Genomic DNA, 50,997 nt, shown 5'->3' with positions numbered 1-50,997 from the left:
GCCTCACTCAGAGGCTAAAATAGCGAGGCACGAGCAATAGCCAGCTGTTTTTAGTCCTTTGCAGTGACTTGTTAGGTATATTTTACTCTGCTATAGCTATGATTATTAATAACATAAACATAGAAAAAAAGAATAACTCTGTAATATAAAAATACTTAAACCATCTAGAGTTTGAATTAAAATAATAAGGTTCACGATATAAGACGTTGTAACATAAATATCCAGCTCCCATAAATAAAAGAATCACTAATAATGAGGGCCTTAAGTTAGAGCTTGTAATTATTTCAGCCCAACCTAATACAAATAGAGTAAAAATCGATATTAAGATCGATGACTCAAAAATAGATTTATATCTTTTACCTGAAATCTTCAAGTGTGAACATCTTCCGTATATACCTAACGCCCCCACTTAGGGGCACAAATACGCAGGCTATAATACAGCGCGAAGCGATGGGAGCCTGCGTGTTTGTGTCCCAACGAGCGCCAGCGAGTAACTACAGTGGTTTGTTAGCTCTGTTCGTCTGTATCTGTTATGTAACCTACAAGCATTCTGCCGAGAGTAGTGAGACTCGCGCTTTTACCCTTCATTTCAGTAAGCCCAAAGCGAAGAAGAGTTTCTTTGTAGCTATCTTGTAATGCAGCAAGTTCTCGTTTTTCTATTGGAGCAGACATCTCTCTTGTTATTGGTCTTAATACGTCAGGGTGCTTTTCCACCCATTCAGAATGAGGGCCGTGACTTAGGGAAGGTCTCAAAGAATAATATATAAGCCAAATAATCTCCGGATCTGTAAGCTCACGATACAAATTTAAAATCTTTTTAGCTTCTTCATATTTTAACTTATCGCCAGTCAGTGCTTTTTCGGTCAAAGAAGCAAGCCTCTGTCTTCTTTCTTCAGATACAGCACGAGAAGACTGAATAAGTGCCTCCTCTAGTAAGTCGGTTCCTTGTTCTGTGTTCAAGTTCCGTTTAAAGCTATCTAGTTCCGCATCAACTTTTGACACTCTTTCATCTAAATTCTCAAGAAATGAAACTACTCTTTCGAACCTTAAATTAGGGACAACACTGTCGAGTAATTCTGAAACTGCTGAACCTATAAATGGTAGTGCACCCGATGCTGCTTTAGCTACACTAACAAGTCTATCTCTGTTGTTTGTTTTTAAAGAATCCATGGTCATCCTTGAAAGAGCTAACTTTTAAATAAGGGGCGCAAATACGTGGGGCATAATAGCGGAGCGCCCCGCGTGTTTGTGTCCCAGCCCGCGCAGCGGGCGAACTTGATTTTTTTGTTAGCTGCCATGCACTTAGTAACCTCGCATTACACGAGACAAAAATTCAAATGGGCCTCCTATATGGAAGTTCCAATTTCCATAAACCAGAAAATAAAGCAATGCGCCCAAAGTTCCCACTAAAATGATTTGCCCAATACGAATGATATACCAAGGTGTAATAGGTTTTCCTATCTTATCGCTAAAATAATGAATGAAATCCAACATTAAGCCAAAAGTTAATAAAAGAGAAAAAGCTAAGAAAAAACCAGAAAACCGTGACGTTTGATCCAATACTAAAAAATAGTCGGTGAGAGCGACCCACCAACATAAACAAATGCCAGCAAATGAGGCTGAAGGCGTATAATCAGTTGTTTCACGGAATTCAAACGCGCTTACCTTATTACTACCAGCCCCATAGGCAATCCACATGATAAATAGCAGTGAAAAAACAAATGAGCGCTCGTCATCTTTATTGAGGTCAAACGCCACAAAGCTCAAACAAATAACGACTAAGAAGATAAAAGCAAAATTGATGAAATTAGTTTTATTTAAAGTGCTCTTGTTTGTATATTTTTCCAAAGTAACCTCAAATGCTTCCTTGCTGGCAGCTAACAATTTACTAGACCCCAAATCGGTCTGTCTAAACACACCAAACTGGTTTTTTTAATTTTATCCATATCGTCAGATTACTCTCTAACTTCTCTAATTAAAACAATAAATCAGCATGGTGTTTTTTGCTCATGAATTAAAAATACCAAAATGGTGTGTTAGGGGCGAGTGGTGTACTTTGCTCAAATGCTGTAACGGCTAATTAATAAATTGAGGGGCTATCTATAAACAGAAAGCAAAAAAGGAGCCCTTAGGCTCCTTTTTAATAATACAAATCTTTAACCGAAGAATTATCCGGTTCAAACTATACTTAGCTATTTTTATCGCTATTATCTAAATCTGTATCCACGCTGTCATCTGCATTAACGCCAGATTCAAATTCGGTATCGTCTTCAGGTTCAAGCTCTACTTTTCTGGGCTTGCGTTTCACCGGTGCCATACCAATTTCAGTACCTGCCATGGTGTCTACGCGGCGTACTTTCTTCGCAACAGCAGCTTCTGCACCATCTTGCTTACTGGCTTTATTTTTCTGCGTATCTTGTTTAGGCGTAGGGGCTTTAACCCCTTTAAATTTAGCGGGTAGTGCCTCGTGAGCCTCGCACTCCAGTTCATACTGTAAATGTGCCTTAAGCACTATAAAGCTCTTCCAATCGCGAGGGCCAACAAATGAAGCGGCTTCGCCTTTTTGCCCAGCACGGCCAGTTCTACCAATACGGTGAATGTATTCATCGGCATTTTTCGGTAAATCAAAATTAATAACCAAACCAACTTTAGATAAATCTAAGCCTCTTGATGCCACATCGGTAGTCACTAATACAGAATGCTGTCCGCGGGCGAACTCACTCATAATTGCAGCGCGTTGATTTTGTGGTAAATCACCTCGTAAGGCGATGGCCTCAAGCTTGTCTTTGTTTAACATGGTGGTTAAACGGTCGGTATCTTCACGGGTTGCGGTAAATACAATTGCTTGATTATAAGTACGATTAGAAATTTCGTGATGAAGCAGGGCGTCTTTATGCTCGATATTATCGGCAAAGAAACATTGTTGTTGAATATCGCCATGATGTGCCGTTGAATCACCTACCGATACGCGAACAGCAGCTTTCGTTAAACGCGCAGTCATGTAATTCAGTTCAATGCTATCTAATGTGGCAGAAAACAGCATTGTTTGGCGTTTACGGTGGTTCGCAAACTCGTTAATCATGTTTAATTGTTCTGAAAAGCCCAAATCTAGCATGCGATCGGCTTCATCGAAAATCAGTAGTTCTAAGCCATTTAAAAATACACTTTTGTCTTTCAAATGATCAGCCACTCGGCCAGCAGTGCCCACAATAATATGTGGGTTTCGGCGTAACGCTTTCACCTGATCATTATAGTTTTCGCCGCCCACAACCAACGTGCAAGACAGGTTCAATCCCGTACACATGGTTTTGGCTTCTATGAAAACTTGCTTCGCTAATTCGCGAGTAGGTGCAAGGATAAGTGCGCGGGGGTCTTGTCGACTTAACGCCTTTTGCGACATCATTCTATTTATGGCCGGAATTAAAAATGCGAGTGTCTTACCCGATCCCGTTTTAGATGAGGCAATAATATCTTTACCCTGAATAGCAGGAAGCATACTTTTTTCCTGAATTTCAGTAAGCTCGGTAAAGTTTCTACTTTCGAGTTTGGTAATGATTTTGTGATGAACGGGTAAGTCAGTAACTAGCAAGATTCGGCCTCATGAATAATATCATCGCGTATTATCCCTTAAAGGCCGATATTATGAAAGCTTGCTATGCGTTTACCTTGTCGAAAATGCAGTTATACCTGCATTTCGGTCACATTTTCCGAAACAACCAATTTACCGCCGGTTTTTGCTTGTATATCTTCAACCGTTACACCCGGAGCACGTTCTTTAAGTAAAAAGGCGCCATCAACCACTTCTAATACAGCAAGATCGGTAATAATTCGGGTTATGCAATTTACACCCGTTAGCGGTAGGGTGCATTCATTGAGGAGTTTTGGGTTACCATGTTTATCGGTGTGGGTCATGGTCACAATAATGTTTTTAGCGCCTGCTACTAAGTCCATAGCGCCCCCCATACCTTTTACGAGCTTTCCGGGTATCATCCACGACGCAATATTACCGTTTACGTCTACTTCAAACGCACCTAGCACGGTAAAATCAACGTGACCGCCACGGATCATGGCGAAGCTTTCCGCAGAGTTAAAAATTGAAGCTCCGGTAATGGCGGTAACGGTTTCTTTACCCGCGTTAATCATATCTGCGTCTAGCTCATCTTCCTGAGGGTAGGGGCCCATGCCCAGCAAGCCATTTTCAGATTGCAGCATTACACTAATGCCTTCAGGCACAAAACTAGCGGCTAACGTAGGAATACCTATTCCCAAATTAACATAATCGCCATCTTTGAATTCTTGAGCCACACGCATTGCTATTTGATCTCGTGATAATGCCATTATTGTGACTCCTTTGCTGTGGTGTTACTTGCCGTTTTTGCGACAACCTTACGCTCTATGCGTTTTTCAAATTTCCCTTTTATGACTCTATTTACATAAATGCCGGGCGTATGAATTTCGCTAGGGTTTAGCTCACCAGGTTCAACAATCTCTTCTGCTTCTACCACTGTTATAGTGCCAGCGGTGGCGGCCATAGGGTTAAAGTTTTGTGCAGTATGACGATAAACACAGTTTCCGTATCGGTCGGCCTTCCACGCTTTCACTATGGCAAAGTCGCCCTTAATAGCTTCTTCTAAGATATAAGGGCGGTCATTAAACGTTTTCACTTCCTTACCTTCGCCTACAGGCGTGCCATAGCCAGTAGCAGTATAAAAAGCGGGAATACCTGCACCACCAGCACGCATCTTCTCGGCTAGCGTGCCTTGCGGTGTAAGTTCAACTTCAAGCTCGCCATTTAATAATTGCTTTTCAAACAGGGCGTTTTCACCTACGTAAGAAGACACCATTTTCTTAATTTGCTTGTCTTCCAGCAAGATGCCTAGTCCAAAACCATCTACACCACAATTATTAGAAACCACAGTAAGGCCTTTAGTGCCCATGGTTTTAACTTGAGCAATGAGTCCTTCTGGTATGCCGCATAGCCCAAAACCACCCGCAATAACTGTCATACCATCGGTCAGCCCGTCCATGGCTTCTTGATAGGTAGTGACGACTTTGTCAAATCCCGACATGGTACTTCCCCTTAAATTAGCATTGATAAAATGTGTTAAGTAAAAGTATCAACAATGTTATCAATTATGTAAAATTGAATTAATCACTCAATTAATAAGTTTTATTTATTAATTGAATGATTAGCGATGGTTATTAATTTTTCGAATTAAGGGCAAGTCAACGTGTTGGCTATTTTGTCGGTTAGCATTTCAAACATAGGGTGTGGGTCTTAGTTGAATGAATATTTCATATAGAAATTTGCAGGCTTTTATTCACGTAGCGCAATCAAGCACGTTTGCTGAGGCGGCTATTAAGCTTCACCTTACCCAGCCGGCACTTTCTTCTGCAATAAAGAAAATGGAAGAACAGCTTGGCGGGAAATTGTTTAGTCGTAGCACCAGGCATGTGGCGTTAACCAAAGAAGGTGAAGCCTTATTACCCAACGCCATTAGAATAATGCGTGACTGGGACGACACTTTTGGTGATATACAGAACCTTTTCGCCATGGCAAAAGGGCGCCTAACCATTGCGGCTATGCCTTCCTTTGCAGAATCACATTTACCGCATTTACTTAAACGGTATCACCAACTTGCGCCTAATATTAACCTTCGAATTTTAGATGTGGTGATGGAGAACGTAATTTATGAAGTTTCTGAGGGCAGAGCCGAGATGGGCTTCACCTTCGAACCGCAGCAAAATGAAGGGCTTATATTTACACCTCTTTTCGACGATTGTTTTGTAGTGGTGGTAAACCCCCAGCATGAATTAGCAAAAGCCAAAACGGTTAGCTGGGAAGCATGTATCGAACACCCTATGGTAATGATGAATAGGGGCTCTGCAGTAAGAATGTGGACTCAACAGAAAATAAGTACTGTGGGTGATGCGGTGATTGTTGCCGAAACGGGCCAGTTAGGTACCCTTGGTCAGCTAATTAAACAGGGATTAGGCATCGCTATTATGCCATCGTTGTGTATTGCATCAATGGAAAGCATTGGCCTAACCGTGCTTAATATGAAAGACGATCCCCTAGTGAAAAGGGTAGGTATGGTGAAAAACGCCAAGCGCGATATGTCAGTGGCTGGGCAAGCACTTTGGACTGAAGTGTTACACCACTACCAAAGGTAGCGTATCAAATACTTGTGAACTAGCGCATTACCATTTCTTCTTAGGCGCAAACAACTCGTCTAATTCATCACGCTCTTCTTCTTGTTTCTTCGCTCTATCTTGAGCGTTAACACTCTTAAGGTTGTTCTGAATTTCAGACAGCCATTCGTGCAGCGTGGCCAAGCGAGATTGTGTGTATTCATCCTGTTGATTTTGATTTTCTAGTGCGGTTTTTGCTTTTTCGTAATACTGACGGGCTGAACCTAACATATTCGATTGCTGTGCCGCTCTGCCGCGTTTAATTAGCGTTTCAACATTAACCTTAATTTGTAAGCGTTCTAATTGCTTGTCTTCATCATAAAACACTTTGCTTTCTACTTTGCCTTTACTGTGTTCTGAACGAAGTAGAATACGAAGTTTCTTAACAGCCTGAATGTATTGAATAATAAGTTTGTCGTTATCGGGTAAAACGAATTCGTTTGCGCTGACGGCATCAGGGTTTTTGGACGCGGATTTTTGCTCTGCATTGGCAAGTTTTTGCTTGGTTTCTGGCGTACCACCAAGCTCATTAACGGTTTTAAGCGCACCTAACACTCGGTTGTCCATGATTTGTAGCATGCGGCCCGAAATAGGCATGTTTGAGCAAGCTAGAATAACATTCTCTGTTTCATCAATAACAGCGCGTTGTTTAGCCAGATCTGCCCGACGTTCCGAGTCAGCCTTAGCGCGATGTTGCTGCATAGCATTTATAAAGATTGCTGCTATCAGTAATACAACAATCAGAATTATTATTATCATGTACATGCGCGTATTTCCGTTTATTACTTAATTCGAATTATATGTTGGCTTTCACTGCCAAACTATTATGCGTTAATGTTACGGTATTTTTACCCTAAATACACTTCCGCCAAGACTACCGCCATTACTTAAAGAAATCTCTCCTTGCAGTTGGCCTTGCGAGTGAGCCGATGCAATAAGTCTAGCAAAGAAAAGCCCTAACCCGGTTCTACCTTGACTAAGCTGAAAATCGGCTAAGTCTTCGTGGCTTTTTTCAAGCATAGACGTTGGATAGCCGATGCCATCATCTTCAACACAAATATGTAAGCAATCATCTTCAACCTGCGCTGAAATACAAATTTGAGAGGTTCCATACCGAAGGGCATTCACCAGCACGTCATTAATTAACAGGTAAATAAGTTCTCTATCTAAATACCAACTTAAATCTAGGTCAACATTCGCATTAACCACAATTTCTTTTTGTACAATGTAAATATTATTAGAGCCAACTACATCGTCTATTAAGTCACTAACGAAACACTCATCTACTGTTATCGGCAGACTTTCTAATTCTGCACGATAAAGTGATAAAATTTGTACTAGATTGGTATTGAGCCGCGATGCTTCATAATGCACATTAGCCACTTGCTCTCGTGCTTTACTGTTTTCAGGGGCTAAATCATTAGACAGATTTTCAATTGACTGGATAAGAAGAAACAGCGAATTTTTCATATCGTGCACAGCAGCTGCTAGCACCGACGAAAAGTCGATAGGAGAGGTAAGTTGCTTTTTTTCATTCATATGAATAAAACCCGTTATTTTCCTTAAAATTGAAAGCGTTGGACCAATTAAAACATCTGTAAGGATAAAGGAAAACAATTATTCAGTAGGTAACCCATTTTCAGTATTACTTATTTAGCGCAAAATTACCTACTATTTTCTGGGTTAATCTGTCACTTTTGTAATAGCTTATCGTAATTATTAGTAGTTTTGGTTATAACGATAAGGTTATAGTACACAACTGGTTACAAGGAGCGATGTTTTACATGAAATTACAACAGCTACGTTACATAGTAGAAGTACTTAACAATAATCTGAATGTTTCTGCCACGGCAGAAAGTTTATATACCTCTCAGCCGGGCATTAGTAAGCAGGTGAGAATGCTAGAGGATGAGTTGGGTGTACAGATTTTTGGGCGTAGTGGAAAACATCTAACCCATGTTACTGATGCCGGAAACGATGTCATTAATATATCTCGCGAAATCCTGGCGAAAGTAGAAAGTATTAAAGCGGTGGCTCGAGAGCATACGCTACCAGACCAAGGTAAGCTGAATATTGCTACTACGCATACACAAGCACGTTACGCGCTGCCTGATGTAATTCAAGGTTTTATGAGCAAGTACCCGAAGGTGTCTTTACACATGCATCAAGGTACGCCATCGCAAATTAGTGATTTGGCCGCTAAGGGCGAAGCCGACTTTGCTATCGCTACGGAAGCGTTGCATTTATACAACGACTTAGTGATGCTGCCTTGTTATCACTGGAATCGTAGTGTGATTGTGAATAAAGACCATCCTTTGTCGAAGAAAGGCTCTATCGATATCAGTGATATCGCTAAATACCCCCTTGTCACCTATGTATTTGGTTTCACTGGTCGCTCAGAACTCGACCAAGCGTTTGAACGTGCAGGCCTTACACCTAAAATTGTATTCACTGCCACAGACGCCGACGTGATTAAAACTTATGTGCGATTAGGTGTGGGTATTGGTGTTATTGCTTCCATGGCGGTTAGCGATGAACTCGATTCAGATTTAGTGAAAATTGATGCAAGTCATTTATTCGATTACAGCACGACCAAAATTGGCTTTAGAAAAGGCTCTTTCCTACGCAGCTACATGTACGACTTTATCGAGCGCTTCGCTCCGCATTTAACAAAAGATAAAGTTGAAAAAGCCATGATGCTGAAAAACAATGACGAAGTAGAGAAGATGTTCAAAGGGGTAACCTTGCCGGTTAAATAGGCGAGATTAGCATTGAAGAGACAATTGGCTTAATTGAATTGGCGGTTTGCGTATGAAAATACGTAACAGCATAAAAAAGGCGATTTGCGGTGTTTTTACCTATAAACCCCAATCGCCTTTTTGTATTTACTGGTTTATCACGTTCAGTGATGTCAGCTAACGTTTAGCATTCAATAATATTAACGGCTAGGCCGCCTCGGGCTGTTTCTTTGTACTTGGTTTTCATGTCGTTACCGGTATCGCGCATAGTTTTAATGACTTTATCTAACGACACCTTGTGCTCGCCGCTACCCCGCAATGCTAACCGTGAAGCGTTTATCGCTTTAATCGCACCCATTGCATTACGTTCAATACAAGGAACCTGTACTAAGCCGCCCACGGGGTCACACGTTAACCCTAGGTTATGCTCCATACCAATTTCAGCGGCATTTTCTACTGCCGGTACAGTACCGCCCATAATCTCTGCCAGCGCGCCCGCAGCCATAGAGCATGCCACACCTACTTCACCCTGACAGCCCACTTCAGCTCCAGAAATTGATGCATTCTCTTTGTACAAGATACCAATGGCTCCTGCGGTAAGTAAGAAGCGGCTTGCCACTTCTTCATCCACTGGGCGAATAAATTTATCTACATAATGTAAAACCGCTGGAATAATGCCGGCTGCGCCATTAGTAGGGGCCGTTACCACGCGGCCTCCAGCTGCATTTTCTTCATTTACCGCTAAGGCAAACAAGTTTACCCAGTCCATGGTTTGCATGGGGTCGGTGGTATGTTCGGTTTGCAGGCGTCTATAAAGTGCAGGTGCACGGCGCACTACTTTAAGGCCACCTGGCAATATGCCTTCACTGTCGATACCACGTTGCACACAGGCCTTCATTACTAACCATATTTCAAACAGCTTTTGTTTTACGGCGTGAGCAGGTTGAAAAGTGGTTTCGTTTTTAAGCATAAGGGCGCTAATACTCAACCCGTTATTTTTGCATTGTTCTAACAACGCAGCGCCAGATTTAAAAGGAAAAGGCACAGTCGCTTGAACGGCACCTGCGTGAGCCTTAGTGGCATCAAAATCTTCTTCTTTTACGATGAAACCGCCACCAATGCTGTAGTACGTTTGCTCGCACAGCAATGTGTCGTTTTCGTAGACGTAAAAGGTAAGTGCATTGGCATGTTTGGGAAGTGTTTTACGTCGGTGAAAAACAATCGCATTTTTGTTTGGAAACAAAATGGGCTTCTCGCCATTGAGGTACAAAGACTCTTGGTTTCGTACATCTTCTAGCAGTGGCTCTATTTTATTTACGTCAATGCTTTCAGGCATTTCACCAGATAGCCCAAGGATCACGGCTTTACCTGTTCCGTGACCAATACCGGTTTGACCTAAAGAACCAAACAATTCCACTTTAACTGAGGTGATTTTTGAAAACAGCGCGGTGTCTGTTGCAAGTGTTTTAGCAAATTCAGCACCCGCCCGCATGGGGCCAACGGTGTGTGAGCTTGAAGGGCCAATACCCACGCTAAACATATCAAAAACACTAATCATAAAATTACACCAGTCTAAATTACTAATAAGTAGATCATGCATGTAGACGGGCTTAACTACAATACAGAAAAGCTAATCAATTGATTAGAATTGCTAATGTGGTGTAAAGAAATATTTAACCACACCCAATTAAGAGCACGCCGAGGCAAGTGTATTTAAGCGTTGGTAAGCTTAAGGATGAATATGGTGAGACAGGTTACGTAATATGGCAGCCGTAGCGCCCCAAATCATATGTTCATTCCACGGAATAAAGTAGATAGGCGATGAACGCTTACCTTTGCGCGCGGTATGAATAAGGTGATTTTTGCGGTCCAGCACATGGGCTAATGGAACCTCGAAAGCACTTTCTACTTCGTTAGGGTCGATAACGGGCGTAAAACTGGGTTCAACAAAACCCACAACCGGCGCTATTTGATAACCGCTTACTGTCCTGTAATTCGGCAACACACCAATAATTTCTACGTTTTCAGAAGGCATGCCTATTTCTTCACGGGCTTCACGAAGTGCAGCGTCGAAAACGCTGTTGTCTACTTCATCTACTGCGCCACCGGGAAAACTAATTTGGCCTGGATGATGACGTAAGTGATGTGCACGCTCTGTGAGCAAAACTGTCAGCTCATTACCATAGTCCATTAGCGGAATTAATACCGCAGCTGGTCTGCCTCTAGATTTAAGCGGGTAATCGGGCTCTCTGTGCGTTTGACGCAAATGATGAAATTGGCGGAGGAAATCAGCTCTGTTCACGGCCTGCTCCAAAATGGGAGGTTAGCACTGGCAGAATTTTAGACACTTTATCCAAGGTTTCTTTGTACTCGTCATTAGCCACTGAATCTAAAACAATACCACCACCAGCCCAGCAATGCAGCTGGTTATTCTCTCCAAGCAGCGTTCGAATACAAATACTTGAATCCATATCTTCACGAAAGCCCATATAAAAAATACTGCCGCAATAGATATTTCGTCTATGCACTTCAAGTTCGTCGATAATCTCCATCGCCCTAATTTTAGGTGCACCTGTAATAGAACCGCCAGGGAACGAGGAGGCAAGTAAATCTAATGGGGTCGCGTCGTCGTTAAGTTCGCCAACAACAGTGCTCACTAAGTGGTGTACTGCTTCATAGCTCTCTAGCGCAAATAACTCAGGCACTTTCACTGAATGGGGCTTACAGTGCTTTGAAAGATCATTTCGCAGTAAATCGACAATCATAAGGTTTTCGGCACGATCTTTTGAAGCAGTCAGCAAAGACTGAGCGCTTCGCGCATCTTCTGCTTCATCACTGAACCGTGGGCGCGTGCCTTTAATCGGTTTAGTTTCCACCACGCCCTGCTTCACGCTAATAAAGCGTTCGGGGGATATACTTAAAATAGTGCTGTTTTTTAATTGAATGAATGCGGAAAAGGGCGCTTGGTTGCTTTCACGCAGAGCGCGATAGGCTTGCCAGCAGTCGCCAGTGTATGTAGCTGAGAATCGCTGCGCCATGTTAACTTGATAACAGTCGCCGGCTTTTAAATAGTCATGAATGCGTTCAATACAGCCAATGTAGGCTTCTTTAGTTAGGTTAGACTTCCATTCACTGGTTAATGAAAATGACGTTTTGGTATCATCTTCACCTTGTACTTTCTCATCATTGATAGAGGCTAAACAGGCCTGATTGGTATCATCAGCACCATCTGTAAAATCAGTATCAGAACTGGGCTGTGTGATAAAGTCAGGTGGGGTAGTTTCACCTTTTGCCGAACAAAAATATAGGGTGCCTGTTACCGTATCCTCAATTAACGAAGACAGGTATAGCCCTACGGAAAAATCGGGGGTGGTATAAGTTTGCGCCGCTTTCGCCGGAAGCTTTTCGTAATACCGCCCCGCATCGTAGCCTGCAAAACCGGCTACACCTACTATAAAAGGGAGTCGGTTGGCTAACGATTGACTAAGCTCATGTACCTTAAGATTGGCCACAGAAGCATGAAGGTAGTGTGTTACGGCTTCAAAAGGTAGAAGGTCGGTTGCAAATGCCTCATTACCAGCTAACTGCACTAAAGCCGCTTCGCCATGTTTGGCCGTTACGGTAGCGCTCGGTTCCCATACCATCACATTGTAGCGACCATTGCTTTTTGTCGAGCCACAAGTATCAAGCAAAATGGCTCCCGTGCAGTGGGCTACCCGCTCAAAAATATCTACAAGACAAAGGGAAGGCGATGTGCTGATTGGCGTAATGGTAATTAGCGATGTTGCGGGCATTAAAAACTAACTCTATACAACAGGTTAAGAAGAATGTTGTTGGCACTGAAGCAGCGTTAATTGGCAACTGAACGGTCAATTTAACAGTATTTGAACGGTATCAATCAGATAACGTTAGCTAAGCGCGTTAAATTTAACAGCACAAGTTTGTTTTATCGCAAAGCTTCACCCATATTTTACATGGTACGGTGCTAACAGATGCGCTAGTATACGCTTTTTTAGCAGGCTAAGACCACGAAAGCAAAATAAAAAAAGAGGATGTCATGACCGTTATCCGCCAACAGGACTTCATTGATAGCATTGAAGATTCCCTACAGTTTATCTCTTACTATCACCCGCTCGACTACGTTAAAGCCGTAGAAGCAGCGTACAACCGAGAAGAAAGCCAAGCAGCTAAAGATGCGATGGCACAAATCCTTATTAACTCTAGAATGTCAGCTGAAGGGAAACGTCCTTTGTGTCAAGACACCGGTATTGTGACCTGCTTTGTAAAAGTAGGCATGGGTGTGACTTGGGATAAAACCGACATGACCGTTCAACAGATGGTTGATGAAGGCACTCGCCGCGCTTATCTAAATCCAGATAACCCATTACGCGCATCTATCGTTGCCGACCCCGCAGGCGCACGAACCAACACCAAAGACAACACACCGTCAGTTGTGCACATTGATATGGTGCCCGGTGAAAAAGTTGAAGTAATGATTGCGGCGAAAGGCGGCGGCTCAGAAAACAAATCTAAAATGGTAATGTTAAACCCCAGCGATAATATTGCTGATTGGGTAGTTAAAACGTTACCAACGATGGGGGCGGGCTGGTGTCCACCTGGAATGCTAGGTATAGGTATTGGCGGTACAGCGGAAAAAGCAGCTGTACTTGCGAAAGAAAGCCTAATGGATCCGGTTGATATCCAAGAGCTTATTGCTCGCGGCCCAGAGACCACAGATGAAAAGCTACGTGTTGAAATTTTCGAACGCGTGAATCAGTTGGGTATTGGTGCACAAGGCCTAGGTGGATTAACTACCGTAGTAGACGTTAAAATTATGTCTTTGCCTACCCATGCGGCATCTAAGCCAGTGGCGATGATCCCTAACTGTGCAGCAACCCGACATGCACATTTTCATTTAGATGGCTCAGGTCCAGCTGAACTTACGCCACCTAAATTAGAAGATTGGCCTGAGGTAACGTGGGAAGTGAGTGAAAACACCCGTCGCGTTAACCTTAATGATGTTACCAAAGAAGACATTCAAGACTGGAAAGTGGGCGAAACCGTACTCCTTTCTGGAAAAATGTTGACTGGCCGTGATGCGGCGCACAAGCGTATTCAAACTATGCTTGATAACGGTGAAGGATTACCAGAAGGCGTAGATTTAACCAATCGCTTTATTTATTACGTAGGCCCTGTTGATGCAGTTGGCGACGAAGTAGTAGGCCCAGCCGGTCCAACGACTGCCACTCGTATGGATAAATTCACTGACATGATGTTAGAGAAAACTGGCCTAATTGGTATGATTGGCAAAGCAGAGCGTGGGCCTGCAACGGTTAAATCTATTGCAAAGCATCAGTCAGTTTATTTAATGGCCGTAGGTGGTGCAGCGTACTTGGTTTCTAAAGCTATCAAGAAGTCACGGGTAGTGGCGTTTGAAGATTTAGGTATGGAAGCCATTTACGAATTTGACGTAGAAGATATGCCAGTTACGGTAGCAGTAGACAGCACGGGCGCAAATGCGCACGAAACTGGGCCTGCTATTTGGAAAGCAAAAATTGAAGATTTAGATAAAGCGTTATCTAAGTAATCATACATTTGTGATTAAAACAGGTGCCATTGGCACCTGTTTTTGTTTATAGTGCTGTATAAATTAACAGTGCGTGTGTTTTTATGTATTCCTTACCTGATTTTCCCCCCCAATATTTAAATGCTGGCCTCTTATTACTGGCGTTAATTTTTCTTGTTTTGCTAATAGTGACCCGTAGAACATTGAATCAGGCTCGCGATCAAGTGGCTGAAAAAAGTGATGCGTTACTTGTTCTGCAGCAAGCCTCAAACGAAACCCAAGAACGTATGGGCATGCTGGTTGAAAAATCACGTCAGTATGAGCAGCTATTAGCTGAGAAACTACAACTTGGTGAATCCTTGAGCGTCCTGCAAAAAGAGTACAGTAAGTTGCAAGCGCAATACGAAGCGCAAAAAGCGAGGCTGGATGCGCTTATGCAGAATCATGAGGAAAAGCTTGCGTTAATGCATTCGTCTGAACAACGTTTACAAACCCAGTTTGAAAACTTAGCGAACAAAATTTTTGATGAGAAAAGCGCAACCTATCAAACCCAAAGTAAACATAATATTGAAGCGGTATTAGCGCCGTTTAAATCTCAATTGGATGGGTTCAAACAACAAATTTCAGAACAACACATTCGTGAAGGGCAAGAACGAGCATCGCTAAAAACGGAAATTTTAAGTTTAAAGGCGTTAAATCAGCGTATAACCGAAGAAGCCTCTGCATTAACTAACGCACTTAAAGGCGATAACAAAAAACAAGGTAATTGGGGCGAGGTTATTTTAGAGCGCATACTCAAAGAATCAGGGCTTCGCGAAGGTCATGAATTTGAAACCCAGGTATCGGCGCAATCTGAACAGGGTAGGCGGTTGCAACCTGATGTTGTGGTGCATTTACCCAACGACAAAGATGTGATTATCGATTCGAAAGTAAGCTTAGCGGCGTATGAGCAATATTTTAACTGTGATGACGACACCAGCCGCAAACAATATCTAAGTGCACACGTGGCTTCAATAAAAGGCCATATTAAAGGGCTGGGCGCTAAAGAATATCAATCCCTTAAAAGGCTGCGAACATTAGATTATGTTCTACTCTTTATTCCTATTGAGCCTGCGTTCTTGTTAGCGATTGAAGAAGAGCCTGACCTTGTGTCTCTCGCGCTTAATCATAATATTATGTTGGTTAGCCCTACGAACTTGCTTGTGGCGCTTCGTACCATCAACAATATTTGGCAATACGAATACCAAAATCAAAACGCGCAGCTCATCGCAGAACAAGCAGGAAAGCTTTACGATAAATTTGTCGGCTTTGTATCTGATATAGAAAAGATTGGTAAAGCACTAGATAGCGCCCATGGCAGTTACGATGCCGCAATGAATAAGCTTTCAAGTGGGCGAGGAAATTTAGTGCGGCAAGTTGAGAAGTTCAGAGAAATGGGCGTGCAGCCTAACAAGCGATTAGACGACACATTAACAAGATTGTCAGATGAAGAATAATGAAATCGCGTAGGTGAGGTAGCATTAACGTTAGGTAGGGTACTGATACTGAAGATATAAAAAAGGCCGCTTAACAGCGGCCTTTTACGTTTAAGTAATATCTAAGCGATATCGCTTATTTCATTTTACGTCTACGTAGATACACAACTGGAACAAGTAGCAATGCTAACCAACCCATTGAACCACCGCTCTTATCAGTAACGCTTACGGTTACTGTTTCTGTTGTTGTATTTAAACCATCAAATGCAACCACTTCAAACTGAACAGCAATGGTGGTGTTCGTATTAGGCGCTGTAGTCGTTAGACTTGAGCCTGAGATGTCATTGATAGTGAATGTAACGTCATCACCTTCTGGATCTGTTGCTGTAGCAGAAACAGTGATTGACTCACCTTCTTCAACCGTTAGCGGAGCAGTGATGTTGATAACAGGTGGTAAGTTATCTTTTATCGTTACATTGGCTGTTGCCATTGTAGTGTTACCGTTACTATCAGTCGCAGTAAGCTCAAGCACGATTAGCGTATCTTCAGTTACTTCCGGAGCAACTAAGATAGCTTCTTCTATGCCCGCACCTGCAATGATAGCTGCTGGCCCTTCAACTTGCTTCCAAGTAATGTCGACAGCGTCGCCATTAGGCTCTTCAACTAGACCAGGTAAGTTCAACTCCATTAATTCAACAACTTCCAGTGTTGCCACTGTCATGCCGTCAATAGTAACAACCGGAGGACCTTCAACTTGTAAACCTTCATAAGTTTCAGATACTGCAGATGATGCACCAGGGATGTTAGTTACTTCTGACATCGCCATCATTTGAATAGCACCACCAGCGTCATCAGCATTTACCATAACGGTGTAAGCTAATTGAGTAGGGCTGCTATCAACGTCGTCAAGATACATACAGATTTGCGTACCAGATACAATTTCTGTATCAAAGTTTGCATCAAAGAAGTCTTGGTTATAAGGCGTGTAGTAAGCAGCTTGACCCTTAGCGCCATCAATATCTTCGTAACCAATGGTCACAGGCAAAGTACTACCAAGTTGCTGTGTCACATTATCGTATGAGAACACGATGTTTGGTTGACCTTCAGTTGGCTCATTGAAGAAAACAATCTGGTAATCTGCAATATCAGCGTACTCTTCGCTGAGATTATAGAACCTCATGTTATCCCATTCAATGATAGTATAGGCAGCGCCTGCAGAAGCGACAGAAACACCTACGCCGTTAGCAACGTCAAATTCTTGGTCGCGCCATAGTGGTGCAATTACGCCGTTTGGCTCGGCTACGTCAGGTAATCCTTGGTTTATCCACGGTGCAGTACCCAAGCTATTACCGACAGTAACAAAACCATCATCAGTGACTGTAACTGCATCATACATTGTGCCTAGGAAGTAAGCAGGAAGGGTATAAGTTCCGTCTACTGTATCTCCATCTAATGTATCATCCTGTCCAATACCAAAACCGGCTAGGTCGATGTATCCACCGCCTTGACCAAAGTCAGGGTTAGCACAGAACGCATCAGTAGCATTAGTAGTAATTGCATAAGATGGAGTAGCACCAAGTAACGACTCTTGGGTAATAGACCAAGAAAGCGTATTTTCAGTGGCAACACCGTCGTGAGACAATGAACCTTCAACTAACGTAACGTTATCTGGTAGCGTTAGTGAAATTTCATAGTCACGGTCTTCCGTAGTAAAGTTTGGAAGTACGTTTACATAGAAAGTAGCTTCTTCACCAGGTAGTACACGCTCTTCAGACTCAGCAGTTACATAAACATCGTCTTCAGCACGAACAATATCAACAGGGATAACGCCAAGGTTGTCAACGTTCTCAGCATCAGTACCCATTGAAACAGCACCAATGTAGATGTCACCTTCAACCGCGTCGGTTAAATCCCAAGTAAAGCGTACGTCGAACTCAGTTAACTGAGGAATAGCTGAAGGAGCATCAATAGTTAACCCTTCACCTGGTTGGTTATCAACCATGGCATGCGCTAATACAAAGCTATCTTCAAAACCTTCTTCATCAGACGATGCAGCCCAGTTCTGTACAATTACCCAGTAGCTACCTGCTTCTGGCATTTCAACGCTTACATACTCTTCAGTTGCAGCAGTTGCGGCAATAGCAACTTCTTCATCTTCTTGAGGTATACCATCGGCATTTGAGTCGAACAATATACGCAAATCTAGATCTGGTGACGTAGTATCCATGGTTGCAGCTACTAAACGAAGTGTACCTTCAGGTACTTCAATTTGAGTAATATGCAAGCCATCTTCTAAATCATCTAGGTAATCGTTGTTGTCTGAATCTTGCGCAACCATACCTTCAACTTTGGTTGCTTTGGTTAGGCCGTAAGACGTAACCTGAAGATCAGTAATTTCAACTGCCATTACATCTTCAAGCAAGTACGAATCTTGATTACGATGTACTTCAAAGTCGATTTCATCAGGTAAGTTACCGTTAGATGCAACAATTGAAACAGGAAGGTGTAAGTCAGGAGATGAACCAGACACTAAGTTAATTTGACCAAACGACCAAACGTCACTTTCAGCGCGGAATGCATCAATCTCAATTGTTAACTCTTGAGATTGTCCAGCAGTTAAGTCGAAGGTAGCAGGCGTAACAGTAATTTCTATACCATCAGAAATTCCCATACCATCTACAGACCAAGAGCCGTCTTTAGTTGCTGTTACAGTACGAGTCCATGTGCAAGAACCTACACAGTTGTCGTCGGTAACAGAAGGTAGGTTAAGTGTACGAGGCTCACCACCTAGTGCTGGATCAGCAGAAGCATAATTTGCATCTGTTTCATCCATAACTAAGCCAGATTGAACGGCTAGGTCTACTTCAATACGACCTGCGCCCATATCAAACCAATCTGCTGCGGTAACACCGTCTTCTTTAAGAACATCGGTGGTAGCCGTCATCATAAGAGCAGAACGTACCTGATCTGGTGTCCATGACGGTTTCTCATGACGCACAAGTGCAGCAGCACCAGCAACATGAGGACCTGACATAGACGTACCTTGTAGGTAGGCATAATCGGCTGGTGCAGAACCTGTAGAATCTTGACCGTACTGTTCATCAGAGTAAGCAGCATAAATGCTAACGCCCGGCGCAGTTACCGACGGAGTTAGCGTGCTAATTGATGTATTAGGACCACGTGAAGAGAAATCAGCCATAATATCAGCTGCGTCATCATCTACTGTTAATATGCCCTGAGAGGCAGTGATTGACGCAGTATGACCTTCACCTTCTGCCAACCATGAACGCAGCATATCACCGTTTGTAGCATCAACGTGGATACCCGGAATAATATACGCATCGTTATTCACCGATGTTGCGCCATCTGCAAGGTTTGCTAGAACGAAACCAGCAGCGCCGCCACTTGCAACGTTAGATGCTTTAGCTACACGCGCTATTTCACCACGGTCACAAACAACGATTTCACCCGCGAATGTATCTTCTGGGAATGGTTGTAAACATTGTGCTGGATCGCCATCAGGATCATTCGCGTTGGAGTAATCACCAGCGTAAACAATTGAAGCCGTTACCGCACCAGAGTTACTTTTACCATCAATTGCGCCTAACTCAGTTGCACCACCAGTGAAAGAGATTTCTTTATCATACTCTACACTTCGACCGTGCGTAGAAGCAGCAACAACGGTAATCCACGGTGCGTGTTTCTCAGTTGTTTCTGGATCGGGGCCGCTATTACCCGCAGATTGAGCAATAAAAATGCCCGCGTTGCGTGCATTCAACCATGCTGCGTTAAGCGAACCACTCCAAGGGTAGCCACCACCTGAAATTGAGAAGTTGATTACATCAACAATACCTGATTCAACCGCATCGTCTACCGCTGCAGCCATAGCCGCACCAGTACAACCTGCATAGGTATCACCAGTGTTACCAGGTTGACATACCTGATAAGAAATAATGTTTGAGTGCGGGGCTACACCTGAAATTTGACCAAAGGTGAAACCAGTGGCAACACCGTCACTTGCATTTACGTCAAATTCAGCGGTAACTTCAGCAACATCAACAAGAACGTTACCGGCCGCAGTACTTGCAGTATGTGAACCGTGACCGTTGTAATCTTCACCAAAACGTATAGTACCGTTTTGAGGGAAGATAGTGGCATCTGCGTATACGTCAGAGATAGACGGGTAGCTATAAATACCAATTAGTTTGTCATTACAACGAACTTCAGCTTCAACCGCACATTCACCTAAGTAAACATCGGCGCCAAGTGGGTTAGTATGATCGTAACCATCACCACCTACATCAGCAAAAGAAGGGTGGTCACTGTTGATACCAGTATCAAGTACCGCAACTACAACGCCTTCACCTTGACGACCTACGCCGCTTTCATTAGCCGTGCCGTCCCATACTGCAGGAGCACCAATTAAGATAGGGCCAGTGTCAGTATCAAGTTGATACATTTCATCACGTTCAACGTTTTTAACGCCAGGCAAACGCGCGATGGCTTCTGCCTCAGCTGGCGATGCTTTTACCGCAATTGCGTTCAGTGCATATTTGTATTCTGCTATCGTCTCTAAAGAACCTACAGCAGATTCTGCTTTAGCAATAACTTCTGCCTGTTTCTTTTCAAGATAAGAGGCATAGGCTTTTACTTCTGGAAGAGAAGCATCTAAGCGTTTGCTAGCAGTCGACTTCGATCGTGTTACCGAAACTTCTTTTTTAAGTTGGGGGTTAGTAGCTTCTAAACCTTCAACACCACCGTCGTAGCTCGCTACTGCGTCGTCAGAAAGATGTACAAAGTAAATGTAGTCTTTATTTTCGAGTCCTTTCTCAGCGGTGTAGAGTGTTTTTGGTGTGGAAACTGTTTTAGTGTTCTTGTACTTATTTATCGATGTCGCCTTAACTGCTTTGAGTTGATCAGCAGTAACAGAAAACGATTCGGTTGCAGATGATAACTCTGCAGCAGAATGCATGGACATCGACATCAGTGCAGCAGATACAGCTAATGTCACTTTATTATTCACAGGTAACCTCCGTCGGCCTGTTTTTGGGATTTTCCCTGGATGGATGAAATTTCTTATTTTTATTGGCTTTGTTGATCCAATTTTTATTGTCATAACAATGACAATAATATTTCTAGCATAATTTTTTTCACTTTGTAATGAATATTAAACATAAATATGAATTACACATGTTGTTACATTTAGTCATACTTTTTCATTTGATATTAACTAAAAAAAGGGGGAGGGATTTGGCTACACAACAGTCAATTCGCTAGCTAAACGCTACTCTTTTAATAACAATCTCTCATCTTATTTTACAAAATAAAACTCTTCTCTTAGCCTTTCATTAGCATCAATTTAACAAGTTGGGTGTTTTTTAGGATATAAATACTATTAAAAAGGGGTATTGAGAATTTCCATCATATTTAGGTGATAAAGCACCGCCTAAATAGCACAACGCCACCAACATACTTCTACTAGCATAGTAAAAATAGCAATCTTGCTTTCGTATCCTTCAAATTGCAGGGAGTTTATTGTGGAAGATAGAAATCATCTCGGAAAAATTAAAACAACAAACAGGGTTGAAGTTATCGGCAATGGGTTAATTGATATTCCCATGCTGCAATTGCTCAAACCAGATGGAAGTGAGCATGAAAGTGCGCAACTTCCAGAGATTGACCAAACATTGGCGTTAAAAATTCACGACACCATGGAATACATCAGAATTCTTGATGAAAGAATGGTGGCGGCGCAGCGCCAAGGTAGAATTAGCTTTTATTTAGCAAGTACGGGTGAAGAAGCCGCGGCCGTTGCTAGCGCAGCTGCCTTATCGCCCAATGACATGATCATGAGCCAATATCGAGAGCAGGGCGCACTTGCTTTTAGAGGCTATACAACTGATCAGTTTATGAATCAAATGTTCAGCAACAAAGCCGATCCTAATAAAGGGAGGCAGATGCCTATCCATTATGGTGATAAAGCCCTTAACTTTATGACGATATCTTCCCCTCTAGGTACGCAAATACCACAAGCTTCTGGTTATGCGTATGGCCAAAAGATGGCAGGCAATGATGCTATTACTATTTGCTATTTTGGTGAGGGTGCAGCGTCAGAAGGCGATTTCCATGCTGGTTTGAATATGGCCGCTGTGCTCAATTGCCCTGTCATCTTCTTTTGCCGAAACAATGGGTATGCCATTTCAACGCCCTCAGAAGAACAATTTGCTGGTGACGGCATAGCGTCACGTGGGATTGGTTATGGGGTAAAGACTATTCGTGTAGACGGAAACGACCCCCTCGCGGTGTTTGCCGCGACTCAGGAAGCACGCCGTATAGCATTAGCAGAAATGTGTCCGGTACTGATAGAAGCCATGACCTACCGACTTGCAGCGCATTCTACATCTGATGATCCAACAGGCTATCGTTCTAAAGATGAAGAAGATAAATGGCGCGCAAAAGATCCTATCGCACGTATGGCGAATTGGCTTGAACATAAAGGTTGGTTCGATGAAAAGCAGAACAAAGCCAAAGTTGATAAAGCGCGTCAAGATGTCCTCGCGGCGTTGAAAGTCAGTGAAACGGTTCCAATTTGCGGCATAGACGAAATAGTTGAAGATGTTTACGACAGTGTACCTTGGCATCTGCAAGATCAGCTGACGTCGTTAAAAGCCCATATTAAACAATACCCTAAAAAATATCCTAAAACGTCTGGGAGTGTTCGCTAATGGCTAAAATGAACTTACTACAGGCAATTAATAATGCGTTAATTACCGCCATGACAGCGGAAGAAAAGGTCATGGTGTTTGGTGAAGATGTAGGCCATTTTGGTGGCGTATTTAGAGCGACCAGTCATCTACAAGAAAAATTTGGTAAAGGCAGATGTTTTAATACGCCGCTTACCGAACAAGGCATTATTGGTTTTGCAAACGGGCTTGCATCACAAGGATCTTTCCCTGTTGCTGAAATTCAGTTCGGAGACTATATCTTTCCGGCGTTTGACCAAATTGTTAACGAAACGGCTAAATGGCGCTATCGTTCAGGTGGTCAGTTCGATGTAGGCGGCCTAACAATTCGCACACCTTATGGAGGTGGGATTTCAGGTGGTCACTACCACAGTCAATCGCCCGAAGCGTTTTTCGCTCATTGCGCAGGTTTGAAAGTCGTTATTCCACGAGATCCATACCAAGCCAAGGGTCTGCTTCTAGCCTCTATTCGTGATAAAAACCCGGTACTTTTTCTTGAGCCAAAACGTTTATATCGCGCGTCTATTGCCGATGTGCCTGAAGATGATTATGAACTGCCTCTTGGTAAAGCCGATTTAGTACAAGAGGGCACTGATATCACCTTACTAGGGTGGGGTGCACAAATTGAGATATTGCAAAAAGCCGCTCAAATGGCGTTAGACGATGGCGTGTCTTGCGAAATTATAGATTTGCGTTCCATTTTACCCTGGGACGCCGAAGCCGTTATCAACTCGGTGATGAAAACCGGCCGACTACTTATCAATCATGAAGCCCCACTTACCGGCGGCTTCGCGAGCGAAATTGCCGCGACTATACAAGAAAAATGCTTTTTGTATTTAGAAGCGCCTATTTCGCGTGTCTGTGGTTTAGATACACCTTATCCACTCGCTCATGAAACCGAATATATGCCTGATGAAACTAAAACCTACGAAGCTATCAAGCGCTCGTTACATTATTAAGAGGGAGCCAATAATATGAATATTGATTTTATTTTACCTGATATTGGCGAAGGTATTGTTGAGTGCGAAATCGTCAAATGGAACGTTAAAGAAGGTGATGTTATTGCTGAAGACCAAAGTGTGGTTGAAGTAATGACTGATAAGGCAGTGGTAGAAATTCCTGCTAAGCATTCAGGTACGGTACATAAGCTTTATTATAAGCAAGGCGACATTGCACAAGTGCATAGCCCACTATTTGCCCTTCATACTGATGAAAGCGCTAATGAAGGCCATCAAAATAGCACCGATGACACAGCGACTGATGCTACAACTGATCAAGTAAGTAATACAGAAAGAGTAAAAGAAAATACTAGCCCCAGCGCTACACCCGTTAACGACAATACCGGTGAGCAGGGTAACCTAGCCATTAGTGATAAATGGCAAGACGGGGATTTTGAGCCTCCTATTGCTATACCGGGCAAAGTTTTGGCAAGCCCTGCAGTACGCCGCATCGCCAGAGAGCATGAGATTGATTTACTTGCTGTTGCTGGCAGCGGCAAAAAAGGCCGTATTTTAAAACATGATGTCAGCAACGTAACCGCAAATAACGTTAACGCGAGTACCGTTAGTGCAAATAATGACGAACACTCAGCTACGTCTAATCTTGCGGGTGAATCAAGCTATACCGAAAAAGTGCGAGGCATTCGTGCGGCTATGGCAAAGCAAATGGTAGCGTCAGTAAATACCATTCCTCACTTTACGGTGAGCGATGAAGTTAGAATGGATAAGCTAATTGCCTTGCGACAATCACTGAAGCCCATGTTTGAAGCAAAAGGCGTAAAGCTTAGCTTTATGCCCTTTTTTGTAAAAGCATTGTCGTTGGCGTTAAAAGCGTTCCCTATCATTAACAGTCAATTAAATGAAGACGGTACTGAGCTTACTTACTTTAATCATCATAATATCGGCTTTGCCGTGGACGCTAAAATTGGCCTTTTGGTGCCTAATATTAAGGGCGTAGAAAACCTGTCTTTGTTCGACATAGCCCAGCAAATGCATACCACTATCGAGCAAGCTCGTGAAGGTAAATTGGGCGGTGACGCACTTAAAGGCGGCACTATCAGCATTTCAAATATTGGCGCTATTGGCGGTATTTCGGCTACGCCGGTTATCAATAAGCCTGAAGCGGCTATTGTCGCGCTAGGTAAAACACAAGAGCTTCCTCGTTTTGCCGCTGACGGTAGTGTTGAAGCGCACAATATCATGATGGTGAATTGGTCTGGTGACCATCGTATTATTGATGGGGCCACTATGGTTCGCTTCAATAATCTGTGGTCTAGCTATATTGAAGAGCCAGAAACCATGCTAATGCATTTGAAATAGCGATTGGGTTTTAATGTGGGCCGCAGGCCCACAGTTTGGTGATAGACAAGAACGCTAATATATAAATGGCTAATATATAAGTGCGGTAAGAAAAATTGGCGTAACTACAGTGATTTTAATCATGGGGCGCTTTTACTCGTTTTTACTTTACAGGGCTTATTTCCAGAGAACGAGCTGTCGGGCTTGTGTGGACGTTAGCCCAAGCGTTATTATTGGCAGCTAAACTACATTTTCCTGCGCAGTATGCGCGTCAACTTATGGTATATCGTGCTTAGCTATCAACATGCATTTCATGCCGGCAACCACGCCGACGTTATTAAACACCTTTGTTGGATGGGCGTAATAAGCCATCTCAAGAAAAAAAATAAGCCTTTCACCCTTTATGATACGCATAGTGGGGCTGGGCTTTATCAACTTGATGATGCCTTAGCATCTAAAAATAAAGAGTATGAGTCTGGCGTAGACAAAGTCGCTAACATTTCGGCAATTTCACCTTTGTTGCAATCTTATTTGTCGCTATGTAACGGGTTTTTAAGTGATAGATGTTATCCAGGTTCACCAGCTATTAGTGCCAAACTAAAACGTGATATCGATGTGCTGCATCTTATGGAGTTGCATCCTGCTGAACATGAAAAACTCGATGATGCCATGTGGCAAATTGGCGATAACCAAAGCCATGTTCATCACAGAGATGGGTATGAAGGCTTAATTGCACTTACGCCACCTTCACCTAATCGTGGTGCGGTATTAATAGATCCGCCTTACGAAAAGGCTTCAGAATACCAAGATGTAGTCAGTGCGGCGAAAAAGGTATTGGCACGTTGGCAGCAAGCACAAATGGTAGTGTGGTATCCGTTACTATCAGAGCGAGCAGGGGCGAAAAGTGGGGCCAGTCAGAAAATGTGCGAGTCGTTATCGGCACTAGGTAAGCCCTGTTTCACTATCGAGCTTACCGTTGAAGAAAATACCGCCGATGCTGGCATGTACGGTTCTGGCTTATGTGTCATTAATCCACCTTGGCAGCTTGACGTCATTATGAGTGAAGCCCTTGATGAGATTACCCCGGTATTAGGAAGCAATGCTGCGTATACGTTGACATGGCTAACTACTGAAGAGTAATCCCTTTAGCTGGCTTTTAATAACGAAGAGCTAAAACCGAGTTAAAACACTCAAGCGTAAACAATCACAGAGGTAGGCAATTGGCATGTCTCAGGTAAAAGGGTTAACGCATTTTTACATACCCGATGAGCAGTCTATTTATCTGCTCTCACATGCTGATGCCAAAAAACTTAAAGATTGGGTTGCACTGTGCATCGACCAATTGGCTAGTTTAGGTTATCGCAATATTTCGTTATTGGGAAAAGGGGCGTTCGGGTTTGCATTTGCAGGCACAGCGCCTAACCAAAATCTAGGCGTTAACTCAAGCTCTGATTCAAGCTCTGACTCAAGTGCTAGTCAAAACCCAAACGCGCAAGAGCATGTCTTTAAGTTTTCTCGAATAAATCTTCCTCAGCATGTACAAGAACGGCTTGAGGAAGAAGCTTTCATGCTATCTCAAGTATCCCATCCTTATGTGCCTGCATTGGTTGAATATCAGCAAATAGGTAAACAATCTATTTTGGTGATGGGCCGCGCCCCTGGCGAGGATTTAGAAAAAGTGAGTTTAGCTCACGGGCCACTCCCACCAAGGATCATCGTTAAAGTAGCCGTGCAGCTTGGTGATTTGTTGCAGTGTTTTAGAAAGCATACGCAAAAAGGCAACGCGAAACCTATCGTTCATGGCGACATTAAACCTTCTAACTTAGTATGGGATGAATCTAAAGAGAGCATCGGGCTTATCGATTGGGGTTCATCCGTGTTTGCTCAAGTAGACGAAAATGGTCAGTACACTAGCAACAATGTGATGAACTTGATGTCTAGCGAGCTTCACCAAACAAATGCCCGATTAGGAGATGTTTATTTTATTGGAGAAGAGCAGCTAAACGGGGCGCTTTCATCCCCACGTTTCGATGAACAAGGTATGGCAAGCACGCTATATGCTTTAGCGTCGGGGCAATCGTGTCGATACGGCCATCACGTTATTCGCCCTTCATCACTTGGACTGCCAAAAATGTTAGCAAGCATATTAGAATATATGCTCAGTGATGATCCTAAGAAAAGGCAACAAGGGGGAGATTACTTCTTCAATAACTTGCACGTGCTAAAACACATGGTGTTTTCAGAAGACGCTGTACCTCAGTACATACCCACTATTCCTACGTGGATCACGCCCTCGCAAGATGACATCGAAACCGTTGTTTACAGTTCTCGTAAATCTTATTTGCGCCAGCAGTCTGCATTAGAAGATGCTTCATTACGCTATATCGATGATGCCCAGTTCGACCGATACTACAAAAACTTCTTGCAAGGCATGGGCGATACCGAGAAAGCTTTTGTGTCGGCAATTAGTCGGCTAGGCCGATATCCCGTGGTAGGCGGCATGGCAATTCGCTGGGAGCCGAACGGCGTTTATGTAGACTCCAGTTTGAATTTACACGATGCGGCCTTAAAAACGGCCTTCGAACTTGCGGTTAACAATGTGATTAATCTTGCACGCGCTATTCATAAGCCTGGGGTATTTAAGTGTTGCATGTTTAACGCTAAAAATACGCTTCACATTGAGCGAGAAACCGAGAACGATGCGTTTGTACCTACATCAAAATGCGCTATACCGTTTGAGTTATCCCGTGCGTCGGTGGCACAAGATGAATCTAGAACTCATTCTTACTTCGAGGATGGTGACGATCCTGACGAGCTTTTGAAGTTACCTGAGCCCATCATTGCTATTATCAAAGAGCTTAATACTATTCACCACACGGGCTGTATTATTTTTGAAGCTTTAAGTACTCATTTAAAGATTCATAGTTATTACACATTGCTCAATCATCACGAGCAAGAAAGGTTTTCTGAATTATTAGCCAAGTTAGTTGAACATGTTCCGTCAATAAAAGGGCTAGGCATTTCAGGGTTTATGAAGTTACCCTATAAAGACACGCGATTTTTTGAGCATAGGGCGTATTTACCTGAAAAATACTACCCAAGAAACCCGAACGCTGAGCAACAAGAGAAAGAAAAGCATGCCTGAGGTTAAATTATCTTCGTTATTTGAATTAGAGACTGTGGAAGCGGGTTTATATCGCGGACAAAGTTGGGATTTAGGCTTTCGTGCATTATTTGGCGGTCAAGTACTAGGGCAGGCGTTAGCCGCCGCTTATGAAACGGTAGACAAAGACCGTGTAGCTCATTCGTTTCATACTTACTTTTTGCTTCCTGGCGATGCAAAGAAACCTGTGGTCTACGATGTAGAAGTGGTGCGAGATGGCCGTAGCTTTTCTGCCCGAAGGGTAAAAGCAATTCAAGGCGGTCGAAACATCTTTTACATGACGGCATCTTTCCAAGTACCAGAGAAAGGAATGCATCATCAGCAAGCGGATATGCCTGACGTGCCGCCGCCAGAAGAAGTACAGTCTGATATCGAGTTTTATGAAAAAAACTTCGACAAAATCGCCCGTCCTATGCGAGAAGCATTAAGTTATCATCGCCCGGTCGATATTCGTACCATAGGTGCGGCGAACTCCTATCAGTCTAATCGCCAACCCGCTAAGCGCTATATTTGGATGAAAGCAAGAAACGAGCTTGCCCCTGAGATCACACTGCAACAAGCCGCGTTAGCGTATGCTTCTGATTACCATTTTTTAAGTACGTCATTACAGCCACACGGCATTTCAGTCACCGACAAATCGCTACGTATTGCGACTATTGATCATGCTATGTGGTTTCACCGTCCTGTTAATATGAATGAATGGTTATTATATGTAATGGAAAGTCCATTTAGTGGCGGAGCAAGAGGGTTGGTGAGAGGTCAGATTTTCACTCAACAAGGTGAGTTAGTAGCCTCTGCAACCCAAGAAGGCTTGATGCGACAGGTCGATGTCGACTAAAGACATTTTGTCTTGAGAGCACAGTATTTTAAATTATGTACAAGGAACGCTTATGCAATACTCACTGGATACGTTAAGGCCTAAGTGTGATAGCACCAGTTATGTTGCCCCCGGCGCACATGTTATAGGCAACGTGATATTAAAGCCCCATAGCAGTGTATGGTTCAATGTGGTTATTCGCGGAGATATGGACGCGATTACGGTAGGAGAGCTTACTAACGTACAAGACGGTAGTGTGCTCCATACCGACTCCGGTATTCCTCTTACGTTAGGTAAAGGCGTAACCGTGGGCCATAAAGTTATGTTGCATGGCTGCACGGTAGGTGATTACTCTCTAATTGGGATTAATGCCGTGGTGTTAAACGGCGCAAAAATTGGGAAGTACTGCATTATTGGCGCAAATGCGTTAATTACCGAAAATATGGAAATTCCAGACTACAGCTTAGTGGTGGGCTCGCTAGGCAAAGTGGTAAAGCAGCTTGATAGTAGTGTAGAGGAAAAGCTTCAAGCATCTGCTGCGCATTATGCGCACAATGCAACGCATTATAATAAGCACCTTTCTGAGGTTTAAGCAGCACGCGCAAGCCAAATTATTATGTGCCTATTATTCCTCTTTATCTCCCCTTAATTTTAGCGCTCTGCAGCAGAAAAATTTTGTATTTTTCATAAAAAATGCCCAGAACATAGGTTCTGGGCATAGGGGAATGGCTCATTGCTGAGCCGTGCGCTAACTATTGCAAGGGAGAAGTGCATGCAAATTCTTTCAGACGGACATTAACTATAGTCCATATTTGTTTATTTTATAAACTAAACATTGTGAATTTTATTTTACAGAACCCCTAATCCAAATAAAATGATAATAACCTTTGAATAATCATAGGCTTCATACTGGTCGGAGTTTTTGAAATTTTTCAATTCCTCTTTATCCTCATGATACGCACGGGTTATCCACATCTTGCTCAAGGTAGGCCTAGTTATGGCGCAAGACGTTTCCATTCATATCAGTTATGTTCATAACAAGCTGTTGTACCTAGCCGTTAAGATTGTAAGAATGCAGATACGCTATTGTTACTATTATTGTTAAGGACTGATATGCAAACGCACTCTACTTTTCTTCCGCCTGAGCGCACGTTAATGGGGCCTGGTCCTTCAGACGTAAACCCTCGTATTCTCAATGCGATTGCCAGACCGACTGTTGGTCATTTAGACCCGCTATTTATCGAGCTTATGGATGCCACCAAACAGCTTCTTCAATACGCATTTAAAACTGAAAATGCATTAACAATGCCTATTTCTGCCCCAGGTTCTGCGGGGATGGAAGCTTGTTTTGTTAACCTTGTTGAGCCCGGCGATAAAGTGCTGGTATGTATTAATGGCGTGTTCGGCAACCGTATGGTGGAAAATGTTGAAAGATGCGGTGGTCAAGCCATCGTGATTAAAAACGATTGGGGTAAGCAAACCGATTTAAACGCGGTAGAAGATGCACTTAAAAAAGATGCCGATATCAAAGTGCTTGCTTTTGTACATGCAGAAACGTCAACCGGCGTGAGAAACGATGCAAAACGTTTATGTGAACTTGGAAAACAGTACGACTGTTTATCGATAGTAGATGCCGTAACCTCTCTAGGCGGTATGGAGCTAGACGTAGATGGATGGGGCATTGATGCCATTTATTCTGGCTCTCAAAAATGTTTAAGCTGCGTGCCGGGCATTTCACCAGTATCGTTTAGTGACCGGGCAGTGCATGTTATTCAAAACCGCAAAACTAAAGTACAAAGCTGGTTTTTAGACATGAATTTAATTGTTGGCTATTGGGGGAAAGGGGCTAAGCGCGCTTATCACCATACCGCACCAGTAAACAGTATGTATGCATTTTACGAAGCCTTACTTATTTTAAAAGAAGAAGGCTTAGAAAACGCATGGCAACGTCATCAAACTGGTCATAACGAGCTGGTGGCTGGACTAGAAGGCTTAGGTCTCTCGCTTGCCGTAGATGCCGAATATCGTCTACCTCAACTTAATGTAGTCAATATTCCAGACGGTGTTAATGACGCTGAAGTTCGCTCAAGATTACTCAACGATTTTAATTTAGAAATTGGTGCGGGTTTAGGTGAATTCGCAGGCAAGGTATGGCGAATTGGATTAATGGGCTATGCCTGCAAACCTCGCAATATCGACCATTGCCTCACCTCCTTACAAAAAGTATTGAAATAATAGACTGAAATTTGGTATTCAAGCATTCAAAACACCAAAAGTGGGCCATCGAGCCCACTTTTTATTTCTGCCCTTGATTTCCGCCATTCATTTGCCGTCTAAAGCAAAAAAAATTTAACGCTTTTTATTAAAACTCACGTATCTGTTAAATCGCCTGTTTTATGAATGATTTAGTTGCGGTTCATAATAGGTTCACTTACCGTTACTTATGATTTGCCTGAATTAATGATAATGAACACGGAGTTTTGAATGAATTCAATCAATAAACTAGCGGCGCCTTTAAAACGTATTGACGTACGCAAGAACGCACGCAAGCGCTTATCACCGATAGTATTATTAACGGGTATCGTCGCCACAATGCTAAGTACGGCATCAATGGCGCAACAGCAACAACAGCTTATTCATGTTCAAGGCACAGGCGCAATGTCAGTTACGCCAAATGCATACTCAGTTACCTTTGTTATTGAAGAACAAGGCGAAACCGTTGGAAAGCTTAATACTACCCTTGCGTCGGATTTACGATCTGTTGTTAGCTTTTTGCTAGAGCAGGGTATTGAACGTAACAACATTCAATCTATGCAGGTTCGTCTAACACCACGATACGTGAACAGTCCTAACGGCCGAGTGCAAGAAGGGTTTACGTTAAGTCGCGAAATATCAGTGACTGATTCCAATATTGAAAACTATGATAAAGTGCTGGACGGTGTACTAGGACGCGGTGTCGATCGTATTCAACAATTTTCGTTTGTGAGTACAACGCAAACCAATGCATACCAAACAGCTTTAGTCGCAGCTGTGAAAGACGCGAAGGCGCGAGCAGCACTTTTAGCGAAGGAATTAGGCGTTGAAGTGGGCGAAGTAGTTGCAATCTCTGAATCTGGTGGCAATATGCCCGTTCCAGTTATGCGCGCAGACGCGTTTGCCAAAGAAATGTCTGTTTCTTTACCAGGGCAAGAAACCGTTGAAGCACGTATAAACGTTAGTTTTACTATTATTCAATAGCAGGGTAACCGTTTGAAAGAAGAACAATACGCCCAGTTAATAAGCCAGGCGAAAAGCCTGGTTGCTGGTGAGCACGATGTCATTGCCAACATGGCGAACATCAGTGCACTACTTTTTAACCATCTCGATAAGGTAAATTGGGCTGGTTTTTATTTTTATAAAGAAGCGCAGTTAGTGTTGGGGCCTTTCCAAGGACAACCCGCTTGCATCCGTATTCCTATGGGGAAGGGTGTGTGTGGTACTGCCGCTGAAACCCGCACAGTACAGCGCATTGCAGATGTTCATGCCTTCTCTGGCCACATTGCCTGCGACGCCGCTTCAAACTCCGAAATCGTCATTCCTCTTGTGGTAAATGACGAACTAATTGGTGTTTTAGATATCGACAGCCCAGAATTTTCTCGTTTCGACGAGCAAGATGAGCTTGGGTTGTGTAAAATAGCCGATATACTTATTGAATCTCAGCAATCGTTATGAAATACAACGTTGACATCCATGTAGTACTATCTACTTATGAAGATATGGAAGACAATCATGATGACCCTGATGAAGCGTCAGAACGATTAAATTTCGTACTTCACGCAATTTATGATAGAGCCGATGAAGATATTGAAACCCATCGGCTTGAACAATTATTGCAACACGGTTGGGAGTCTTGGCAACAAGATAAACATTTATTAGAAATTGATGATGACGAATTACTCGATTGGGTTGACCACGCGCTGGCAACTTGGGATGATGAGAGTAATGAAGAAATCTCTTGAATAATTTAGAAAGTTTAATGGAATCACCAGAAAAGTTTACTAGCAGTAAGGAAGTTATCGCTTTCCTTTCCGAGACCTTCCCTAAATGCTTTAGTATTGAAGGCGAAGCCCTACCACTTAAGATTGGCATCTTTCAAGATTTAGCCCAGCGTTTAGAAAGCGAAGAACGAGTGAGTAAAACATTACTCCGCTCTACACTTCGCCACTATACAAACAGCTGGCGCTACCTCTACAGTATCAAAGAAGGCGCAAACCGTGTCGACTTAGATGGTGTTGAAGGGGAAACTATTGAGAAAGAGCATGCCGATCATGCACAGAAGCAGCTAGAAGAGAGCAAAGCGAAAGCCGCCGAAAAGCGCAAAGCTAAGCAAGCTCAGCAGCCTCAAAAGAAAGAAAAACGTCAATTTGCTCGTCCGAAATCTACTGGTTCGGCGCCTGCAGGCAGCAACAAAGAAGGCCAGCAGGGAACTAAACCGAAAATTCAGAGACCAACTAAGACACCACCGGCTAAATTGACTGATGCCGATATGCAACAAGGTACGAACGTAACGGTTAAATTAGGTAAAACACCTATGCCAGCCGTTATCACCGAAATTGCCAAAGACGGTATTCATGTTCAGTTAGACTCAGGTATGGTGGTAAAAGTAAATGCAGATGCTTTACGTTTGGCACGCTCCAAGAGGTCGTAAATATGAAAGATATCCTTCGAATTTCCATTGCTAGTGCATTTCTTACCGTTGGGGTAGGCGCTGGTGCAGTCACCACAACCCCAGATGTTGAAGAGCTTCCCGTTCTTCAACAAGAGACACAGCATAGTGTTGCTGCAAAACGCGTTAGTGCGTTATTTACCCGCGCTCACTATAAAGAAATTTCGTTGGATGATGTGTTATCGGCACGAATCTATCAGCGCTTCATTGAATCTTTAGATCACAACAAGCAAGTCCTTTTATTGTCTGATGTGGTGGGTTTCGAAAAATATCGAAATGCTTTTGATGATGCGTTGAGCAAGGGTAACCTTTCTGTTGCTTACAACATGTACAATGTGAGTGCGCAGCGTCGTATCGAGCGCTACGAGTTTGCGTTAGCTGCGTTAGAGAAAGGGCCTTTTGATTTTGAAAAAGCCGATGACAAGTTTTATTACGATCGCGAAGAAGCCGAATGGCCTACAAGCAAAGATGAATTAGATGAGATTTGGCGTCAACGTGTTAAGTACGACGCATTAAATCTTATTCTTGCTGATAAAACGTGGGAAGAAGCAAAAGAACTTCTTGAGAAACGCTACACACGCTCTATCAAGCGAACTAAACAAACCAAAAGCGAAGATGTATTTCAAATTGCTATGAATGCATTTGCGCGTACCATCGAAGCTCACACGAGTTATCTTTCACCGCGCAACGCTGACCGATTCCAAATGGAAATGAATTTGGAATTTGAAGGTATTGGTGCAGTACTTCAAAGCGAAGAAGATTACACTGTAATTAAAAGCGTAGTGCCAGGCGGTCCTGCCGATGAATCTGGGGCGTTAAAGCCTGAAGATAAAATTGTTGGTGTGGCTCAAGAAGATGAAGAGTTTGTTGATGTCGTCGGCTGGCGTTTAGATGAAGTTGTAGAGCTTATCAAAGGGCCAAAAGGCAGTGCGGTACGCTTGCAAGTTCAAAAAGGCGCGACAGATGCGAAAACCATGTCTGTAGTTAGCCTTACTCGCGACAAAATTAAGCTTGAAGACCGAGCTGCACAGTCTGAGGTTTACACGCCTGAAACTGGACCCCATGCAAATCAGCCTTTAGGTGTTATTACTATTCCTAGCTTCTACAACAACCTACACGCCGATGTTGAAAAGGAAATAAACAGCCTTAAAGCACAAAACGTTAAAGGTATCATTGTAGATTTGCGCGGCAATGGTGGTGGTTCTTTAACAGAAGCGACTTTGCTTACCGGTCTTTTCATTGAAAAAGGGCCTGTGGTACAAATTCGTTATGGGCAAACTAAAGTTAGCGTCAATCGCGATACCGACGGAAAAGTATCTTACGATGGCCCGTTAACGGTTTTAGTAGACCGTTACAGTGCGTCGGCGTCAGAGATTTTCGCCGCTGCAATGCAAGATTATAACCGCGCACTCATTATTGGTGAACAAACTTTCGGTAAAGGCACCGTACAACAACACCGTGGTTTAGGTAAAATTTATGACTTGTACGACAACCCATTAGGTAGCGTGCAATTCACCATCGCTAAGTTCTATCGTATTGACGGTGGAAGTACGCAGCACAAAGGGGTAGTGCCTGATATTCTTTATCCTTCAGCAATTGAACCTGCTGACTGGGGTGAAAGCCAACAGGATAACGCATTACCTTGGGACAGTATTAACCGCGCAAATTACACTACATTTGCTGACGGCCAAGCTGCACTTGACGTATTAACGGCGAAACATAATAAACGTATTATGCAAGACCCTGAATTTTCTTATATTCACGACGATATTGTTGAGTACAAAGAAAACAAAGATAAGAACTTTATATCATTGGTAAAATCTGAACGTGAGTCAGATAAAAAAGAAGCTGAAGAAAAAGCACTCGAAAGAGCCAATGAACGTTTACAGCGTATGGGTAAAGAATTAGTCAAAACACTTGATGACCTACCTGAAGATATGGAAGAGTTAGATCCGTTCTTAGATGAAGCTGCCAACATTACTTTTGATATGATAGAAACCGGCAGATACGCAATAACACATTAAAGGTTGATGACAGAGGGCTGGTCAGTGGCCAGCCCTTTTTTTGTGTCTGATATACCTATACAACAATAATAAATAAAGGGAAATCACATGGCTATCAGAGGCGAGTTTTCTTCTCGAATCGGGTTCGTGCTCGCAGCAGCGGGTTCAGCAGTTGGACTCGGTAATATTTGGGGGTTCCCCACCAAAGTAGCAACGAATGGCGGCGCTGCTTTTGTTCTTGTTTACTTACTTCTCGCGTTTGTTCTTGCATACCCCGTTCTCATGGCTGAACTCATCATTGGACGAAGTTCTCGTTCTAACATGGTGGATGCGCTAGGCAATATTTCTGGCAATTTTATTGGTCGTGCAACCGGTATTTGGGGATGTATAACAGTCTCACTTATCTTGGCGTTTTACGCCATCGTGGGCGGTTGGATGCTTGTTTATTTCGCTGATTCTGCCGTCAATATGGTGGGGTTACAGTCTGCAAGTGATTGGTTGTTAACCTCATCGGTTACGCGTAACATTATTTTTTGTTTTATTTTCATGGCGTTAACTGCTTTTATTGTTGTGGGTGGTGTTAAGGCAGGTATTGAAAAGTGGTCGGTTAGGTTAATGCCCACACTGGTACTTCTTATCCTAGCCTTGATCATTTATGTCAGCTTACAGCCGGGAGCTTCTGATGGTTGGAGCGCGTACTTAGTTCCAGACTTCACGCGCATCCTCGACCCCGACTTATTAATTGATGCCATGGGCCAAGCCTTTTTCTCAATGTCATTAGGTGTGGGTACCATGCTTGTTTACGGTTCATACCTAAGCAAAAAAGAAAATTTGCCCACCATTGGTGCTTCCGTTGCGTTAGTTGATATTGGTGTAGCCGTTATTGCCGGTATGCTGATTATTCCAGCCATGTATGTGGCACTGCATAATGGTGTAGAAATCTTTACGCCAGAGGGGGCCTTAATTCAAGGTGATTCGCTTATTTTCAAAGTGTTGCCGGCCTTGTTTGATACAATTGGCGGGGTAGGTGTGTTTGTTGCATTCACGTTCTTTGCGTTAATGGCGATAGCCGCCGTTACCTCTTCAATATCAATGCTTGAAGTACCTGTAGCATACATGGTGGAAAGCAGAGGCTTGGTGCGCAAAAAGGCGGTAGTGACAATGGCAGCCATTATCTTTGTACTTAGTTGCATTATTATTCTTAATTTTAATGCACTGTTTGGGTTCGTTATTGCCCTTACCACTGAGTACAGTCAACCACTACTTGGCTTAGCGCTATGTATATTTGCCGGTTGGGTGTGGCGCAGAGATGCCATACTAGCAGAGCTTAAAGAAGGCGATGCAAACGCAGAGCAAAGTTTGTTTTGGAAGATTTGGCCTTGGTATGTACGCTTTGTTTGCCCGGTTATTATTGCGCTAATGTTTTACCGCTCAGTTTTTTGATTTAAGGCTTAAGAATAATAAAAATGACAACGACTAAAGAATTAAAAGAACCTTCATTATTTGACGCGCTTATTCCCATCGTAGCCCTTGTACTTATGATGGGTAGTGCGGTTTATTTATTTGCCGATAATTCATCGTATGGGCCTAACCAAATTGCCTTATTACTGGCAATGGGTCTTGCCGCCATTATTGGCATGAAAAACGGTTATAGCTGGAAAACCATCGAAAAAGGCATTGTTGATGGAATCTCAATGTCGCTTGGTGCGTGCTTAATTCTATTGGCCGTAGGTTCGCTTATTGGTACGTGGATGTTAGCCGGTACAGTTCCTACGCTTATTTATTTTGGTCTAGAGCTATTGAACCCTTCATTCTTTTATGCTGCCGCCTGCTTAATTTGCGCCGTGGTTGCTATGAGCATTGGAAGTTCTTGGACTACCGCCGCTACAGTGGGGGTTGCACTGATGGGCGTGGCTGCAGGTATGGATATGTCTGCTGCAATTACCGCCGGTGCTGTTGTGTCAGGTGCTTATTTCGGCGATAAAATTTCTCCGCTTTCTGAAACCACAAACTTAGCACCCGCCGTGGCAGGTACCGATTTATTTGAACATATTCGCTACATGCTTTGGACTACCGTACCTAGCTTTATTCTAGCGCTTATTTTGTTTGTAATATTGGGCTTTAGCGAAAGCGGTGATGCTAAAGCAGATCGCATCGAACAAATGCAGTTATTGTTAAATGAGTCTTTCGATTTAAGCTGGTATTTATTAGTCCCCCTTGTTGTATTGCTAACCCTTGCGGTTAAGAAAGTGCCTGCGTTTCCTGCTGTGTCTATTGGCGCATTATTAGGTGCAGTATGGGCAGTGTTATTTCAAAGTGATGTAGTTGCTAGCATGGCAAGCCCTGACGACAGTGCCAGCATTGGTGCATTAAAAGTGGTTTGGACGGCCTTGTTTGACGGCGTAAGTTTCTCAACCCCTGATGAAAACTTGAATAGCTTGCTTTCACGTGGCGGTATGTCTTCTATGCTCAATACGATATGGTTAATTATTTGCGCTATGTCGTTTGGCGCGGTACTTGAGAGAGTAGGGCTATTAAAACGTGCAGTATCCGCTATTTTGTTAGGCGCTAAGTCGGCCGGTGATATGGTAAGCAGAACTATTCTTACGTGTTTCGCGACCAACCTGGTAACGGCCGATCAGTACATCTCTATTGTGATGCCAGGGCGCATGTACAAAGAAGAGTATGAAAAGCGTGGTTTGCACCAACTAAATCTATCTAGAAGCCTTGAAGATGGCGGAACCTTAACATCGCCACTTATTCCTTGGAACACGTGTGGTGCCTATATGCACAGTGTGCTGTTGGTAAACCCATTCGACTATGTTTTCTATGCGTTCTTTAACGTAATAAACCCAATTCTTGCTATTATCTACGCCTACTTAGGAATTAAAATTCTTCGCCTAACACCTCCAGATTATGCAAAGCAACCTGGCGAAGCAAACCAATAATAGTTGCGTAGAATTTCTGTTTTAGGAGACTCTATGTCAGTTACAGCTAAACGTCGGGCGGATTATCTTCCGCCCGCTTTTTCTATCCCGTTAGTCGACCTGACTATTTCATTACATCCCACAAAAACTGTGGTAAAGAGTAAACTTAGCGTTAAGCGCTCGCTTACTAAAGATACGGTTAAAGACACAGAAAAAAATGACGGAAACAAAAAACAGCCCCTCATCTTAGATGGGAATAAGCTGTCACTTGTTTCTGTTCATATTAACGGTACACCTTTTAGTGATTACACCTTAGATGATGAAACGTTAACGCTAAATGTAGATGCCGATGATTTTGAATTAGAAATTGAAAACCACATCGACCCAGAACACAACAAAGCACTAGAAGGCTTGTACCTTTCGGGCGGTGCTTACTGTACGCAATGTGAAGCAGAAGGTTTTAGGCGCATTACCTTTTTCCCAGACAGACCCGATGTATTGTCCGTCTATACGGTGAAAGTCATAGGGGATAAATCGTTCCCCATGCTGTTATCAAATGGTAACCCGGTAGAACGTGGTGAAAACCCTGATGGCACGCACTTTGTTACGTGGCACGATCCTCACCCTAAACCCTGTTATTTATTTGCATTGGTGGCAGGCGACTTCGATTTATTAACCGACACTTATACCACCACCAGCGGTAAAGAAGTTGCGCTAGAGTTATATGTCGACAAAGGTAAGAAATCTCAGGGTACATTTGCCTTAGCGTCACTAAAGCGTGCCATGAAATGGGATGAAGACGTGTTCGGGTTGGAATACGACCTCGATATATACATGATTGTGGCGGTCGACTTCTTTAATATGGGCGCAATGGAAAACAAAGGCCTGAATGTATTTAACAGCAAGTTTGTTCTGGCCGACCAAGATTCTGCAACCGATGATGATTTCTTTAATGTAGAAGCTGTTATCGCTCACGAATACTTCCACAACTGGACTGGAAACCGCGTAACGTGCAGAGACTGGTTCCAGCTTAGTTTGAAAGAAGGGCTAACGGTGTTTCGCGATCAGCAATTCAGTGCTGACATGACATCGCCGCTAAGTAACCGTATTAAGCATGTACGTGTGATGCGCGAGCACCAGTTTGCAGAAGATGCCAGTGCAATGAGCCATCCTATTCGCCCTGAAGAAGTTATTGAGATGAATAACTTTTATACGGTGACGGTATACGATAAAGGCGCAGAAGTAATTCGCATGTTCCATACTCTTTTAGGGCCGGAAGGTTTTAGGAAAGGAATGGACGAATATTTCCGTCGTCATGATGGCCAAGCAGTCACGTGCGATGATTTTGTTTCTGCCATGCAATCAGCTACCGAGTTAGATCTTACGCAGTTTTCTCGCTGGTATAGTCAATCTGGTACACCGCAAGTATCCCTTGCTCACAACGTTACCAGCAATGAAACGGGTTATGTACATACCTTCACCGTAACGCAAAATACGCCTAGTACAGCAGATCAAAGCGAAAAGCTTCCTTTGTATATTCCTGTAGGTTTTGAGGTTATCGATGAAGACGGTAATCGATACCGTGATGATAGTGGTATTATTCAGAACGACTTACTCATCGTCGATGCACCTGAAGTCACGATTACTATCACCTGTGATGCGAAGAAACTAACCCCAGTACTACTTGGTAACTTTTCTGCCCCAGTAAAAGTACATAATGAGCTAGACACCGCTTCATTACTTACTATATTTGCCCACTCGCAAGATGCATTTAATCGTTGGGATGCCATGCAGACTTTATATAACCGCTGTATCAGTGAGTTGTATGAAAACCCAACTGCTACAATAGACAGTGGTATATGGGCGGGTATTCGCGCTGCAATAGACAGCGAAATCGACAATATTGAGCTTTTAAGTGAATGCTTAGTAATACCTTCATTTGAAACCTTGTGTCAGTCTCGAAGCGATATTAGTGTGCAACCACTCATCGATGCACGAAAAGCGTTTTGTCGTCAGTTTTCTACCCAGTTGGAAGTAGTACTTCTAAATGCGTTTAACGGTATAGCCACACGGGCCTATAGTTACCAGCAAGATGCCGTTAATGCTCGCCGCTGCAAAAATGTATTGTTGTCTCATTTGGCTCGATTACCTCAGCATCAAGACTTGGTGATATCGCAGTTCGATATGACCGACAATATGACCGACACCCTAGGTGCCCTTAAAGCAGCGCAATCACTACCCACAGAAGCCTTTGAAAGTTTAATGGCTAAGTTTGAAGAAAAATGGCGTCACGATCCGTTAGTGCTAGATAAATGGTTTGCCTTGCACGCAACTCAACCTCGTGAAGATATACTCGCTACTATCACTATGTTAAGCGAGCATCCTCAATTTAGTATGGGTAATCCTAATCGTGTTCGTTCACTTATTGGCAGTTTCGCTTTCTATAACAGCGAACGTTTCCATAACTTAGATGGGGAAGGGTATAAGTTTGTTACCGATTACCTTATCAAGCTAGATGCCCTTAACCCTCAAGTTGCAGCACGAATTGTGACTCCACTGATCCAATGGCAAGGGTTTGCAGAACCCCATCAGGCATTGATGAAAGCACAGTTAGGTCGATTGTTAAATCATAAGGGCTTAAGTAAAGATGTGTTTGAAAAAGTGAGTAAAAGTTTGGCGTATGACAACCATTCAAGCCACTGATACCGTTTATTACTTCTCAGTCAATGTGCCTTACATTCAATGTGAGGCACTGTACTCTGGTGCTGTGCCTACCGTCGTTATGGTGGCGGAAAATGGCACTAGCGTGCAAGTTCCCTCTACCAGAATAAAACAGTTTATTACCTCCCAAGGTGTTGTGGGGCGTTTTCGCATGATTGTAGACGTCAATAACAAAATTAAAGCCTTCGAACGGTTACGCTAAAGCCCTCAACCTTTACCTTTGGTTGCTTTTTGTGCGTATATTTTTACGATCCCGCCAATTACTTACACCTTTCGGATAAGTTGCTTTTATAGTCCCCACAAAGCAATAACTATTTGATACGATTAATGTTGTAAATTTTGTTAACTGGTACGATTACTTCTTGCGAAAGTGGCAAAATGATGTAATCATTTTGTTAATCGTTATGGTTGATCACGATGTCACGCAGCCTTGTGCGTCGACTAGGGAGTATAAAAATATGATAAATAAGCCTCGCGCTTTTAAGATGTCACCTGTTGCTGTAGGTGTGCTAACCCTCTTGGGTGCTGCCGCACTTCCTGCTAATGCCGCTAATTGGCAAGTAGGTGATGTTAGCATTTCTCTTGATTCTACATTCACAGTGGCTACCAGTATTCGTACTGAGTCTAGAGATTACGATCTTATCGGAAATAGTAATCATGCACAGTTTGATTGGTCAGGTTACCACGCTGCATTCAATCCACTTTATCCTAGTAGCGACGTTTGGGCGTTAGCTGACGGCGGTTATTCAACCAATGGCGACTTAGGAAATTTATCTCACGATCCAGGTGATGCATTTGCAACACAAATTTCAGGAAACCATGAGTTAGATATTAATTTTGGCGATTTCGGTTTCTTCGCACGTGGTTTCTGGTTTTACGACTTTGAACAAATGGATGGTGACCGTCCTAATTCAAATGCCATCACCGGTGTTCAATACGATCACTGCCAAGATCCAGAAGCAGAAGATTTATTATGTACCGACGTGCGTCTTTATGATGCCTTCTTCTATGGCGATTGGTGGATTGGCGATAAGCCGTTAACCCTTCGTGTAGGTCGTCAAGTTATCAGTTGGGGTGAAAGTACTTTCATCCAACACGGTATCAATACCACAAACCCAGTAGACGTTACCCGTGCTCGTGCACCAGGTGCTGAACTTAAAGAAGTATTTATTCCAGTGGGTATGGTTTATGCCTCATTAGGACTAAGCGATACATTAAGTGTGTCGGGTTACTATCAATATGAATGGGAACGCAGTTGGTTGCCTGTTTCTGGAAGTTACTTTGCTGGTAACGACTTTGCGGGCGAGGGCGGTCAGCGTCAAAACGTCCAGTTAGGTTTCAGTGGTAACCCTGATATCGATTTAGACCATTTGTTAACTGCACTTAACGGCTATGGCGATATGTTACGTGCCGGCGGTAATTCTGCAGATATTGCTTCTGCATACTTAGCGTACCCAACCAAAGTGGCTATTCGTGGCTATTCTGACGAAGCGCATAGAGATGCCGACGACCAGGGTCAATACGGTTTACGTGTAACTTGGTTCGCTGAAGCGTTGAATGAATCTGAAATCAGTTTCTACCACATTAACTACCATAGCCAACGTCCACTTATCTCAGGTGTAACTTCTGACTTTACTTCAGAAGGTATTGCATCGGATTTAGCCTTCATTGCAACCAATGAAGTAACCCGCGATAACATTACTGAACTGGGTGCATTCACCCAATCTGAGTTCTATTATCCAGAAGATATTAAATTGTATGGCGTAAGCTTCAATACTAACGTTGGCACAACCGCTTTAGCCGGTGAATTTGCTTACCGTGTTGATGAACCGCTGCAAATTGACGATGTTGAGCTACTCTATATGGGTATGCCCCAGCAACTTGCTAACGCGGGTCTTCGTCCAGATTTAGACGGTATTTCTCAGTTAGGAAACATTGGCAGAGATGTTGGGCCAGGCGAAACTGCGGAAGGTTTCTTGTTTTCAGACACATGGCAAATGCAGTTAACGGCTTCTCACGTTTACGGTCCTAAGTTTGGTGCGGATAACTTCGTACTATTAGGTGAACTAGGTTATGTCAATATTGTTGATATGCCAGATCCAAACGTTATTCGCTTAAATGCACCAGGTACAGCACGTACACCGTCGCTTGAACCTACAGCAAGCGGCAATAATCGTGAAGGTCTACACATTGGTCTTTCCGATGGTCCAGAAACTAACCCATTTGCTACTGATGATGCTTGGGGTTATCGATTATTGGCGGTGGCTGATTGGAACGACATTATGGCCGGCGTAAACCTTCGAGCTCGTGCTACGTTCTCTCATGATGTAGAGGGTACAACACCAGATCCTCTCTATGTTTTCACCGAAGATGTTAAATCTGCGGCACTGGCATTAACGTTCGACTACTTAAGCAAGTGGTCAGCAACAGCCTCTTATAGTGCATTCTGGGGCGGCGTTGGTACCACTAACGCATTGTCAGACAGAGATTTTATTTCGTTTAACATCAAGTATTCAATCTAAAGAGTGATGTATATGATTAGAAAAATAGGAATTATTGCAACAGCGCTTTCAATGGCTCTAACTGGTGCAAGTGTTCACGCTAAGGTTTCTGAAGAAGATGCCAAAAAACTAGGCGGTGAATTAACCCCAATGGGTGCTATACAAGCTGCGAATGCTGATGGAAGTATTCCAGCATGGACAGGCGGTATCACATCAGCACCTGAAGGTTATTCTGTAGGCGATCACCATCCGAACCCTTTTCCAGAAGATAAGGTGTTATTTGAGATAACGGCATCGAACTATAAAGAATATGCTGATTTCCTTTCTGAAGGTCAGAAAAAGTTGTTCGAAGCGTACCCTGATACTTACCGCATGCCGGTATATCAGACCCGTCGTTCAGCATCTAACCCGCAAGCAATTTATGATGCGACTAAGGTTAATGCGACTAGCGCAGAATTACTGGATGACGGAAACGGCATAAAAGGCGCTGTATTAGGTGTTCCTTTCCCAATGCCTCAAACAGGTATGGAAGCGATTTGGAACCATATCTTACGTTATCGCGGTGCTGCGGTAGAACGTAACGGTGGGCAAGCTGCGGTTACAACATCTGGTGACTACAACGTTATCGGTTTTGATGAACAATTAATGATTAAGTATGCTGAAGAGGGTGCTACACCTGAAAAGCTAACTGAAGAAAATATCTTGTTCATGTTCAAGCAAAAAGTGACTAAGCCAGCACGTTTGGCAGGTACTGCTTTGCTAGTACACGAAACCGTAGACCAAGTTAAAGAGCCACGTAAAGCCTGGACCTATAACACAGGTCAGCGCCGTGTACGTTTAGCACCTAACATTGCTTACGACACGCCAGGAACTGCGGCAGATGGTCTGCGTACTACCGATGACTTCGATATGTTCAACGGTTCTCCTAACCGTTACAACTGGAAACTTGTTGGTAAACAAGAGATGTTTGTAGCCTATAACAACTATGCACTGCATTCAGATAACGTAAGTTACGATGAGATTCTTCATGCTAACCACGTTAACCCTGATTTAACGCGTTGGGAAAAGCACCGTGTTTGGGTGGTTGAAGCCACGTTGAAAGAAGGCTTCCGTCACATTTATCAAAAACGCGTATTCTTCATCGATGAAGACAGCTGGCAAATTCAAGTTGCTGATATGTATGATAATCGTGGCGAGTTGTACCGTGTTGGTGTAGCTTATGGAGTGAACTACTATGAAGTACCTACACAGTGGTCAACCCTAGATGCCTATTACGACTTAAACTCTCGCCGTTACTTGGCCATCGGTCTTGATAATGAAGAAGCCATGTATGACTTCTCTATTCGTCCAAGAGACGTAGAGTTTACGCCTCAGGCGTTACGACGAGAAGGTAAACGCTAAGCGTTTTGTGTTAAGACGGTTGGCAGTGCCAACCGTTTTTGTTTTCAGACAATTAAATTTTAGGGAGAATGGTTAATCATGAAAAAAACCATTGCAGCGTGCATAACTGCAGCACTCGCAGCAAATTACTCCGTAACTGCTTCAGCAGAAGATGCCTATATTGCACCCTTAGTTGAACAGTCAGTTTTGCTAGATATTGACGCTGATAAATTTGTCGTTGTTGTCGGAGAACGCGGTCATATTCTTATTTCAGAAGATGGAACGGCTTTTAATCAAGTTGCCGTACCCACCCAAGCGACACTCACTGCAACGACGGTAGTGGGCGATAATATTTGGGCGGTAGGCCATGATGCCACCATCATTCACTCCTCAGACAAGGGCCAAAGCTGGGAAATCCAGAATGTTCAGCCCGAGCTTCAACGTCCATTTTTAGATGTACTATTCTTTGATGAAAGTCACGGCATTGCTGCTGGCGCTTATGGCCTTTTCTACCGTACCACTGATGGCGGGAAAAGTTGGGAAACTGAGCGTCATGCTAGTTTACTAGACCCATACGATCGTGAATATTTGGAAAGCGTCAGAGAAGAAGACGAAGCGTTTTATCAGCAAGAATTAGAATCTATTTTACCTCATTTAAATCGTGTAACACGCGATGGCGAAAAGCTATACCTTGCTGGAGAAGCGGGTTTATTAGCTAGCAGCGACGATATGGGGAAAAACTGGGAACGTTTTGAAGTTGATTACACAGGCTCATTTTTCGATATTAGAGCGCTTGATGAATCAACGCTACTGGCTGTAGGCCTTCGCGGAAATATTTTTGTTTTGCGTGACCAAGGTGAATGGGAATACGTAAATTCTTGTTCAACCAGTACGTTAAATTCAATTTTACTGTCCGATAACGACACGGTGGTTGCCATGGGTAACAACGGTATGATGGTGTCAGCCACTCGTCCGCTTCCCGTCAGTGATCACGATCCATACGCAAACCCTGCAAACTGCGAACCTGCAAAAGGTATTACAGTTACACAGGTTGAAGATAAAGCTGCCATGTTAAATGCCGTTAGCTTTAATGGCCACACCATAGCTGTTACCGCGAATGGTATAAAAACGCTAAATACAAAGTAGGGTGGTTTCGCTTTTATGACCCATTTCATTGAACATCTTGTTTTCTCTAACCGTAAATTGGTGGTAGCCCTTTTTGCTATCGCAACTGTATTTTTAGGCTTTCAAGCATCGCAAATGCGACTTGATGCTGGTTTTGAAAAAAATATTCCGCTTAATCATGAGTACATGAAAACCTATATTGAACATCGCCAAGATTTCGGTGGTGCGAACAATATCTTAGTTTCTGTTTGTGATAAGAACGACAATATATTCAATCAAAACTTTTTTGATACGTTAAAGAACGTACACGACCAATTATTTTTCATAAATGGTGTGAACCGTTCTCTCGTTATTTCACTGTTTTCTCCTTCTACCCGCTTTACTGAAATTGTTGAGGGCGGATTTGCTGGCGGGCCGGTTATTCCAGCGGACTTCAATTCAGCAAACCCAGCTGCGTTAGACTTAGTGGCTGCGAATATTGAAAAAGCCAATATTGTTGGTCGTCAGGTAGCCAGCGACTATAGCTGTGCCATGGTGACAGCACAGTTACTGGATATCGACCCACAAACGGGTGAACCGTTAAATACACTTGCGTTAGCCGCTGAGCTTGAAGAGCAACTTCGCGGCGAGTATGAAAACGAAAATATTTCTATTCATATTATCGGCTTTGCCAAGATGATTGGTGATGTGGCCGATGGAGCGAAAGACGTATTGTTGTTTTTCGCTATTGCTATCGCGATAACAGCCATCATGGTGTACTTCTTCTCTCGCAGTATCATGCTTACTATATTGCCGTTACTGTGTTCTGTTATTGCCGTTATCTGGCAGTTAGGTCTACTGACTTCGTTAGGTTTTGGAATGGATCCTATGTCCATCCTAGTGCCGTTCTTAGTTTTCGCTATTGGTGTAAGTCATGGCGTGCAAATGATTAACGCGGTAGAAAAACGTGCGGTAACAGGAATAGGTGCAAAACGTGCGTCTATGGCGGCGTTTAGAAGCTTGTTGATACCAGGGGGCATAGCCTTACTTTCTGATACCGTCGGTTTCATGACCTTATTGGTTATCGATATAGGTATTATTCGTGAGCTAGCGATTACAGCAAGTATGGGTGTTGCGGTTATTATCCTCACCAACCTAATGCTGTTGCCAGTACTCATGAGCTTCTTAAAACTTGATAAGAAGTACGTAGACAAGTTTGCAGGTAAAGAAAATAGTAACTCCCGCTTTTGGGCAATTATTTCTGCGTGTTCACGTAAAAAGCCAGCAGCCGTTATTTTAATCGTTACCGCCATATTATTCGGTTTTGGGCACTACCAAGCACAAAACATGAAGATAGGTGATTTGCATGCCGGCGCACCAGCGCTTCATGAGTCTTCACGTTATAACCAAGATACCTTCTTGATTACCGACAAGTATGAAGTCACAGTGGATTACATTTCTATTTTGGTGGAAACCACACCTGAAGCTTGTACGTCTCACAGCGTCATGAAAGCAATGGATGATTTCCAGTGGAAAATGGAGAACGTTCCAGGGGTGCAATCGGCTGTATCGTTAGCATCTGTAGCTAAGATAGTGAATGCGGGTTATAACGAAGGTAATGTTAAATGGCAGGTTCTACCTCGTAACCAACAAACCTTAGTACAAGCTATTTCTCGTGTGCCTACTTCGTCTGGCCTATTAAATGGTGATTGTTCCGTCATGCCGATTATTCTGTTTATGGAAGATCACAAGGCAGAAACCATTTCTCGAGTGGTAGATGCAGTGAAAGACTTCCGTACTGAGTATGAGACTGATGATATGTCGTTTAGTCTTGCGTCAGGCCCAGTAGGGGTTATGGCGGCGACGAACGAAGCGGTAGAGGCTGCACAAGATCCAATGATGGTTTACGTCTTTGGTGCCGTTATCGCCCTATGCTTAATTAGCTTCCGTTCTATACGTGCAACCTTAGTGGTAGTTATTCCGCTGTATGTTGTATCTGTTTTAGCACAAGCGCTAATGACGTATCTGCAAATTGGTCTTACGGTATCAACCTTGCCAGTTATTGCGCTAGGTGTGGGTATCGGTGTTGACTATGGTATTTATATCTTATCGACGAAGAGCCTTATGCTTAAACAAGGAGCGACGGTACAAGAAGCTTACTTGGCTGCGCTAAAAGAGCGTGGTAGTGCGGTATTATTTACTGGTATTACCTTGGCAATAGGTGTGAGCACTTGGGTATTCTCCTCACTTAAGTTCCAAATGGATATGGGTATTTTGTTGACCTTTATGTTCGTGGTGAATATGTTAGGTGCAATTATCGTACTTCCAGCACTGGCTAGATTCTTGTGGTGGAATCGAAACGACCCCGGTGCATAATATTTTTGCATAGCTAATCATAAAAAAGGGCCGTAAGGCCCTTTTTTATAGGCGTTTTTTGCATAGTTATCTATGCTGTTAATATAAGGTTAAAAAGGGGCTTTTAATACCTCTCAGTTTTAGCGAAAATAGCCGCGCAACTTAGCACTTACGACATTTATAAGGTTAACTAATGACAGTCACCTCACAGCGACACTCAGTACTGCTAGATAATGTATTTGCACTCATTGAAAAAAAGGTGGATGCCCAGCAGAAGTCACTCGTGCAGCAATTCGGACGCCTGTTGTATAAAAATATCTCAAGTGATGACTTAGAAGATCGTAACGACAGCGATCTATATGGCGCCACTTTAAGCTTATGGAATGGGCTTGCTAAATTTGATAATTCAGCTCCCTACATTCGAGTTTTCAACCCAGAAATAGAAAAACATGGTTGGCACTCAAGCCATACCATTGTTGAAATAATTGTTAGAGACATGCCGTTTCTTGTAGATTCGGTTCGTATGTCACTCAACCGATTAAATATTACTGCGCATTTATTTTTGCATAGCCCAATTGGAATAAAGCGAAATAATAAAAACCAAGTGGCGGAATTTGCAGAGCCTGGCAAGACCGTTGAAAATGCCAGAAAAGAAACCGTAATTTTTATCGAGGTTGACCATCAAAGTGCGAAAAAAGACATTGATGAATTAACTAAAGAATTACACTCAGTCGTAGACGAAGTGTCGTTGGCGGTGAAAGACTGGCAAGAAATGACCACTAAGTTAGAAACGGTGGTTAAAGACAGTACAAAGCTAAACTGGCCCGTGTCTGCTGATGAAAAGAAACAAACTAAAGCTTACTTACAATGGTTAAGCGACCACAACTTTACCATGATGGGTTATCGTTATTACGAAGTGAAGGCCATAGAAGGCGACCATCGCTGGATTCCGTCTAACGATACGAGCTTAGGTTTATTAAAGAACTCTATTAACGACAGAGAGCGCCTGTTGTCGAAATTACCGGCCAGTGCAAGAGCAGAGGCACTAAGTCAAAGTCCGTTAATTTTGACCAAAACTAATTCGCGTGCTCGTGTTCATCGTCCTGCTTATATGGATTATGTTGGCGTGAAAGCGTTTAACAAAGACGGTCAAGTTGTGGGTGAGCACCGCTTCCTTGGTCTTTATTCTGCGTCTTTCTATAATCAAAGTGTGACGCAGCTTCCTATGTTGAGGGAAAAAATTCAGCGTATTTGCGATTTATCTGGCTATGAACCCGGTACCCATGCCTTTAAAGCCTTCGTTAATATTGTAGAAACCTACCCTCGTGATGAGCTACTGCAAACACCAGCGGAAGAGTTAGCGCAAATCGTGATGGGCATATTCCAGATGCAAGAGCGGGGTATTTCACGCTTATTTATTCGCAAAGATGTATTTGGGCGCTTCTTCTCGTGTATGGTATTTGTACCTCGTGAGCGTTATAACACGCAATTACGTGTAGACACCCAAGCGCTACTAAAAGCGTCGTTAGGTGCTAAAGAAGAAGTTGAATTTACTACGTTCTTTTCTGAATCTGTGTATGCGCGCACGCATTACATTGCTAGGGTCAACGACAACAACGCGGAATTTGATGTGAAGGAAATAGAACGCAATATTATTGAGCTGACTAAAACATGGAGCGATCGACTGGCTTCATCTATTTCAGCGGCACACGGTGAAGCCCAAGGTAAAGCCCTTGAGCGTAAATATAGCAATGCGTTTTCCCGTAGCTATATGGAACAGAACTTACCGGGTGATGCCCTTGTTGATATTGGCAAAATTGAACAGTTAGATGATGATCATACTCTCGACATGCTGTTTTACCGTCCACAAGAAGAGCAGTCTGACAGCCAAGTAGTGAAGCTTAAGTTGTTCCATCGTGCTGAGCCTATCCATCTTTCTGACGTACTGCCTATGCTTGAAAACTTCGGTTTGCGCGTAATCGATGAAAGCCCGTACAAGATTACCTGCCCAGATGGTTTTAGAAACTGGGTGATGGACTTCACCATGTTACATAAAAGTGGCCAACACTTTGACATGGAGCGTGCTCAAACCTTATTCCAAGATGCCTTTGCGAAAGTATGGAATAACGACTTAGAAGACGATGCATTTAACCGCTTAATTTTGGGTGCTAATTTAACCGGCCGTAAAGTCACTATTTTACGTGCGTACGCAAAATACATGCGTCAAACCGGCAGCTCATTCAGTCGTGATTACATTGCGAATACGTTAGCTAATTACCCTGATATTGCCCGCTTGCTCGTGGAGTTTTT

37 protein-coding genes (1 of these 37 cut by a window edge) are annotated in these 50,997 nt (G+C 43.1%); 26 read left to right on the top strand and 11 right to left on the bottom strand.

Annotation, left to right across the window (positions count from 1 at the left end):
* Window positions 1-507: 507 nt before the first annotated feature.
* The 5 genes from J8L84_RS18085 to J8L84_RS18065 all read right to left on the bottom strand — a co-directional run bounded on the left by J8L84_RS18085 (window position 508) and on the right by J8L84_RS18065 (window position 5,069).
* On the bottom strand, window positions 508-1,170 hold the full coding sequence (locus tag J8L84_RS18085) for a hypothetical protein (protein WP_211071913.1): 663 nt from the start codon (window positions 1,168-1,170) through the stop codon (window positions 508-510).
* A gap of 132 nt (window positions 1,171-1,302) precedes the next feature.
* Window positions 1,303-1,917 (bottom strand): hypothetical protein, encoded by a 615-nt coding sequence (locus J8L84_RS18080; RefSeq protein WP_348771851.1) that lies wholly within the window; start codon window positions 1,915-1,917, stop codon window positions 1,303-1,305.
* 271 nt (window positions 1,918-2,188) lie between these two features.
* The gene (locus J8L84_RS18075) at window positions 2,189-3,589 is read right to left on the bottom strand and encodes a DEAD/DEAH box helicase (RefSeq protein ID WP_211071912.1); all 1,401 of its coding nucleotides are present in this window, start codon (window positions 3,587-3,589) and stop codon (window positions 2,189-2,191) included.
* Window positions 3,590-3,681: 92 nt separating this feature from the next.
* Complete coding sequence (locus tag J8L84_RS18070; RefSeq protein ID WP_211071911.1) at window positions 3,682-4,338, bottom strand: CoA transferase subunit B; 657 nt, start codon at window positions 4,336-4,338, stop codon at window positions 3,682-3,684.
* A complete protein-coding gene (locus J8L84_RS18065; RefSeq protein ID WP_211071910.1) occupies window positions 4,338-5,069 on the bottom strand; it encodes a CoA transferase subunit A in 732 nt (243 codons plus the stop codon). Before J8L84_RS18065 ends, J8L84_RS18070 begins: the two co-directional genes overlap by 1 nt.
* Window positions 5,070-5,286: 217 nt before the next feature.
* On the opposite strand from J8L84_RS18065, the gene J8L84_RS18060 reads away from it, so the two are divergent.
* Complete coding sequence (locus J8L84_RS18060) at window positions 5,287-6,174, top strand: LysR family transcriptional regulator (RefSeq protein ID WP_211071909.1); 888 nt, start codon at window positions 5,287-5,289, stop codon at window positions 6,172-6,174.
* Window positions 6,175-6,201: 27 nt separating this feature from the next.
* On the opposite strand, the gene J8L84_RS18055 is transcribed toward J8L84_RS18060, so the two are convergent.
* Together J8L84_RS18055 and J8L84_RS18050 are read right to left on the bottom strand one after the other, a co-directional pair.
* Window positions 6,202-6,957 (bottom strand): hypothetical protein, encoded by a 756-nt coding sequence (locus tag J8L84_RS18055; protein WP_211071908.1) that lies wholly within the window; start codon window positions 6,955-6,957, stop codon window positions 6,202-6,204.
* Between the two features lie 72 nt (window positions 6,958-7,029).
* The gene (locus J8L84_RS18050; RefSeq protein WP_211071907.1) at window positions 7,030-7,731 is read right to left on the bottom strand and encodes a HAMP domain-containing sensor histidine kinase; all 702 of its coding nucleotides are present in this window, start codon (window positions 7,729-7,731) and stop codon (window positions 7,030-7,032) included.
* A 245-nt stretch (window positions 7,732-7,976) separates the two neighbouring features.
* Here J8L84_RS18050 and cysB point away from each other — a divergent pair, with 245 nt between their 5' ends.
* Window positions 7,977-8,951 (top strand): HTH-type transcriptional regulator CysB, encoded by a 975-nt coding sequence (cysB, locus tag J8L84_RS18045; RefSeq protein WP_013784052.1) that lies wholly within the window; start codon window positions 7,977-7,979, stop codon window positions 8,949-8,951.
* A 163-nt stretch (window positions 8,952-9,114) separates the two neighbouring features.
* Here cysB and J8L84_RS18040 read toward each other — a convergent pair whose 3' ends face one another.
* The 3 genes from J8L84_RS18040 to pabB form a co-directional block, all read right to left on the bottom strand.
* On the bottom strand, window positions 9,115-10,488 hold the full coding sequence (locus J8L84_RS18040) for an L-serine ammonia-lyase (RefSeq protein ID WP_211071906.1): 1,374 nt from the start codon (window positions 10,486-10,488) through the stop codon (window positions 9,115-9,117).
* Window positions 10,489-10,659: 171 nt separating this feature from the next.
* Complete coding sequence (locus J8L84_RS18035; protein WP_211071905.1) at window positions 10,660-11,232, bottom strand: CoA pyrophosphatase; 573 nt, start codon at window positions 11,230-11,232, stop codon at window positions 10,660-10,662.
* Window positions 11,219-12,724, bottom strand: coding sequence for an aminodeoxychorismate synthase component I (gene pabB, locus J8L84_RS18030; protein WP_211071904.1), 1,506 nt, complete (start codon window positions 12,722-12,724; stop codon window positions 11,219-11,221). The genes J8L84_RS18035 and pabB overlap by 14 nt, the downstream gene beginning before the upstream one ends.
* 263 nt (window positions 12,725-12,987) lie before the next feature.
* Between pabB and J8L84_RS18025 the strand changes: the two genes are divergently transcribed.
* Complete coding sequence (locus J8L84_RS18025; protein WP_211071903.1) at window positions 12,988-14,517, top strand: fumarate hydratase; 1,530 nt, start codon at window positions 12,988-12,990, stop codon at window positions 14,515-14,517.
* Between the two features lie 83 nt (window positions 14,518-14,600).
* Entirely contained in the window at window positions 14,601-15,992 is a 1,392-nt protein-coding gene (rmuC, locus tag J8L84_RS18020; RefSeq protein ID WP_211071902.1) for a DNA recombination protein RmuC, read from the top strand.
* Window positions 15,993-16,107: 115 nt separating this feature from the next.
* Here rmuC and J8L84_RS20600 read toward each other — a convergent pair whose 3' ends face one another.
* The gene (locus tag J8L84_RS20600; RefSeq protein WP_211071901.1) at window positions 16,108-20,994 is read right to left on the bottom strand and encodes a S8 family serine peptidase; all 4,887 of its coding nucleotides are present in this window, start codon (window positions 20,992-20,994) and stop codon (window positions 16,108-16,110) included.
* A gap of 514 nt (window positions 20,995-21,508) precedes the next feature.
* Here J8L84_RS20600 and J8L84_RS18010 point away from each other — a divergent pair.
* From J8L84_RS18010 to J8L84_RS17905, 22 genes are all read left to right on the top strand, one after another.
* Window positions 21,509-22,696, top strand: coding sequence for a thiamine pyrophosphate-dependent dehydrogenase E1 component subunit alpha (locus J8L84_RS18010; protein WP_211071900.1), 1,188 nt, complete (start codon window positions 21,509-21,511; stop codon window positions 22,694-22,696).
* The gene (locus J8L84_RS18005; protein WP_211071899.1) at window positions 22,696-23,673 is read left to right on the top strand and encodes a transketolase C-terminal domain-containing protein; all 978 of its coding nucleotides are present in this window, start codon (window positions 22,696-22,698) and stop codon (window positions 23,671-23,673) included. Before J8L84_RS18010 ends, J8L84_RS18005 begins: the two co-directional genes overlap by 1 nt.
* Window positions 23,674-23,688: 15 nt before the next feature.
* Window positions 23,689-25,032, top strand: coding sequence for a 2-oxo acid dehydrogenase subunit E2 (locus tag J8L84_RS18000; protein WP_211071898.1), 1,344 nt, complete (start codon window positions 23,689-23,691; stop codon window positions 25,030-25,032).
* A gap of 243 nt (window positions 25,033-25,275) precedes the next feature.
* The gene (gene rlmJ, locus J8L84_RS17995; protein WP_247670864.1) at window positions 25,276-26,151 is read left to right on the top strand and encodes a 23S rRNA (adenine(2030)-N(6))-methyltransferase RlmJ; all 876 of its coding nucleotides are present in this window, start codon (window positions 25,276-25,278) and stop codon (window positions 26,149-26,151) included.
* Between the two features lie 85 nt (window positions 26,152-26,236).
* Window positions 26,237-28,156: a phosphotransferase gene (locus tag J8L84_RS17990; protein ID WP_211071897.1), complete on the top strand. Its 1,920-nt coding sequence runs from the start codon at window positions 26,237-26,239 to the stop codon at window positions 28,154-28,156.
* Window positions 28,149-29,012: an acyl-CoA thioesterase II gene (locus tag J8L84_RS17985; RefSeq protein ID WP_211071896.1), complete on the top strand. Its 864-nt coding sequence runs from the start codon at window positions 28,149-28,151 to the stop codon at window positions 29,010-29,012. The genes J8L84_RS17990 and J8L84_RS17985 overlap by 8 nt, the downstream gene beginning before the upstream one ends.
* Before the next feature lie 52 nt (window positions 29,013-29,064).
* Entirely contained in the window at window positions 29,065-29,583 is a 519-nt protein-coding gene (locus J8L84_RS17980; protein WP_211071895.1) for a gamma carbonic anhydrase family protein, read from the top strand.
* 521 nt (window positions 29,584-30,104) lie between these two features.
* The gene (locus tag J8L84_RS17975; RefSeq protein WP_211071894.1) at window positions 30,105-31,226 is read left to right on the top strand and encodes an alanine--glyoxylate aminotransferase family protein; all 1,122 of its coding nucleotides are present in this window, start codon (window positions 30,105-30,107) and stop codon (window positions 31,224-31,226) included.
* 249 nt (window positions 31,227-31,475) lie between these two features.
* Window positions 31,476-32,228 (top strand): SIMPL domain-containing protein, encoded by a 753-nt coding sequence (locus J8L84_RS17970; protein ID WP_211071893.1) that lies wholly within the window; start codon window positions 31,476-31,478, stop codon window positions 32,226-32,228.
* Window positions 32,229-32,240: 12 nt separating this feature from the next.
* On the top strand, window positions 32,241-32,702 hold the full coding sequence (locus J8L84_RS17965) for a GAF domain-containing protein (RefSeq protein ID WP_211071892.1): 462 nt from the start codon (window positions 32,241-32,243) through the stop codon (window positions 32,700-32,702).
* The gene (locus tag J8L84_RS17960) at window positions 32,699-32,989 is read left to right on the top strand and encodes a hypothetical protein (protein ID WP_013784069.1); all 291 of its coding nucleotides are present in this window, start codon (window positions 32,699-32,701) and stop codon (window positions 32,987-32,989) included. Before J8L84_RS17965 ends, J8L84_RS17960 begins: the two co-directional genes overlap by 4 nt.
* A gap of 17 nt (window positions 32,990-33,006) precedes the next feature.
* Entirely contained in the window at window positions 33,007-33,678 is a 672-nt protein-coding gene (gene proQ / locus J8L84_RS17955) for an RNA chaperone ProQ (protein ID WP_211071917.1), read from the top strand.
* A gap of 2 nt (window positions 33,679-33,680) precedes the next feature.
* A complete protein-coding gene (gene prc / locus J8L84_RS17950) occupies window positions 33,681-35,720 on the top strand; it encodes a carboxy terminal-processing peptidase (protein ID WP_211071891.1) in 2,040 nt (679 codons plus the stop codon).
* Window positions 35,721-35,807: 87 nt separating this feature from the next.
* Window positions 35,808-37,142, top strand: coding sequence for a sodium-dependent transporter (locus J8L84_RS17945; protein WP_211071890.1), 1,335 nt, complete (start codon window positions 35,808-35,810; stop codon window positions 37,140-37,142).
* Window positions 37,143-37,165: 23 nt separating this feature from the next.
* Window positions 37,166-38,647, top strand: coding sequence for a Na+/H+ antiporter NhaC (gene nhaC / locus J8L84_RS17940; RefSeq protein ID WP_211071889.1), 1,482 nt, complete (start codon window positions 37,166-37,168; stop codon window positions 38,645-38,647).
* 33 nt (window positions 38,648-38,680) lie between these two features.
* On the top strand, window positions 38,681-41,329 hold the full coding sequence (gene pepN, locus J8L84_RS17935) for an aminopeptidase N (protein ID WP_211071888.1): 2,649 nt from the start codon (window positions 38,681-38,683) through the stop codon (window positions 41,327-41,329).
* Window positions 41,307-41,549, top strand: coding sequence for a DUF2835 family protein (locus tag J8L84_RS17930; RefSeq protein WP_211071887.1), 243 nt, complete (start codon window positions 41,307-41,309; stop codon window positions 41,547-41,549). Before pepN ends, J8L84_RS17930 begins: the two co-directional genes overlap by 23 nt.
* 256 nt (window positions 41,550-41,805) lie before the next feature.
* Entirely contained in the window at window positions 41,806-43,869 is a 2,064-nt protein-coding gene (locus J8L84_RS17925) for a DUF1302 domain-containing protein (RefSeq protein ID WP_211071886.1), read from the top strand.
* Window positions 43,870-43,881: 12 nt separating this feature from the next.
* Window positions 43,882-45,249 carry a DUF1329 domain-containing protein gene (locus J8L84_RS17920; RefSeq protein WP_211071885.1) on the top strand — a complete coding sequence of 456 codons (1,368 nt, stop codon included), beginning with the start codon at window positions 43,882-43,884 and terminating at the stop codon, window positions 45,247-45,249.
* Window positions 45,250-45,327: 78 nt separating this feature from the next.
* Entirely contained in the window at window positions 45,328-46,374 is a 1,047-nt protein-coding gene (locus tag J8L84_RS17915; protein WP_063457058.1) for a YCF48-related protein, read from the top strand.
* 15 nt (window positions 46,375-46,389) lie between these two features.
* Window positions 46,390-48,708: an MMPL family transporter gene (locus tag J8L84_RS17910; protein WP_211071884.1), complete on the top strand. Its 2,319-nt coding sequence runs from the start codon at window positions 46,390-46,392 to the stop codon at window positions 48,706-48,708.
* A gap of 172 nt (window positions 48,709-48,880) precedes the next feature.
* Window positions 48,881-50,997 carry the start of an NAD-glutamate dehydrogenase gene (locus tag J8L84_RS17905; protein ID WP_211071883.1) on the top strand. It continues 2,722 nt past the right edge of the window, so 2,117 of the gene's 4,839 nt are visible here — the first part of the coding sequence; its start codon is at window positions 48,881-48,883; its stop codon lies beyond the right edge, outside the window.

The sequence above is a fragment of the Alteromonas sp. MMG017 genome, assembly GCF_018100795.1.
Classification (GTDB): domain Bacteria; phylum Pseudomonadota; class Gammaproteobacteria; order Enterobacterales; family Alteromonadaceae; genus Alteromonas.
This window is presented reverse-complemented; position numbering and strand designations above follow the sequence as displayed.

What these genes read in the sequence shown, in the direction of transcription:
- J8L84_RS17920 (WP_211071885.1), top strand. Translation starts at nt 43,882, where the DNA reads ATGATTAGAAAAATAGGAATTATTGCAACAGCGCTTTCAATGGCTCTA.
- J8L84_RS17960 (WP_013784069.1), top strand. Translation starts at nt 32,699, where the DNA reads ATGAAATACAACGTTGACATCCATGTAGTACTATCTACTTATGAAGAT.
- J8L84_RS17985 (WP_211071896.1), top strand. Translation starts at nt 28,149, where the DNA reads ATGCCTGAGGTTAAATTATCTTCGTTATTTGAATTAGAGACTGTGGAA.
- J8L84_RS17990 (WP_211071897.1), top strand. Translation starts at nt 26,237, where the DNA reads ATGTCTCAGGTAAAAGGGTTAACGCATTTTTACATACCCGATGAGCAG.
- pabB (WP_211071904.1), bottom strand. Translation starts at nt 12,724, where the DNA reads ATGCCCGCAACATCGCTAATTACCATTACGCCAATCAGCACATCGCCT.
- rlmJ (WP_247670864.1), top strand. Translation starts at nt 25,276, where the DNA reads ATGCGCGTCAACTTATGGTATATCGTGCTTAGCTATCAACATGCATTT.
- J8L84_RS18005 (WP_211071899.1), top strand. Translation starts at nt 22,696, where the DNA reads ATGGCTAAAATGAACTTACTACAGGCAATTAATAATGCGTTAATTACC.
- J8L84_RS17910 (WP_211071884.1), top strand. Translation starts at nt 46,390, where the DNA reads ATGACCCATTTCATTGAACATCTTGTTTTCTCTAACCGTAAATTGGTG.
- J8L84_RS17970 (WP_211071893.1), top strand. Translation starts at nt 31,476, where the DNA reads ATGAATTCAATCAATAAACTAGCGGCGCCTTTAAAACGTATTGACGTA.
- J8L84_RS18060 (WP_211071909.1), top strand. Translation starts at nt 5,287, where the DNA reads ATGAATATTTCATATAGAAATTTGCAGGCTTTTATTCACGTAGCGCAA.
- J8L84_RS18070 (WP_211071911.1), bottom strand. Translation starts at nt 4,338, where the DNA reads ATGGCATTATCACGAGATCAAATAGCAATGCGTGTGGCTCAAGAATTC.
- J8L84_RS17915 (WP_063457058.1), top strand. Translation starts at nt 45,328, where the DNA reads ATGAAAAAAACCATTGCAGCGTGCATAACTGCAGCACTCGCAGCAAAT.
- prc (WP_211071891.1), top strand. Translation starts at nt 33,681, where the DNA reads ATGAAAGATATCCTTCGAATTTCCATTGCTAGTGCATTTCTTACCGTT.
- J8L84_RS18085 (WP_211071913.1), bottom strand. Translation starts at nt 1,170, where the DNA reads ATGGATTCTTTAAAAACAAACAACAGAGATAGACTTGTTAGTGTAGCT.
- J8L84_RS18055 (WP_211071908.1), bottom strand. Translation starts at nt 6,957, where the DNA reads ATGTACATGATAATAATAATTCTGATTGTTGTATTACTGATAGCAGCA.
- J8L84_RS17945 (WP_211071890.1), top strand. Translation starts at nt 35,808, where the DNA reads ATGGCTATCAGAGGCGAGTTTTCTTCTCGAATCGGGTTCGTGCTCGCA.
- J8L84_RS17980 (WP_211071895.1), top strand. Translation starts at nt 29,065, where the DNA reads ATGCAATACTCACTGGATACGTTAAGGCCTAAGTGTGATAGCACCAGT.
- J8L84_RS17925 (WP_211071886.1), top strand. Translation starts at nt 41,806, where the DNA reads ATGATAAATAAGCCTCGCGCTTTTAAGATGTCACCTGTTGCTGTAGGT.
- J8L84_RS17975 (WP_211071894.1), top strand. Translation starts at nt 30,105, where the DNA reads ATGCAAACGCACTCTACTTTTCTTCCGCCTGAGCGCACGTTAATGGGG.
- J8L84_RS17930 (WP_211071887.1), top strand. Translation starts at nt 41,307, where the DNA reads ATGACAACCATTCAAGCCACTGATACCGTTTATTACTTCTCAGTCAAT.
- proQ (WP_211071917.1), top strand. Translation starts at nt 33,007, where the DNA reads ATGGAATCACCAGAAAAGTTTACTAGCAGTAAGGAAGTTATCGCTTTC.
- J8L84_RS18040 (WP_211071906.1), bottom strand. Translation starts at nt 10,488, where the DNA reads ATGATTAGTGTTTTTGATATGTTTAGCGTGGGTATTGGCCCTTCAAGC.
- J8L84_RS18025 (WP_211071903.1), top strand. Translation starts at nt 12,988, where the DNA reads ATGACCGTTATCCGCCAACAGGACTTCATTGATAGCATTGAAGATTCC.
- cysB (WP_013784052.1), top strand. Translation starts at nt 7,977, where the DNA reads ATGAAATTACAACAGCTACGTTACATAGTAGAAGTACTTAACAATAAT.
- J8L84_RS18065 (WP_211071910.1), bottom strand. Translation starts at nt 5,069, where the DNA reads ATGTCGGGATTTGACAAAGTCGTCACTACCTATCAAGAAGCCATGGAC.
- J8L84_RS18050 (WP_211071907.1), bottom strand. Translation starts at nt 7,731, where the DNA reads ATGAATGAAAAAAAGCAACTTACCTCTCCTATCGACTTTTCGTCGGTG.
- rmuC (WP_211071902.1), top strand. Translation starts at nt 14,601, where the DNA reads ATGTATTCCTTACCTGATTTTCCCCCCCAATATTTAAATGCTGGCCTC.
- nhaC (WP_211071889.1), top strand. Translation starts at nt 37,166, where the DNA reads ATGACAACGACTAAAGAATTAAAAGAACCTTCATTATTTGACGCGCTT.
- pepN (WP_211071888.1), top strand. Translation starts at nt 38,681, where the DNA reads ATGTCAGTTACAGCTAAACGTCGGGCGGATTATCTTCCGCCCGCTTTT.
- J8L84_RS18000 (WP_211071898.1), top strand. Translation starts at nt 23,689, where the DNA reads ATGAATATTGATTTTATTTTACCTGATATTGGCGAAGGTATTGTTGAG.